Raw genomic sequence first — 57,189 nt, 5'->3', positions numbered from 1 at the left:
CTCTCCCTGGTGAACTGCCTCCTGCAGTGAGCATTTGTGTATGATGAATCATCATATTCGTCAATTGCCTTTGTATGATGAATGCGATAGTGATGTATAACGATAACGTGCTTCGCTGCGTTGTCGCCTTCAAGCGTCTGCGCTATGGAGCGACAGGGAGACGGAAGCGGGAGGAAAATGGCGGTGGAAGAGCAAGACTACAGCAACGGCGCGGAGGAGCGCGGCCAGCGTCGCCCTCGCGTTCAGAAGAATGTGACGCGCGCCATCGCCTCGGACATTTGCACCGACGTCTTTCCGGTCGGTTCCTTCCTGCCGCGTGAAAACGACCTCTGCGAACGCTATGGCGTCAGCCGCACCGTCATCCGCGAAACCTTGAAGGTGCTGGAATCGAAGGGCATGGTCCGCGGCCGCTCCCGGGTGGGCACGATCGTCTGCAACAAGGACGAGTGGAACATCCTCGATTCCCAGGTGCTCGAATGGATCGGCGAGCGCATCTTCGAATTCGACCTACTGAACTGCGTTCTGGAGGCGCGCCGGGCGATCGAGCCGGCGGCCGCTGAGTTTGCAGCCGAGCGCGCGACCGTCCAGGAAATCGCCGACCTCGAGCACGCCTGGCAGGCGATGCGTGACGGCGAGCGCGATGTCGTCGGCTTCACCGATGCCGACGTCGCTTTTCATACCTGCCTGCTCAAGGCCAGCCATAACCAGGTCTTCCTGCAACTCGTCGGCATCATCCAGGCGGCGCTGAAGTTCTCGCTGTATGCCTCCAACGAAGTTGCCGAACGTCGTGACGAAGCAATCGATATCCATGGCGAACTGGTCGAGGCCCTGCGTCTGCGCGACAAGGCACGGGCGCGCGACTGTTCCACGCGCATGCTGGATCTCGCCGCCCGCGACCTCAAGCTTGCCGTCGAACGTCACCGGCCCGCCCCGTCGGCGCGCTGAAACCCTTTCCCGGACGGCCGTCGCCGCCCTGCCCCACCCAGCGGATATCGCACCATGAAGATCACCAAGCTCACCACCTATATCGTTCCGCCGCGTTGGCTGTTTTTGAAGATCGAGACCGACGAAGGCATCGTCGGTTGGGGGGAGCCGGTTGTTGAAGGCCGCGCCCTGACCGTGGAAGCCGCCGTCAACGAGCTTGCGGACTATCTGATCGGCAAGGATCCGCTGCTGATCGAGGACCATTGGCAGGTCATGTATCGCGGCGGCTTCTACCGCGGCGGTGCCGTCCACATGTCGGCGATCGCAGGCATCGACCAGGCGCTCTGGGACATCAAGGGCAAGGCCTACGGCCAGCCGGTGCATGCGTTGCTCGGCGGCCAGGTGCGCGACCGCATCAAGGTCTATTCCTGGATCGGCGGCGACCGTCCGTCAGATGTCGCCAAAAATGCCCGCGACGTGGTCGCCCGCGGCTTCAAGGCGATCAAACTCAACGGCTGCGAAGAAATGCAGATCGTCGACACCTGGGAGAAGGTGGAAAAGGCGGTCGAAACCATTGCCACGATCCGTGAGGCGATCGGCCCGCACATCGGCATCGGCGTCGATTTCCACGGCCGCGTGCACCGGCCGATGGCGAAGGTCTTGGCGAAGGAGCTTCAGCCCTTCAACCTGATGTTCATCGAAGAGCCGGTGCTTTCGGAAAACCGCGAAGCGCTTAAGGAGATCGCCAACCATTGCTCGACGCCGATCGCGCTCGGGGAGCGGCTCTATTCGCGCTGGGACTTCAAGTCGGTGCTGTCCGACGGCTATGTCGATATCCTGCAGCCGGACCTGTCACATGCCGGCGGCATCACCGAATGCCGCAAGATTGCTGCGATGGCGGAAGCCTACGACGTGGCGCTTGCGCCGCATTGCCCACTCGGACCGATCGCGCTTGCCGCCTGCCTCCAGGTCGATGCCGTCAGCTACAACGCCTTCATCCAGGAGCAGAGCCTCGGCATCCATTACAACACAGGTAACGACATTCTCGACTACATCTCCAACAAGGAAGTCTTCCACTACGCGGATGGCTTCGTGTCGATCCCGCAAGGCCCTGGCCTCGGCATCGAGGTGGACGAACAATATGTCATCGAGCGGGCAAAGGAAGGCCATCGCTGGCGCAACCCGATCTGGCGCCACGCCGATGGCAGCGTCGCCGAGTGGTAGGAAGCGCGGACATGGCGGGTCGTCTTGAGGGAAAACGCGTCGTCGTCACCGGGGCGGCACAAGGGATAGGCCTCGCGATCGCCGAAGCTTTCCTTGGGGAGGGGGCGAGCCTCTTCCTCATCGACCGTGACGGCGATCTCTTGGCGACCGAAGCCGAGCGGCTGCGTGCGGCGGGCGGAAAGGTCGGCTGCGCCACGGCCGACATTACCGATGCGGATGCCATTGAGCAGACCGTTGCTGCCGCCGCGCGTGAGATCGGCCAGCCGAATGCGCTCGTCAACAATGCCGGCGTCAACGTATTCTTCGAGCCGTTGAAACTGTCGGACGCCGACTGGCAGCGCTGCTTCGACATCAATCTCAAGGGCGCGTGGAACTGCAGCAAGGCTGTGCTGCCGGGCATGATCGAGGCGGGCGGCGGCGTCATCCTCAATATCGCCTCGACCCACGCCTTCACGATCATCCCGCACACCTTCCCCTATCCGGTCGCCAAACATGCGCTTCTCGGTATGACCAAGGCGCTGGGGCTCGAATATGCCGGGCAGGGCGTTCGCGTAAATGCGCTGGCACCCGGCTATGTCCGCACGCAGAAGGCCGTTGAATACTGGAACAGCTTCCCCGATCCGGTCGCAGCCGAGGCCGAGACGATGAAGCTCCATCCCGGCGGCCGCATCGCAACACCGGGGGAGATCGCCAAGGCTGCGCTGTTCATGATCTCGGACGAATGCCCGTTCATGAACGCCACCTGCCTGACAGTCGATGGCGGCATGAGCGTTCTGCATCATCCCTGAGCAGCCACTTCGACAGCTCACTTTTTGAAACCTCCGGCGTTACGCGCCGGAGGTTTTTCTTTGCCTCGACGTTCGTCGTTCATCGCTTGACCGAAAATAACTCCGATTATATGAGAAATATAAAAGAGCGTAGGGCGCTCGAGGTTATCGGGAGGGCACATGTCCAGAAAATTGAGATCACAGAATTGGTTTGGCGGACTGGACAAGGACGCCTTCATTCACCGCAGCTGGATGAAGAACAACGGTTTGCCTGACGATGTCTTCGACGGTCGGCCGGTGATCGGCATCTGCAACACCTTCTCGGAGCTGACGCCTTGCAACGCGCATTTCCGCGGACTGGTGGAGCACATCAAGGCGGGCGTGCTCGAGGCCGGTGGCCTGCCGCTGGAGTTCCCGGTGTTTTCCTGCGGCGAGTCCAATCTGCGGCCGACCGCCATGCTCTTCCGCAACCTCGCCTCGATGGATGTCGAGGAGGCGATCCGCGGCAACCCCATCGACGGCGTCGTGCTGATGGCGGGCTGCGACAAGACCACCCCGTCGCTGGTGATGGGGGCGGCCTCCTGCGATCTTCCTTCGATTGTCATCTCCGGCGGACCGATGTTGAACGGCCGCTTCAAGGGCCGGACGATCGGCTCGGGGACGGACGTGTGGAAGTTTTCCGAAGACGTGCGTGCCGGTGTCATGTCGCAACAGGATTTCATGGCCGCCGAAAGCGCCATGTCGCGCTCGCCGGGCCATTGCATGACGATGGGCACCGCATCGACCATGGCGTCCATGGTTGAAGCGCTCGGGCTTGCGCTGCCCGGCAATGCCACCTTTCCGGCGGTTGACGCCGGCCGCGCCCGGCTGGCGCGGTTGACCGGTCGGCGGATCGTCGAAATGGTTGCCGAGGACCTTCGCCTGTCGAAGATCCTGACCCGTGACGCCTTCGCCAATGCCATCCGCGTCAACGGCGCCATCGGCGGCTCCACCAACGCCGTCGTGCATCTCCTGGCAATCGCCGGGCGGATTGGCACGAAGCTCTCGCTCGACGACTGGGATCGGTTCGGCCGCGATATTCCGACCATCCTTAATCTCATGCCTTCGGGGCGCTATCTGATGGAGGACTTCCATTATGCCGGCGGGCTGCCCGCCGTCATGAAGGAGATCGCCGTGCTTCTGGAACTCAGCGCCCTGACGGTGACCGGGCAAAGCGTCGGCGCCAACATCGAGTCTGTCGAGAACTGCAACGACGACGTCATCCTGCCGCTCGATCGGGCACTGACATCGAGTGGCGGCATTGCCGTGCTGCGCGGCAACCTTGCGCCTGACGGCGCGATCATCAAGCCTTCCGCAGCGACGCCGACGCTGATGCAGCACCGCGGCCGCGCCGTCGTGTTCGAAACCATCGACCACTACAAGGCGCGGATCGATGATCCGGATCTTAGCATCGACGAGACTTCGATCATGGTGCTGAAGAACTGCGGTCCGAAGGGCTATCCGGGAATGGCCGAGGTCGGCAACATGGCTCTCCCGCAGAAGCTCTTGAAAAAGGGCGTGCGCGACATGGTGAGGATCTCGGATGCCCGCATGTCGGGGACGGCCTTTGGCACCGTCGTCCTGCACACGGCACCCGAAGCTGCGGTTGGCGGCCCGCTGGCCCTGGTAAGGGATGGCGACTGGATTGAGCTCGACGTTGCCGGCCGCCGCCTCCACCTCGATGTGAACGACGAGGAACTGGCGCGCCGAAAAGCCGCCTGGACCGCGCCAACCCCGGAAATGGTCGGTGGTTATCAAGGGCTCTATGTCGAGCGCGTGATGCAGGCCGACACCGGCGCGGATCTCGATTTTCTTGTCGGCAGCCGCGGCCACGCGGTTCCGCGCGAAAGCCATTAAGGAGGCGACGGTGGACGACTTCCGCATCGAAAACCTTCATGGCATCCACGCCATCCTCTACGCGCTCTTCGACAAGGACGAAAAGCTCGACCGCGCCGCCATGCGACGCCAGACGGAAATTTGTTTGGCAAGCGGCGTGCACGGCATGGCCGGGCTCGGCCTTGCGACCGAGGCTTCAAAGCTCGACGAGGCCGAGCGCATGGCGATCATGGAGTGGCTGATCGAGGACACGGGCGGCCAGGTACCGGTCGCCCTGACGATCTTTGGCGCGTCGGTCGAGGAACAGGTGCGCCAGGCGCGGCATGCGGCACGGGCTGGCGCCGACTGGCTGATCCTCCAGCCTCCGATGGTCGGCCAATTCGCGGCTGCCGAATACATCCGCTTCTTCGGCCGCATCGCCGATCAGACCGATCTGCCGCTTGCCATCCAGAATGCGCCGGCGCTGATGGGGCGCGGGCTGACGGCCGCGGATATTCGCGAGCTCGTGCGCCAACACCCGAACATCCGGCTGGTGAAGGGCGAGGGGCCCGTCGTCGATATCGCCCATCTCATCGAGGTCACCGAGGGCCGGCTGCCGGTGTTCAACGGCCGTGCGGGCCTCGAGCTGCTCGAGAACCTGCGCATCGGTTGCCACGGCCTGATCCTTGCGCCTGACTCGATCGATTACGCCGTGCGCGCCTATGAATTCTTTTCAGACGGTTGGGACGAGCACGCGGAAGAGGCCTATCGGCAGATGCTGCCCGGGGTGGTCTTCACCATGCAGGGCATCGAGACGCTGCTTTGTTACGGCAAGCGCCTCTTCGGCGAGCGGGCGGGCATAACGATCCACGACCGTGCGCCAGCCATGCGACCGACTGCACTTGGCATCGAAATGACCCGCCGCTATGCAGCCGCGATGGGTGGCTTTTCCTGATCGGGGCGACCGGCTATGAACGTGGCTGAGATGCAATGGAGAGTGTGGGCATGAAGGCAATCGCTCGGGAGGATCGCGGCCTGCCGGCTCGTATCGCAGGCGATATCGGCCGCCGCATCACGCTCGGCGAACTGAAGGTCGGCGACACCCTGCCGAAGGAAGCGGACATGCTGGCGACGCTCGGCGTCAGCCGCACGACGCTGCGCGAAGCGCTGAAGATCCTGTCGACCAAGGGCTTCATCGAGGCAAAGCCACGGCTCGGGACGCGGGTGCGGGCAGCCGAACACTGGAACACGCTCGATCCCGTCGTGCTGTCTTGGCAAAGCGATGCGGAGGATCAGGCAACGCTTGCCGAAGAACTGTTCGAACTCCGCCTGTCGATCGAGCCGCTTGCCGCACGCCTTGCCGCCAGACGTGGATCTGCGGCCGAACATGCCGAGATCCGCGCCGCCTTCGAGCGGATGGCAGAGGGTGGCGCCCGCGTCGAAGACGCGATCGAGGCCGATATCGCCTTCCACCTCAACATCTTCCAGGCCGCGCACAACCGTTTCCTCCTGCCGGTTGCGTCCGTCATCCGGGCGGCGCTCTCCATCAGCATCCCGAAGACGATGGCGGCGACAGGCGGTTTTGGACAATCCCTGGCCCAGCACGAGGCGATCCTGATCGCGATCGAAGACCGCGACGAGGACAAGGCATTCGACCGCGCAGCAGCCTTGATCGCTTCGACTTACAAGCGCAATTTCGCCTCGTAGCAAGTTGTTCCGGCGGTCGCGCCCGTACGTTCGAGATCGTCACCGCGCCTCAGGTGGAGACCTGATCCAAGAAAATCAGGCGCAGCGGTTCTTCAAGGAGAGCATCGATTTCGGCGGCGAAGGCTTGAAAATGGGGTGTCGCGAAATGTGCGTCGAGCGCAGCCTGGTCGGCGAAAGCCTCGCGCATGTAAAAGGTTCCTGGCTCATCGCGCAGCTCGAACAAGACATAGTCGAGGTTGCCGGGTTCTGCCCGCGTTGGGGCGATGAGGCCGAGCAGGCCTTGCCGGAGAGCGTCGCGCTGGTGCGGCTTGGCCTTCAAGATCGCGATGGAGATTACCTTTTCTTTGGTCATGACGGCTCCTTTCGTCGGGCGGTTGTCTTGGCGATCATCCAGCCGAAGCCTTCCCACGGGCGCGCGAACGACCTTGTCCGTGGTTCTGCGGATGGTTGGTGCAAACGGGTTGAAATGCTTCGGGCCGATCAGGGCACGTCCTCGTCAAAGAGCCCCGATCGACTACGAGTGACGATAGTACCTTGCGGTCTGTTCCGATAATCCGTGACGAACAGAAATGTTATTTCGGAATTGCCGAATAATCTTGGCTCGGTGTGTTCGTACCAGTTCGGGCCGTCGGCCAGTGCCCAAGCCGACCCTCCAGGCAATCGCCGACGCGACCCGCGCTTTTCTATGATCGAATGGCGTCAAGGACGGTCTGGATCAGTCGGCCGGACGGCACGTTGCGCGGCCGGAGCAAGCCGATCTCACGGTTTGGCGCGTTCGGTAGCGGCAGACGGGCAACGCGCAGGTTGTCGAAGAGCGGCGAGCGCCAGTCGGGCATCAGCGATACCCCGAGCCCAGCTTCAACCATCATCGATATGGCTTCCAGTGAATCGAGCTCCAGCCACTCACGCGGAAGAATATGCTGGGTTTGCAGGTAGGTATCGGCCAGTCGGCCGCCCCAGTTGCTTCTGTCGTAACGAATGAATGGCTGCTCGCGAAGCAGGCGATCGACGGGAATGTCTGCAAGGTCCGGCGGGGCCAGGAGAACGAACTGTTCCGACCGGATGAGGTCCCAACTGAGCGTCTTGGGGATGGGGAAGGGCGGTTTGACAAGGATCGCCGCATCGATCCTCTCCTCTGCGACACTGTTATAGAGTTCGGCCGACGTACCCGGCAGCAGGAAGATGTCGACGCCCGGCATCCTGTCGAAGACCCGCCGCAAGGCGTTCGGAAGCAAGCCGGTCAGGACCGTCGAGATGGCGCCCAGCCGGAGTTCTCCGAATGCCTGGTCGTCGCGCGCCAGGCCCTTCAGCTGCCTGACTTCGGCCAGAACGCGCCGGCTCTTTTCCAGGATTGCGACGCCCGCTTCGGTTGGCTTCACCCGCCTGCCAGACCGCGCAAGAAGAGGCAGTCCGATCTCGTCTTCCAGCGCCTGGATGCGTTGCGCGACCGCCGCGGGCGTGACGCCCATGCGGCGCGACGCCTCGGCGAGAGAGCCATGTTGGACCACTGCCAGAAAGGTTTCGAGAAAGCGCGTTTCCATCGTTAGTTTTTCTATCGTCTGAAGGAACAAAAAGGAAGGTTTTTCTTCCGTTTTCGCCTTGTCATAGTGCGGGCAAACACAGGAGGAAGAGTTGGATCTTCAGTTGAATGGCAAGACGGCGCTCGTATTCGGCGCCGGTGGTGGACTTGGTGGCGCGATCGCCAGGTCGCTTGCGGCCGAAGGCGTTTCCGTCGTCGTGGCCGATATCCACGAGGAAAGCGCCAAGGCGACCGCGCAAGCAATCAAGGAGACTGGCGGCAAGGCCATTCCGCTCGTTTGGGATATCGGCGACCTTTCCCTGATCGGTCAGAAGCTCGATGCCATCAAGGCTGCGTTCGGGCCGGTCGACATCCTTGTCAACAACACCGGCGGGCCGCCACCGACGCCCGCCGCCGGGCAGTCGCCCGACGATTGGTCGAAATATTTCGATCTCATGGTTCGCTCGGTGATTGCGGTCACCGATGCGGTGCTTCCGGGCATGCGCGAGCGCAAATGGGGCCGCATCATTACCTCCACGTCTTCCGGCGTCGTCGCGCCGATTGCAAATCTCGGCATATCGAACAGCCTGCGCCTGGCCTTGGTCGGCTGGTCGAAGACCCTGGCGCGAGAGGTCGGCCGCGACGGCATCACCGCAAACATCGTGCTGCCGGGGCGCATCGCCACCGGCCGGATCGTCTTTCTGGACGAGCAGAAAGCCAAGCGCGAGAACCGGCCTGTTGCCGATGTCACGGCTGAAAGCACCGGGTCGATCCCGGTCGGCCGCTACGGCGATCCGAAGGAATATGGCGACACCGTCACTTTCCTTGCGAGCCCCCGCGCCTCCTACATCACCGGCTCAGTCATCCGTGTCGATGGCGGCCTGATCAACAGCATTTGATTTCGATGGGTCTCCCATGACACTTGAGCCTCACGTCGTTGAAACCCTGAAGAGCGTCTCCACTGCGACGCTCACGACGGTTCTCCTCAAAAAGGGGCTTCGCAACATCTGGATGCGCGGCACGAAGCCGCTGAGGCCCGGCCAGGGACGGATTGTTGGCAAGGCATTTACGCTGCGCTTCATTCCTGCCCGAGAGGACCTCGCTACGCCTGCAAGCTGGGCGTCGCCAATCTCCACCCGGGCGGCGATCGAAGCGATGCCGGAGGGCTGCATCGCCGTCGCGGATGCGGTGGGCGTCAGTGACGCCGGCATCTTCGGTGACATCCTGTGCGCCCGGATGGCGAAACGCAAAGTTGCCGGCCTCGTCACCGATGGCGTGATGCGGGACGGCGAGGGGGTGCTGGCGAGCGGCATGAAGGTGTGGTGCAATGGCATCGCAGCACCGCCTTCCGTTGCAGGCCTGACCTTCGTTGGATGGCAGGAGCCGATCAATTGCGGCGGCGTTGCCGTTCTGCCTGATGATGTTGTCGTGGTCGACGACGACGGCGCAGTCCTTATCCCGGCCGCGCTCCTCGAAGAGGTGCTCGCTGAGGCACCCGAACAGGAACGCATAGAAGGCTGGATCATGAGCGAAGTGGATCGGGGCGTACCGCTTCCCGGTCTTTACCCGATGAACGCTGAAACGAAGGCCCGCTACGAGGCCTGGAAGGAAAAGCAGAAATGACGTTCAGCACGCAATCCAAGGGCGTCTACGCCATTGCGACGACACCGTTTTTCGAGGACGGCTCGATCGACTTCAACTCGATCGACAAGTTGACGGACTTTTATGAAGAGAGCGGTTGCACCGGTGTCACGATCCTTGGGATCATGGGGGAGGCCCCGAAGCTCGAGCCGGAGGAAAGCCGAGCCATCGTCAAGCGCGTTGTCTCCCGGTCGAAGATTCCAGTGATCGTCGGGGTCTCCGCTCCAGGCTTTGCCAGCATGCGCTCGCTGGCGCGTGACTCGATGGAGATGGGGGCTGCCGGCGTCATGATCGCTCCGCCACCCGCGCTGCGCACGGATGATCAGATCGTCAACTATTTCGCCGGAGCGGTGGAAGCGGTCGGCGAAGATGTGCCGTGGGTTCTGCAGGATTACCCGCTGACCCTCACGGTCGTCATGACACCAAGCGTCATCGCGAAGATCATCACCAACCACCCGTCCTGCCTCATGCTGAAGCACGAGGACTGGCCCGGTCTTGAGAAAATTTCGAAGTTGCGCGCCATGCAGAAGGCGGGCGACCTTCGCGAGTTTTCCATCCTCTGCGGCAACGGCGGCCTGTTCCTCGACTTCGAGCCGGAGCGCGGTGCCGATGGAGCCATGACCGGCTATGGCTTTCCGGACATGCTTACCGAACTGATGGAGCTTTCTGCGGCCGGAAAGAGGGATGAAGCACACGATCTCTTCGACGCGCACCTGCCTCTGATCCGTTACGAGCAGCAGCTCGGGATCGGCCTTGCCATTCGCAAGCACGTTTTGAAGCGTCGCGGCGTCATCGCCACCGACGCGCAGCGCAAGCCGGCACAGATGCTCACGTCGGCCGCGCGGGCAGAAGTGGATTACCTGCTTGCCCGTGTCGCGCGACACGACAAGCGCGCTGCCCTTTAATTACCCGCCTGTCCCAAGCCCGTCCACCGCCGATCAAAGGCCGCGGACGGGCGTAGAGGGGGCCATCCTCCACCATCCTGAGCCGAGGGCCATGAGGACGGGATTTCGGTCTTGGCGATCGTCGAACATGGCGGTTGAAGAACGAGGATTGACGATGCAGGGCCAGGAAGATTTCCTTGAACGAACGCTGCGGATCAGTGTGATCGTTGCGGTCGCCATCTTGCTTGCGACGATCCAGTACGTGGTCTCCTCGCGATCTCTCTATCCCGCTCTTTGAGAGAAAGCCGCGCTCGCGCGCCTTAAGCTGGCGGCCTTGGCTGCTTTCCTCGCGCATCTCTTTCAACAAGCGAAACAGCCCTGCCACCCAACAAGCCAGTCGCTTGATGGGTGGCAGGGCTTTGCCCGAGACTTACGCCAGCGTGTAGGCCGTCTTGACGGTTGTGTAGAATTCGGCGGCGTAGCGTCCCTGCTCGCGCGATCCTTGCGACGAGCCCTTGCGACCGCCAAACGGCACATGGAAGTCGACGCCCGCCGTCGGCAGGTTGACCATCACCATGCCGGCTTCCGCATTGCGCTTGAAATTGGTCGCATGCTTGAGGCTCGTGGTGGCGATGCCCGACGACAGGCCGAAGGGCGTGTCGTTGGCGACGGTGAGCGCCTCGTCGTAGTCCTTGACGCGAATGACCGATGCGACCGGGCCGAAGATCTCTTCGCGCGAGATGCGCATCTGGTTCGTGGCTTCGGTGAACAGCGCCGGCTGCAGGTAGAAGCCGGGGGTGTCGCGCTTCAGCAGTTCGCCGCCGAAGGCGAGCTTGGCGCCCTCCTGGCGGCCGATGGCGATATAGTCGGTATCCTGGTTGAGCTGGCTCTGGTCGACCACCGGACCGATCTGGGTGCCGGCCTTCAAGGCATCGTCGATAACAAGCCCCTTCATGCGATCGCCCATCGCCGCGACGAAGCGATCGTGAATGCCCTCGGTGACGATGAGGCGCGACGACGCCGTGCAGCGCTGACCGGTGGAGAAGAAGGCGGAATTGACCGCAGCCTCGACCGCCACACTGAGATCGGCGTCGTCAAGCACCACGAAGGGGTTCTTGCCGCCCATTTCCAGCTGGTATTTGCGATTGTGCTCGACGGACGCCATCGCCACGCGTTTGCCCGTGCCGGTCGAGCCGGTGAAGGTGATGGCGTGAATGTCCGGGCTGTCGAGCATCGCCTGACCGACGACCGAGCCCTTGCCCATGACGAGGTTCAAGACGCCCTTCGGCAGGCCGGCGCGATGAAGAATGTCGATGATCGCGTGAGCGCTGCCGGGAACCAGCTCGGCCGGCTTGAAGACGACGGTGTTGCCGTAACAAAGCGCCGGCGCGATCTTCCAGGCAGGAATGGCGATCGGGAAGTTCCAGGGCGTGATGATGCCGACGACGCCGACCGGCTCGCGGGTGATCTCGACACCAATGTTTGGACGCGCCGACGGCAGCACTTCGCCCGCCAACCGCAGGCACTCTCCGGCGAAGAAGTCGAAGATCTGGCCGGCGCGCACCGTCTCGCCGATGCCTTCGGCCAATGTCTTGCCTTCCTCGCGCGACAAGAGCTTTCCGAGTTCGTCCTTGCGGGCAAGGATCTCGTCGGCGGTCTTCCTCAGGATCGCATGGCGCTCGAGGATGCCGGAGCGCGACCAGGCGGGAAAGGCCGCCTTCGCAGCGGCAATCGCCGCACGTGCATCGTCCGCTGACGCACGGGCATATTCGCCGACCACGTCGTTGGTGTTGGACGGGTTGATGTTGCGGAACGCTTCGCTACCGGCGATCCATTCCCCATCGATCATGTTTTTCTGCACCATATCTATCCTCCGCGGCGCTCACACTTTGACTATGTCTCCGCTTATCGGACGCGATGGGGCCGGCAGAAAGAACAATCTTTCGACCCCGCCATTGCCGAAACGGCAAACCTGAAGGTCGGCCCGAGCGTTGCCGTATCGGCAATACCAACCGCTAAAAATTGTGCTTTATGAGATGCCAAATTCCATCATCATCGCTCCCATAACAAGCAAGGGGAACGATATGTCTCGTTTAATGATGAACCGCCGAGGTTTCCTTTCGAGTGCGGCCGCGATGGGCGCGATTGCCGCCACCCATAGCCTCATCAATGTTTCACCCGGCCTTGCGGCCGATTCCGCCACCATCCGCATGCAGCTCGGTTGGCTGCCGTCGAACGGGCTTCTCGGAGAGCTCGTGGCCCGCAAGAAGGGCTACTACGCCGAACAGAACATTGAGCTCGAAATCGTGCCCGGCGGACCGAATGTCGATGGCGTTGCGGGCGTTGCCGTTGGCCAGTCGACCATCGGCCAGATTTCCTCCAGCCCGTCCGTCATGCTGGCGCGTTCGGCCGGCGCGCCGATCAAAGCATTCGCCGCCGGCTACCAGAAACATCCCTTCGCCTATTTCTCCCGCAAGGCAAATCCGATCGCCAAGCCTCAGGACATGATCGGCAAGACGATCGCCGCGATCCCGACCTCGGTCATCCTTCTGCGCGCGCTGCTCGCCAAGAACGGGATCTCGGAAGACCAGGTCAAGATCGTCAACATGGGCTCGGACATGAACCAGCTGGTGACTGGCCAGGCCGATGCGGTCTGCGGATGGTTGACGAACGTCAACGCGCTGAAGGTGCTCGGGGATGACAGGGTCGATCTGACGCTCTGGGATGGCGGTATCCGGCTCTATGCGAACGTCTACTATACCACCGACGACCAGCTGCAAAATCACGCGGACCAGCTCGCAGCTTTCGTATCCGGTTCGGCCCGCGGTTGGGGTTATGCCCGCGACCATCAGGAAGAGGCCGTCGACATCCTGCTCGAATCCTACCCCAACCTCGACAAGGCGAGCGAACTGGAGGCCATCGGGCCGCTGATGAAGTTCGTGTTCAACGAAACCACCGCGAGCGAGGGCTGGGGTGGCATGGACCAGGCAAACTGGGCGGAGCAGATCAAGACCTATGCGGACCTCGGCCAGTTCACAGGTCCGGTTCCCAATGTCGACGACGTCTACACAATGGCGATCCTGGATGCGACCGCCGATGTCCGCAAAAGCGTAGGATAAGGCGATGCTGGAAACGCTCATCAGACCTGGCCAGGCTTCGGTCGGCAACGCCGCCGTGTTGGTGAAGAACCTTCACATTCGCTTTGGCGCGGATGATTCAGGCTTCACTGCACTCTCGGATGTCTCGGTCGAGATACCGGCCGGCTCGCTCGTGACCATGCTCGGCCCATCCGGCTGCGGCAAGTCGACCTTGCTGCGTACGGTCGCGGATCTCGTGCACATCACCGACGGTTCGGTGTCGGTGCATGGCCAGACGCCGCGCAAGGCGCGAGAGGGACGCGATTTCGCTTTCGTCTTCCAGGAAGCAACGCTGCTGCCGTGGCGCAATGTGATCGACAACGTGCGTCTCCCCCTGCTCGTGGGCAAACGTGAAGCGGGCGCAACCTATGCCGATCCGGAAGAGCTCCTGGCCCTGGTGGGCTTGAAGGGGCGCGAGAAGTCGATGCCGCACGAGTTGTCGGGTGGCCAGCGCCAGCGCGTGGCGATCGCCCGGGCCCTCGTCACCCGTCCGCGTATCCTGCTGATGGACGAGCCTTTCGGCGCGCTCGACGAGATCACGCGCGACAAGCTGAACGAGGAGCTGCTGCGCCTCTGGCAGGAAACCGGCACGACGATCCTCTTCGTCACCCATTCGATCCCCGAGGCGGTCTTTCTCGGTCAACATGTGCTGATGCTCGCCGCCCATCCCGGCCGCGTCAAGGAATTCATGAAGGTTGACTTGCCCTATCCGCGATCTCTCGCGATGCGCGACACGGTCGAGTTCATCCAGGTGACCGCCCACCTGCGCAAACTTTTGGGAGAATGCTGATGGCCAATGCCCTTCCTTCACCGGCGGAAGGCCGCGCTTTGACCGACGGCAACCGGTTCCGGATCCTGGATGGCCTTGCCGCTTCGATCCTGCGGCATCTGCCGGCGACACTCGCGATCCTTGGCTGCATCCTTTTGTGGCAACTCGTCGTCTGGGGTTTTTCCGTGCCGACCTTCATGGCGCCCGGGCCGGTCGACGTCATCAAGGCCTTCGGCGAAAACGCCGGCGTGCTCTGGACGAACTTCTGGCCGACGCTCATGGAAGCCGTTCTCGGCTTCATCTTCGGCAATGTCATTGCCGTCCTCCTGGCGGTCTGGTTCGTCTATAGCCCGCTCGCGGAACGCGCCTTCTATCCGATCGCCGTCATCGTCAAGTCGATCCCGATCATCGCGCTTGCGCCGATCCTGGTGCTGCTCGTCGGCAACGGCATTGCGCCGAAGATCATCATCGCCGGCCTGATCTGCTTCTTCCCGACGCTGGTCAACATGGTGCAGGGACTGAAGTCGGCGAGCCCCGCAATGCTCGATCTGATGCGCATCCTGTCTGCCAGCAATTCCGAGATTTTCTGGAAGGTTCGCCTGCCGGGCTCGCTGCCTTTCCTGTTCGCGGCGCTGAAGATTGCGGCAACCAGCAGCGTGATGGGCGCCATCGTCGCCGAATGGATCGGCTCGAGCTACGGTCTCGGCGCGCTCATCATCGAGGCGACCTACAATTTCCGTTCGCCGCTGCTCTATGCGACGGTGGTGATCGCGGCCTCGCTTGCCGTGGTTCTCTTCTTCGCCGTCTCCTACGCGGAATCGAAGATCGTCCGCTGGAAACCGACGACGGACCACTGACCCCCAAACCCTTTGCTGCCGGACCTGGATACCCGGGTCCGGTCAACGACGAAGTCACTGGCTGTGAGCTCCTCACATTTCGCCGGACACTTCCCCTATGGAGGAAACGACTATGGAAACAATCAGAGAACCCCTGCGCAATGCCCGGATCGTCGACCGCTCGGACGTCGTCGTCGTCGGCGGCGGGCCCGCCGGGATCTCGGCCGCCGTATCGGCGGCGCGCACCGGGGCCAGCGTGACGCTTCTCGAACGCTACCCCTATGTCGGCGGTCTCGCCGCAGGCGGCATGGTTCTGGTGCTCGACGACATGGTCAACGGCGTCGAAATCACCGTGCGTGGCATCTGCATGGAAATGATCGAACGGATGAAGACGCTTGGGCTTTGCGTCACGCCGACCGATGGCGACCGCCAGCTCGATATTCGCGATACGCCGGAGGCCTGGCAAAAATGGGCGCGCTGGGGCCTGTTCGATTTCCACACGCCGTCTGCGCCGCACCCGATCTGCTATGCGGCCGCCTTCGATCCGGACGCCTTCAAGCGCGTCTCCTATGACATTCTTCGCGAATCCGGCGTGAAGCTCAGGACGCACAGCTGGTTCTCCTCGGCGATCGTCGAGAACGGTACGATCAAGGGTGTGGTCTGCCAGACGAAATCCGGCCGCGAGGCCATCATGGGCGACGTCGTCATCGACGCCTCGGGCGACCTCGACGTTGCCGCCGATGCCGGCGCCCAGCATACGGACGGCAATTTCATCCTGACGACGGTTTCCCGCTGGGGCGGCATCGACACTGAAGCTGCCGAGCGCTTCGAATTCGAGGAGCCGGAAAAGTTCAAGGCGATCGATCACGAGGCCAAGCGTCTGATCGGTGGTTGCTGGTCGTTCTGGTGGCTGAAAACCCCGCTGCCGGGCGTCATCTGGCTCAACTGCCCGCACATGCCGAAGCTCTCCGGCCTCCGTGTCGAAGATCTGACCTATGCGGAACTCGAGGGCCGTGGCCGCATCGCCCGCCTGCTCGACTTCGCCCGCGCCAACCTGCCGGGCTTCGAAAATGCCCATGTGATCGATTTCGCGCCGCAGACGGGCGTGCGCCAGTCACGGCTGCTCCAGGGCGAATATGTCGTCACCAAGGACGACGTGATGAACCGCCAGCACTTCACCGACACGGTGTGCCGTGGCCGCGACTACTACACGCCCTATAGGGCCATGCTGCCCAAGGAAGTCGATCAGTTGATCGTCGCAGGCCGGCATTATTCCGCGACCATTCAGGCGCAGAAGTCGAGCCGCGAGATCCCGCCCTGCATGGCGATGGGCGAGGCGGCGGGTGTTGCCGCCACCGTCGCGCTCAATGCCGGCGTCAAGGTGCGAGACGCCGATGTCAAGGCGATCCAGAAGCAGCTGCGGGCGCAGGGTGCCGATCCCGGCGACGTACCATCCGAAAACGCAACCTATCTGGAGGCCGCAGAATGACGTCTCTTCCCCTCGACGGTATCCGCGTCGTCGATTTCACCCAGGTCATGCTTGGCCCGTGCTGCACGCAGATGCTGGCCGACTACGGCGCCGAGGTCATCAAGGTCGAAAAGGCCAAGATCGGCGACCTCTCGCGCTGGTCGCTGGGCTCCGACCCGGATGGCCTCAACAATCCGGTTTTCTCCTCGCTCAACCGCAACAAGAAGAGCCTCGCGCTCGACCTCAAGCAGGACGAGGCACGGGCGGCCGTCCGCGCGCTGATCGACACGGCCGACGTGGTCGTCAACAATTTCCGTCCTGACGTGATGGAGCGCATGGGTTTCGGCTACGAAGAACTCAAGCGGACCAACCCGCGACTGATCTACGCTGTCGGGACAGGATTTGGCCTTGAGGGTCCCTACCGGCACAAGGGCGGGCAGGACATCCTGGCGCAGGCGCTTTCGGGCGTCATGCGGCGCAAGTCCGACGCGAGCCATCCGCTGTCGATCTACGCGACGCCGCTTGCCGACTACTCGGCCGGCATGCACCTGGTGCAAGGCATCCTACTCGCCTTGCTGCATCGGGAAAGGACCGGGCACGGCCAGCAGGTGGCGGTCAGCCTCTACAGCTCCATGCTCGCCATGCAGATGCAGGAGGGCACCACGCACATGATGCGGGAGAAGGACCTGAACTGGGGCGCCTTCCCGCTGACCGGCGTGTTCGAGACCACCGACGGCGCCATCGTCATGGTCGGCGCTTTCAAGCAGAACCCGCTGCGCGACATCTGCAATGCGCTCGAGATCGAGGACCTGTCCCTGCAGTCGCAGTTTGCCGACTTCGATGCGCAGATGCAGCGCCGCCCGGAATTGCAGAAGATCTTCCGCGAGGCGTTTGCAAAGAACAGCAGCGCCCATTGGCTCGGCCGGCTGGAGCAGGTGGACATTCTTTGCGCACCGGTGCGCTCGCTTCCCGAAGCCCTTGACGACGAGCAGACGACGATCAACCGGATGATCCTCGAGGCCGGCGAAACGAAGGCCGGGCCGATCCGGCTGGTCGGCTCGCCGATCGACATGTCGGCGGCGACCGTGACAGTGCGCATCGCTCCGCCGAAGCTCGGCGAGCACAATGACGAGATCCTCTCAGGGCTTTCCGTGCGTCAGGGAGATGCGGCATGAGCGTCACATTCGTCGTAGAGGATCGCGTCGCCAGCGTCACGCTGAATCGCCCGGAACGGATGAATGCGGTCGATGCTGCAACCGAACGCGAACTGGAGGCGATCTGGCAAGAGATCGAAGCGCGCGACGACATCAGTTGCGTCGTGCTGACGGGCGCCGGCGAGCGGGCATTTTGCGCCGGGGCTGATCTGAAGGGGGCCGAAAAGACCGGTCTTGAATACTGGACCGAAAGCCGCCCGAACGGCTTCGGAGGACTGGCGTTTCGCCGCTCGCTCGACGTGCCCGTCATCGCCAGGGTCAATGGCTACGCACTCGGTGGCGGGTTCGAAATGGTGCTCGGCTGCGATATCGTCATCGCCTCGACCGAGGCGGCGTTCGGCCTGCCCGAGGCCCGCGTCGGGCGCCTGCCGCTCGATGGCGGCATGGTGCTTCTCCAGCGCCGGATCCCGCACAATCTTGCCATGGGTGTGCTGTTGACCGGCCGCCGGTTCTCGGCAGCCGAGATGCATGCCTTCGGCATCGTCAACGAACTGGTCGAACCGGGTGCGCTCGACGCGGCCGTTGCCCGCTGGGTGAAGGAGATCGTCGCCTGTGCGCCGCTCTCGCTGCGCGCCATCAAGCAGACGGTCAATCGCACTGGGCATCTGTCTCCGGCCGAGGCCCAGGGGCTGCGCACGCCCGCGCTCGTCAAGGCGCTGAACAGCGAGGACGCGATGGAAGGCGTCAGCGCTTTTCAGGAGAAGCGCGCGCCCGTTTGGAGGGGACGATGAGCGTGTTATAGGTCGGGGCCCAGGGGAGGAGGGGTCCAATCGAATGCACGCCAGCATCCTGAAATACTTCGTCTCGGTCGCGCGATCCGGGTCCATTCGCAAGGCCTCCGAGGAGCTTCATGTCGCGTCCTCGGCGGTCAGCCGGCAGATCAAGAAACTGGAGGACGAGCTTGGGATAGCGCTCTTCGAGCGGCTCTCGAATGGCTTGCGGCTGACAGTCGCCGGAGAAAACGTGTTGCGCCACGCCAGGGTGACGCTGGAAAATTTCGAACTGCTGCGCAGCGACCTCGGCGCCCTGCAGGGGAAAAAGACCGGTCGCGTGCAAATGTCCTGTCTCGACAGCCTGGCCATCCAGTTCCTGCCGGACATGGTCAACGCGTTCCACAGCATCCACCCCGGCGTGAGCTTCCACATCCATACCGCCGGTCACGGCAATATCAGCAGCCTGGTCGCCGAAGGCGATGTCGATATGGGCATGACCTTCGATCTCGCCCGGCCTGACGATACCGAGATGCTCTTTCGCGTGCCGATGCCGCTGATGGCTTTCGTTGGTCGGGAACACCCGCTGGCCAAACAGCGGCAGGTCTCGCTTGCCGAATGCGCCCAGTACGACCTTCTCCTGCAGCTCGACACGCAACCGATCCGCTCGCTCATCGAAATCGAACTCTCGGTCTTTGAGCGGACCGGGCGGCCCTTTGTTCTCTCGAACAGCCAGATGATGCTCAAGCCATTCATCCTGTCCGGTCAGGGCGTGGCGTTCTTCACGCCGATCGGATTCCTTGCCGAGATCAGGTCGGGCGATCTCGTCGCCATACCGCTTTCCGGCTCGCGTCTTCAGAACCTGCATATCGGGATTCTGGTGCAGCGACGTCGGCAGCGCACGCACGCGGCCGAGGCCGTTATCGAATTCGTTGGCGCAGAACTGCAGAAGTTCAGCGACCAGATCATGGAGGCGATTCAGCCGTGAGTGCAGCACCCGTTCCCGGGCGGCTTCTCCTGCGACCTGGCCACGAGGCTGCAGGGCGCGCGCCAAATCTCTTGGACCATTTGCCTAAGGGTGCCTCATGGACGGTGATCCCGGCCGATGCTCTGTTGATGCCGCCGCCCGTCAATGCCCATGACCATGGCTATGGCATCCGCACACTTGATTTTGGCAATGTCGACGATGCCCTGGAAGTGTGGATCCCGGGACTGCGGCTCCGACCGCGAACCGACCCCTATCTGGAAGCGCTGGTGGCCTTCTCGAGGTTGGCGCAAACGGGCGTCGGTGCGACCATGCATTGCCATAATTCTCTGAACATCGACCGTCTCGTCGACGAAGCAAGCGCGGTCATGCGGGCGGCGAGCGAGGTCGGCATAAGGCTTGCGCTTTCCTGCCCGCTTCTCGACTACGATCCGTGGGCCTATGACGGCGGGCCTGAGCGATTGCGGCCGCATCTCGCTCCGGCAGACTGGGACGATCTCAGCGCCTCGATCCCGAAATATGCGTCGCCATCAGTGCAGATCTCGGCAGCCGACGCGGTCGCCGCGGCCAATACAAGTCCGTTGATCGATGTGCAGTATGGTCCGATCGGGCCGCAATGGTGTTCCAATGCACTGCTCGAAGCGATCGCCGAGGCTTCTCACGCAACCGGCCGGCGCATTCACATGCATCTGCTCGAAAGCCCGAGGCAGAGGCAATGGTTGGATCGACGCTTCCCGCAAGGGGTCGTCCGATATCTCGACGAGATCGGTTTCCTCTCGCCCCGCCTTGCCGTCGCCCACGGCGTCCAGCTCAGACCGGACGAGCTGGAACTGCTGGCTGCGCGCGGCGTACAGCTCGTTTCGAACCCGTCGGCGAACTTGCGCCTGCGGTCAGGCGTGGCACCGGTCGCCACGCTTCCGGCAAGCGGTCCCGCCTTCGCGTTCGGCCTCGACGGAACGGGCTTTGACGACGACCAGGATCTCTGGCGCGAATTGCGCCTTGCCCATCTTTTGCATGGCGGCCGCGACTTGACGCGAGCCTTTACGCCGGGACGTGTCTTCGACGCCGCGATCCATGTCGGCGCCAAGGTGGTGAATGCGCCGGCAAACGAAGACCTGGTCCTCGTGGATTATGCTGCGCTGATTGCCGACAGCCTGATGAACGACCTGGATGAAGCGGAGGTGCTGCTCACGCGGATGACGGCCGCGCATGCAAAGGCGCTCTATGTCGGCGGACAGGAGATCATGTGCGATGGACTGTTGACCCGGGTCGATTTCGAGGCCGCCCGCGCCGAACTCCTGCAGCAGGCGCGCGCTGACCTGCCGCGGCTGACCGCCGAACGCGGACGCGTGACCAAGCTGGCCGCGGCAACAAGGGCCTATTACGCCGGCTGGTGAGCGCGCCGACAAGGCGGTAGGCGTCGCCCGCTGGTCTCTCCTGTAAGGGGCGAACTTGCTAAGCGATGGCCGTTGCCTTCTCGAAGGCGGCAACGAACGGATGGTCCTGCGTCGTGGAGCACTCCTTGCTCCAGCCGCCGGGCGACCCCATCCCCGTGACGTCGGACCCGAAGAACTCCTTGTTCACAGCGATGAAATGGCGCTGGCTGTCGGGTATCTCCTGATCCCAGACAATGGCATCGACGGGACAGATCGAAAGACAGAGGCCACAATTGATGCACTCATCCGGGTGGATGTAGAAGGTGCGGCCACCCTCGTAGATGCAGTCCACCGGACAGGCGGCGGTGCAGTCGCCATCCTTTATGTCGATGCAGGGTTCGGTAATGACATAGGCCATCTTGCGGATCTCTGAAGCGTTGCTTGCGCGGCCAATTATTCAGAGTTTCCTTTGCCGAAGAAGCGCAGATATTCGCAATGTCGATTGCCGAAAAGGCAACGGACAGGGCTTGCGTAAGGTGCTTGCCGGTCCGGCTCAGGGCTGCCGGAGAATGCCTCTCAGGATCGTCTCGGTGATCGTGGCGGCCGCCTTTTCATAATCGTCGGCTTTCAAGCGGGGCTTTCTGAGCGCATCGACGGCGACAGGTTCGAAGTCCGAGTAAAACTGCGTCGACGCCCAGAGCATGATGAAAAGATGGCGCGGATCGACCGGCAGCATCTTGCCGGCGGCGATCCAGCCCTCGACGACGGCGACATGGGCATCCGTGACCTGGCGGATATGCTCGCGATCCTTCCGGGACAGGAAGCGCGCGCCCTGAATGATCTCGCTGGCAAAGAGCCGGGATTCGGCCATGTTCTTGCGCGTGTATTCGAGTTTCGCCTTGATGTAGAGCTTGAAGGCTTCGGCCGGCTCCCGTTCGGGCGAGATGTATTTCAACGCATCGTCCCAGCTGGCGATGAGATGCGCGATAATGGCGGTATAGATCTCCTCCTTGGACGAGAAGTAGTAGTAGACATTTGCCTTGGGCAGCCCCGAAGCCTCGGCAATCTCGGCGATGCGCGTGCCGTCGAAGCCCTTGCGGGCGAAGATTTCGATCCCGGCCTTGATGATGAGCCGCATGTTGCGTTCGCGGATGCGCTCTTCGGGATCTCGTACTGCCCTTGCCATATGGTTTCGCCTCCATCTCGCTTCGCACCAGGCAATCTTGCGTGGTGGCGGGACTGCTTTTGCAATTGCCGCGTTTTCCAGCGAAAAGCAAGCGTATCGACCTTCGCCGGAAAGCTGACGGTATGGTCAGAAAAACTTGACCGAGTCGTCATTTTTTATCTTTTTGAAAGTTGACACTTTGGTCAGCTTTTGTCTAGTCTTACCTTCAACGAACGGAAGAGGAGCCGTGATGCCGATGCGCTTGAGGGAGGCAATGGCGGAAACGTTTGCGGGCTGGGAGGACGACCTTCCGCCTGTTTGGCGCGATGCGCTCGGCGCCGTCGGCGACGATTTCTCCCGCATCGATGCGGACCTTGATCTCGAACCGTGGGAACCGATCTTCCCGGTGCGCCGCGGCCGGGTTTTTCCCGGCCAGCCACGGGGCGCACATGCGCTCGCGGCGTTTGACGGCATTGCACCCGATGGCGTGCGCTGCCTCGTGCTTGGGCAAGATCCTTATCCCGAGCCGGGTTTTGCAACGGGGCGGGCGTTCGAGGCGGGCAACCTGGCGGCGTGGGGCGAGCTGGACAAGATGTTCTCAAAGAGCATCCGCGCCTATATGCAGCTGATCGCGGCTGCGCGGCTGGGCGACGAGGATCTCGCGCGCGATTTCAGCCGGTGGCCGGATGTGCGGCATCTGCTTTGCGATCCCGCAGGGTCGTTCGAGCCGCCGAACCGGATCGCAGATCGTTGGGTCAAGGAGGGGGTGCTCCTGCTCAATGCGTCGCTGACGCTTTCTCGCTTTCGCGTCGATATCGATCCGCACCAGTCGCGCGGTCACCTTGCCTTCTGGCGGCCGTTGATGCTGCGCGTGGTCGAAACGCTTTTGGCGCGCGGTAAGCCAATCGTCTTCCTCGGCTTCGGTGGCGCGGCCGCTGACATCCTTGCAGAAGCCGGCGTTGCCGAGGGGCGCAAGGATCATGTCGCCTATATCCAGCGCGAGCATCCCGCCTTTGCCGACAAGGTGCTCGGCCGGGAAAATCCTTTCCTTCTCAGCAATTCTCATCTGGAGGCGATGGGCGACCGGCCCATCGCATGGTGACCCATGGCGCGTAACCCGGAGTATGATTTCATCATCGTTGGTGCGGGCTCGGCCGGTTGTGTGCTCGCCAACCGCCTGTCGAAGGATCCGACAAACCGCGTGCTTTTGATCGAGGCTGGCGGCAAGGATCGCAACCCCTTGTTCCGGTTGCCGATGCTGATGGGCAAGCTGTTCCATTCGGGCATCTACAACTGGCATTATCACACGGAGCCGGAGCCCCATCTCAATGGCCGCTCGCTCTATTGGCCCCGGGGCAAGGTGCTGGGCGGGACGTCCACCATCAACGGCATGATCTACGTGCGCGGCAATCGCCATGATTACGATCGTTGGTCGCAGCTCGGGCTACCCGGCTGGTCCTATGACGAGGTGCTTCCGGCATTCCGACGTTCCGAGACCCATGTCGAGCGCAAGGACGCTTTCCACAGCGGCGACGGAGAGCTCACCGTCTGCCGGGCACGCGGCAACAATCCGCTGATGGACGTGTTCTGCGAGGCGGGCATCCAGGCGGGTTACCCGGCCAACGACGACTTCAACGGAGAGACGCAAGAAGGCTTTGGCCGCTACGACTTCACCATCCGCAAGGGAAAACGGTGGTCCACTTCGTGGGCGTTCCTGCGCCCGGCGCTGGGCCGTAAGAACCTCACTGTGCTGACGGGGGCGGAACTCACGCGTTTGGTTATCGAAGGCGACCGGGCGTGTGGCGTCGAGTATCTGAAGGACGGCGTCCTGGGACGCGCCCGGGCGGCGCGGGAGGTGATCCTCTCTTCAGGCGTGGTCAATTCGCCAAAGGCGTTGCTTCTGTCCGGCATCGGGCCGGCGGACGAGCTTCGGGCGCTTGGCATCGCGCCGGTGCTGGACCTGCCGGGCGTCGGCAAGAACCTCCAGGACCATGTCGACTGCGTCATGAGCTGGGAATGCCGCGAGCCGATCACGCTGTTCAGCGACCTGCGGGCGGACAAGCTCATCCCCGCTGTTGCCCAGGGCATGTTGTTCGGCGAGGGCGTCACCACGACGTTCCCTTATGAGGCGGGTGCCTTCATCCGTTCGAACGATGGCCTGATTGCGCCCGACATTCAGCTGCATTTCATGCCGGCGCTGGAAAAGACAGCCAATCTGCACTTCCCCAATCCGTTCCGAAAGAAGCAGGCGGTGGAAGCCAACCACGGGTTCACGATCCGCGTCGGCCCCGTCAATCCGGTGAGCCGCGGCGAGATCACGCTGCGCTCGGCGAACGCGACGGACAAGCCGAAAATCCAGGCCAATTACCTCCGCGACGATTTCGACGTGCGCACGATGATCGATGCCATCCGGCTGACCCGCGACATCGTCGGCCAGAAGGCTTTCGACCGCTATCGCGGCAAGGAGCTGGCTCCGGGGCCGGAAGCGCTTGACGATGCCACTTTGACCCGCTGGCTGCGGGCGACCGCGATGACGACGTTTCATCCGGTCGGGACCGCCAAGATGGGCAACGACCGCATGGCTGTGGTGGACGCGCGGCTCAAGGTGCGCGGCATCGAGGGGCTGCGGGTCGCGGACGCTTCGATCATGCCCGTAATCTCAAGCGGCAACACCAACGCGCCAGCCATCATGATCGGCGAGAAATGCGCCGAATTCATCCTGAACGCATAGGGAGTAACCTGATGATCCTGGAACACCGCACCTACACCTTCAAGCCCGGCACGGTCGACAAGTGGATGAAGAAGTACGAGGCGGACGGCTTGCCTGTGCAGAAGCGCCATCTGAACAAGTTCGTTGGTCTCTATGTGTCGGAACTGGGCACGCTCCACACCACGGTTTTGATGTGGGCCTACGACAGTCTCGCGGACCGAGAAGCGCGCCGGACGGCCATGTATGCCGACCCGGACTGGCAGAAGTTCATCTCCGAAGTCTGGGCGCTGGACGCAATCCAGAAGCAGGAGGTGATGATCATGAACCCGGCCCCCTATTCCCCGCCCCTTTGAGGCGGGAAGCGGCGCAGGGCATTGCCTGCGCCCTGGCATGCGCATGAGAAACGACAAGACAAAAAGAGGGAACAATCATGACGGACAAGACTGGAAATGGCGCACAGCACATGATGCATCGCCGGATATTCCTGCAGGCGAGCGCGGGTGCCGCGGCGCTGGCCTTTGCGGCGACCATCGTCCCGGAGTTCGCCCGCGCGTCCGGAGGGCTGGTCGCCCTGGTGCACACGCAGGCCGCAGGCGACAATGGTCCGGTGGACCAGATGATCGCCAAGCTCAAGCAGCTTTCGGAAGAAAAGGGTTTTGAGTACCGCGCCATCTACGCGCAGGACCCTGCAACCTATGAGACGGTCTACCGCACGCTCGGCGACGCCGGCGCGGCGATCATCGTCTCGACCTTCAACGAAGTGGCCGAGCCCTTCAAGACGCTCGCACCTTCCTACCCGAATACCAAGTGGATCCAGCTGTTCGCCGATCCCTTCGAGCCGGCAATCCCGAATGTGGTGACCGTCTCCTACGACTATTATCTTGGCTGCTATCTCTCGGGCGTCTTTGCGGCCAAGATGACGTCGACCGGCAAGACCGGCTTCATCGGCGGGGTTTCCATCCCTCCGCTCAACGCAGACTTCAACGCGTTCAAGGCCGGCGTGCATTCCGTTCGACCGGATGCCACGGTTATCGCCGCCTTCGCAGGCTCGTTCCAGGACCCGGCAAAGGGCCAGGAAATCGCGACCCAAATGTACAATGACGGCATCGACTACATTCAGACCGACGCGGCGGCCACCGATGGCGGCATCATTGCTGCGGCGAACGAGAAGGAAGGCCGCATGGTGAGCTGCCTTGCGCCGGGACAGTATGAGCTCGGCCCGAAATCGCTGATCTCGATCGTCAGCCTCGACTTCGGCGTTTCGCTCTACAACGAAACCGGCAAGGCGGTCGGGCCCGAATGGAAGGGTGGTGCGCACGAACATACGGGTCTCGGCACGGGCGTCATCGATTTCATTCTCTCGCCGGTCTTTGCCGAGCAGGGGCCGGCGGACCTGAACGCCAGGGCGAAGGAAGCGCTGGTAGAGGTCGACAAGGTTCGTGCCGGCATCCTCGATGGATCCATCAAGGTGCCTTTCAACACCACCCTTTGATCTCCCGGTGCTGGCTGCCGAGCCAGGCCGATCGTTCGAAAGACGTCGGTAAGGCCTCCCCCTTGGGGAGGTCACTGGGGTTCGCGGACCGGTTCCAGCCCTTTTGACGGCCGCGACGCCTGCTCTCGATGGGAAGCTCAATGTCCAAATCTGCGAAATCGGCTCTGGAGTGCCGCAACGTCACCGTCAAATTCGGAGACGTGACGGCATTGTCGGAGGTTTCAGCTTCGTTCGCGCCGGGGCAAATCCATGCGGTTGTCGGTCAGAACGGCGCCGGCAAGACCACCTTTGCCCGCGTGGCGGCCGGCCTGGTCCAGCCCACTTCCGGCGCCGTCAATGTGATGGGACACGACATCCGGACGGGGCAGGTCAGCGAAAGTCGGGCCGCCGGGGTGGAACTCGTCCACCAGAGCTTTGCCTTGCCGCCGTCCTTCACCGTTGCCGAAGCCATGGAGTTTGGCGCAACGGGCAGGGGCGGCGTCTTCAGCCGCAGGGGTCTCGTTGAAAAATGGCGGTCGCATCTTGCGGGTCTCGACGTTCAGGTCGATCTGAACCGGCGGATCAGGGACCTCCCGATCGAGACACAGCAGGGGATAGAGATTGCCCGCGCGCTGGTCACGGATGCGCGCGTCCTCATTCTCGACGAGCCAACGGCGGTCCTGTCCCCGGCCGGCATCGACATGCTGTTCGCGCGCGTTCGCCGCCTTAAGGAACGTGGGGTCACAGTCATCCTTATCCTTCACAAGATCCGCGAGGTGCTGGGCATCGCGGATACAGTCACGGTGTTGCGGGGCGGCCGGAAGGTCGAAGGGCCGCTGCCGGTCGCGGAAGTTTCAAGTGAGCGGCTGGCCAACCTCATCGTCGGCGAGGCCATAGCCAAGACGCTCGGTGGCCAAGACCGCGATGCATTGGTCGGAACGAAGCCAACCGGGCATGGGAACTCCGATCCGCACACGCATGCGGTCGGGCCTGCCATCCTTTCGATGAAAGCTGTCTCCACGAGGCCGGACAGCGGGGGTATCGCTCTCGATGCCGTTGACCTCGAGATCCGCCCGGGCGAGATCGTCGGTGTTGCCGGGGTGGAAGGCAATGGGCAGAAAACCCTGGTGCGGGCGATCTCCGCACTCGCAGATCTCGAAGGCGGAACGATCAATCTCACTGGGCATGACGTGACCTGGCAGCCACTTGCCGCACGCCGCAAGATCGGCCTTAGGATCATTCCCTTCGAGCGCAATGTGGAGGGCCTCAGCCTCACGAGCTCCCTCTGGCAAAACTGGAGCGCGCGCGAACTGTTGCAGGGGAGCTTGCTCAAGGGCATTCGGCCCGCTGCGATCCGCGAAGCTTGCGACCGGTCGCTAAAGGCTTGGAGCGTCCACTATAACAATTCCGGGCAGAGGGCCGGGTCGCTTTCGGGCGGCAACGCGCAAAAGGTGATCCTTGCGCGTGAAATCGATCCTGAGGCCAAGCTGATCATTGCGGCCCAGCCGACACGCGGCCTCGACATCGGGGCGACCGCCTTCGTCTGGCAGGCCCTGCGGCAAGCGCGCGACCGTGGCGCGGCCATACTCTTGATCTCGTCGGATCTCGACGAGCTCTTCGACATATCGGATCGCGTCGTGGTGATGCTGTCGGGACGCCTGAATGGCGAGTTCCGAGCGCCCTTCGACATAAGCGCTGTGGGGGCGGCCATGACCGGTGCCGCTGCGGGGGCAAGCGCATGAAAGACAGTCTCATCACCGTCGTTCGCAGCCTGATCTTTGTGACGTTCGCGCTCATCCTTTGCGCGCTCGTGTTCCAGCTTGCCGGCTATAATGCGCCGGTGACACTTTGGGCGGTGCTCGACGGGGCGTTTCTCAGAACCGGGGCGATCGAGCAAAGTCTCCGATGGGCACTGCCGCTGTTCATAACGGCCGTCGGTGTCGGCATCTCCTTTCGCGCGGGCTTCTTCAACATCGGTGCCCAGGGGCAGTTCTATGTCGGTGCGATTTGCGCCGCCTTCGCAGCCGAAGCGGTGAGAGGCGGGCCCGCCTTCCTCGTGATCCCGACCCTGCTTCTAGCCGGCATGCTCGGCGGTGCACTCTGGGCGCTCTGGCCGGGATTGCTGCGGCTTCGCTCCGGCACCGACGAGGTCATCACCACGCTCATGGGCAACTTCATGGCAGGCCTGCTGCTCGTCTATGTCACTTCGGGGCCGCTCAAGGATCCCTCGGGCTCCGGTCAGCAGGCATCGAGCCGTCCGCTGGACCCGGCCTACCGCATCTCGGATTCGCTCGGTCTCTCGCCAACGATCATCGTGATTGCGGTCGCTGTCGGCATCCTCATGTGGCTGCTGGTCAACCGGACCGCCTTCGGGGTTCTGGCAAGCCTTGCCGGTCGCAACGGCACCATGGTGGAGTGGCAGGGCGCACGTCTCTGGAAGCTCGGCCTTTCGAGTTTCCTGATATCGGGTGCGCTTGCGGGTCTTGCCGGTACCATCGAGTTCATGGGGCCGAACGGCCGCATCGCCTCCGGTTTCCTGCCGGCCCATGGGTTCACGGCGATCCTGATCGCGCTCGTCGCCAACCTCTCCGTTCTCGGGACGGCGGTGGCCGCGGTGTTCTTCGGCGGGCTGGCGTCGGCGGCGCTCTATCTGCCGATCATGGCCGGGCTGCCGTCGGCGGCGATCGACATCATCAATGCGGCGATCGCGCTGTTCATAACGGCAAGGTCGACCGTCATCGATAGGGTGCTGCGTCTCGGAGGGCGCAAGACATGAACGAGATCATCATCTCCATTCTGCGTTCCGGCACGCCGCTGATCTATGTCACGCTCGCCGGCGTGATCGCGCAGCGGGCAGGGGTCTGGAACCTCGGGCTCGAGGGACTGATGATCATCGGTGCCTGCGCAACAATTCTCGGCATCATGCTCACCAAGTCCGTGGGCGCGGCCATCCTGATCGCCATTCTCGCCTGCGTACTGGCCTCGGTGCTTCTCTGGTTCGTCATCGACAGGCTGAAGGCCAATCCGATTATCGCCGGCCTTGGGCTGACCGGTCTCGGCATCGGCGGTACGGCGCTGGCGGTCCAGTCGATCTTCGGCAGCCAAGCGACCGTGACGGCTCCCTTCGGCATCCCCAAACTCGGGCCGGCCTTTGGTTCCTATGGCGTGCTGTCGGTCACCGTTGCCGCGATGCCCTTCGTCGTATTCGCCATGTGGGTGCTGTTGCGACGAACCCGTTTCGGCCTGCGGCTCGCCGCCTGCGGAGAGCATCCCTTTGCCGCGCGCGGCGTCGGCGCCAATCCTTCGCGTATGCGGCTCATAGCGCTTTCGATCGGTGGCGTTCTGTGCGCCATTGGCGGTGCGGAACTTGCCGCGGGCAGCCTGCAGTTCTTTGCCCAGGGCATGACGGCCGGCCGCGGCTTCATGGCGTTTGCGGCGGTGATTTTCGGTGCGGCCCATCCGGTTGGCGCCACCTTCGCCGCCCTGTTCTTCGCCGTCGTCGGCGCCATCGGCATCCGGGCGCAGTTGACGTTCGGCGACAGGATCCCGCACGACCTCCTGCAGGCCTTGCCCTATCTGGCAACGGTATTCGGCGTCTGGCTTTCGGGAAAACTTCGCGGCGGAGCGAAAGCCGCAAGCTCTTTTGCCGAGCTCAGGGATCAATAGCTACGCTGTGCGACGGGCGCCACCATCGGATCGGTCACTAACTTTCGGGACGCTGTCATGAGCGAAATTCTCATCCGCAATGCGACAATAGTTGCGATGGACGGCGCTCACGGCGCAACGCCATTTGCCGCTGACATTCTGATCGAGGACACCGAGATCAGATCCATCGGCGCGGGTCTTGCCGCGGGGCCGGACGCTCAGATCATCGATGGGCGCGGCAAGCTGGTCATGCCGGGACTGGTCAATGCCCATACGCATTCCAGCGAGACATTCCTGCGGGGGCGTTATGAGCGCATGCCGCTCGAAGTCTGGCTGCTCTATGCCTATCCCCTTCTGATGAATGACCCGATCGGCGAGCGCTTGCTGTACCTGCGCAGCCTGCTCTTGGCGATGGAATCTCTGCGCAACGGCGTCACGACGCTTTGCGACGACTTTTTCGATCCGCCGCGTCACGACCTCGACCGGCTCGCCACCGTCTTTCGCGCCTATGACGATGCCGGCATCCGCGCCAATGTTTCAAGCGCCGCGATGAACGTGCATACGCTCGATGCGTTGCCTTTCGCGCGTGACGTCATGCCCGCCGCGCTCCAGGACCTGCTCGATTTCGACCCTCCGATGTCGGCAGGTGCATATGCAGATTATTGCCGGGCTGCCTTCTCCAGCCTGCATGGCATGTCTGGTCGCCTGCGGTTCATGATCGCCCCGTCGGCGCCGCAGCGCTGCACACCGGATCTCATGGCCGCCTGCATGGACCTGGCGGTGGACAAACACGTGCCGTTCCACACGCACATCCTCGAGACCAAGACGCAGGCGGTAACGGGGCTCGTTCGACACGGCAAGTCGCTGATCGCCTACATGCACGACCTTGGGCTTCTAAAGCGCAATACGACCATCGCACACTCGGTATGGGTGAGCGACGACGACATCGAGCTCATGGGACAGGCGGGCGTCTCCATCGCTCATAATGCCGTCTCGAACCTGAAGCTTGGCGCCGGCATCGCGCCGATCCGCCGCCTGCTCGATGCCGGCGTCACTGTTGGCCTCGGCACCGATGGCGTTTCGTCGAACGATACATCGCGCATCTTCGACGTCATGCGCGTCGCCGGTCTCGTACATAGTGCTGCCGGTCCAGACTATGAGAGATGGCTGAAGGCGGACGAGATTCTCGCCATGGCGACCATCGGCGGCGCGAAAACGGCGATGCTGGAGCAGGTCACCGGCTCCCTCGAAGTCGGCAAATCGGCCGATCTCCTGGTCCTGAACATGCGCAACTATCCCTTCCAGCCTCTCAACGATATCGCCAAGCACCTTGTCTATTCGGAAAATGGATCCTCGATCGAGACGGTCATGGTTGCCGGACGGGTCGTGATGCAGGACGGTCGTCTGACCACGGTGGATGAACAGGCCGTGCTCGATGAGATTTCCGAACTCGTACCGGCCTATCTTGCCGAACATGCCGAGCTTGAGCGCCGCAATGCGATCTTCGAACCCGCCATGGCACAAATCCATCGCATGGCGACCGGGATGGATCTCCCGCTCAACCGATACCAGGGCGATATGGTGTGAACTAAACTGGCGCAGCACACGATATCGGCCAACAACACCGATCGTCCGCCAGCGCATTTTGGGCGTATGAGGCCAAAGGGGTCCGGCAGGGCCGTCTGCCCCAAGATCTGCGAGACAGTATGGTTCCTGGACCACTTTATAAAAAGTGGTCCTTGTCGATCCAGGTGTTCCCCGTTCTGTTCAGTCCGCAACAAGAAGGAGGAATGCCGTGGTTGTCGACAAAGGCGGGATCGTATTTGCAAACGGTCAGGGAGAATTCTGGACGGATGAACGGTGCTACATCACCGAACTGCACAATTGCGACGCGTCGCCCGAGGCGTCGCTTGCAGTCGCCCGGGTGGAGGTCGGGGTTACCACGCAACTGCACAGCCTCACCGGGGTGATCGAGCGCTACGTTCTTCGCCAGGGCGAGGGCATTCTGGAGGTTGATGGCGTCAAGCAAAAGCTTCGCGTCGGCGATCAGGCGGTGATACCGGCCGGTGCGGCGCAACGTATCGAAAACACAGGCTCGGTCGATCTTGAGTTCTATTGCCTGTGCACGCCGCGCTTTTTCCCGGATTCCTACGTGAACCTGGAACAATAGCGAAGCGTGGCTGCGCCTAGCCGGCGGATTTTCCGCCTGCCAGGCTGCAGATGGTTTCGATTGCGAACTGCATGGTTTGCAGCGGGCGGACAAAGGGCAGGCGTATGACGTCGCCGAAATTTTCCCGCGCGGAATAGCCGGGTCCGGCAGACAGGAACAGGCGGTGGCGTTGTGCTTCCTGGCACAAGGCCACCGCATCGATGCCGGGCATGTGGATCCACATCGCAGTCCCTCCCGAGGGACGCGACCAATGCCAGTGGCCCGGCGCATGATCGGCGATGATCCTTTCTGCCGCCTCCAGATGCTCGGAAATCTCGCGGTGACGATAGACCCGCGCCTCGCGAATGTTTTCGAGCAGGCCGACGGCCAGGTGCTGATCGAACATCGAGCAGCCGAGATCGTTGACCGCCTTGAAGCTCGCCAGGCGCTTCACGACCGGCGGCGCGGCACGGATCCAGCCGATGCGCAGGCCGCCCCAGAACAGCTTCGAAAGCGTGCCGATGGTTGCGACAAGCTCCGGGTTGGCTTGTCCCGCCACAGGGCGCGGTGTTCGTCCGGCGATGGTCGAAAGCTCGTTCTGCGCGCCGTCCTCGATCAGAAACGTCGGATAGCGCTCGAGGAGGTCGAGGAGCTCACGCCGGCTCTGATCGCTGAGCGAACGACCGGTCGGATTGTGCGCCTCGGGAAAGAGATAAAGCAGCCTCGGGCGGTTCTTGAGTGCCTTCTCCAATTGGCCGATATCAAGGCCCTCGTCGGTCACCGCGATCGGAACGATCCGGGCGTTGCGGCGGCGGTAGGCTTCGAGCGAGCCGCGATAGACAGGGTCTTCGACCACCACCGCGTCCGACGCATCCACCATCGCATTGGCGAGCAACCAGACGGCCTGCTGCGCCCCGCTGGTGACCAGAATGTTGTCCGGATGCGTCGGCAACCCAAGGTCCGCGTAATAGCGCGCGATGGCCCAGCGCAACGCCGGCAGGCCCGAGGCGTCGTAGCCGAGGCCTGCTGCCACACTGGCAAGGTCCGCCCCTTTCAACGCCGCCAGCATTTCGGTCAGGATGGGTGACGGCTGCAGGGCGCCGCTCGTCATGTCGATGTCCTGTGGCAGCGCCCGGATCTCGCCGGCCAGGCGCGTGTGCGCCGCCCCCGATGGCGCCGCGGCGGCAACGATGCGGTGGCCGCTGCCATGGCGGCTGTCCAGCACCCCGGCGTCCCGCAGCGAGCCATAGGCCGCCACGACCGTCCCGCGACTGACCGCAAGCGCCGTCGCCAACGCCCGTTCCGACGGCAGGACACCGCCGACGGGCAACTCCCTTGCCGTGATCAATCTGCCGATCGAAAGACTGAGTTGCTCGCTGACCTTGCCGTCTGAGGTTCGCCAGTTGCCGATAAGCCGGCCGATACGGGCGGGAGAAATCCTGTTCATGTGTGATCCACTTCTCGACAAGTGGACTTTGTCAGATCCCCGTGACTGGAGCAACGTGGTTCCCGGAGAACAGAGAGGAAGAGTTTCCAAGCGGAGGCTCAAAGGGAGGATACATGGGTTCCTTTGCCACGAGGGGCGAGCATGCCCCGTTGGCCGTGAGGCAGGTTGCACCGACGCGCTCGCATGCGAACAAGCGCTACCTGGTGCTTGGCGGTGCGGGCGGCGCCGGCAAGGCGGCTGCAGGATTGCTCGTTGCCGAGGGTGCCTCGGTCGTCATCGGCGATGTCCGTGCGCAAGCCCTGGAAGAGGCGATTGCGAGCCTGGGACATGACCGCAAGGCGCTGTCCGGCGTTGTCGTCGACCTGGCCGATGCAGGCTCGATCGCAGCCGCAATCAAGGAAGCCGAAGCGCGCCTCGGTGCAATCGACGGGCTGGTAAACTGCGCGGCGATCGTTCGCCATGTCGATCCGCTCGAAACGCCCTGGAGCGATTGGGAGCGCATCTTCTCGATCAACGTCTACGGTGCGTTCGAGGCAGCCAGGCTCGTTTCCAAGGCAATGATTGCCAAGGGCATCAAGGGAGCGATCGTCAATGTCGCTTCGGAGGCCGGCAAGAAAGGCCATACGCAGTCGCTGGCCTACAGCGCCAGCAAGGCGGCCATGATCAATTTCACCCGCGTTCTGTCCGAAGTGCTTGCGCCGCAGGACATCAACGTCAACTGCGTCTGCCCCGGTGGCATGGCGACGGACATGTTGCGTGAGGTTGCTGTCGCCTATGGCGACCTGGTCAAGCAGGCGCCCGACGAGGTCTTCAAGCAGCTCGTCAGCTCGCAGTTGCGTCGTCATATCGACCCGGTCGAAGTGGCGCGGACGATTTCGTTCCTGCTCAGCGACGACGCGATCATCATTCGCGGTCAGGCGATCAACGCCGACGGTGGCGACACGCCGTACTGATCGGTGCGCCGGCGAACCGGCGTCCGCAGCGTTCCACCATCGCGACACACTTGCTCATGGAGTCCAAGATGACGACTACCAGCAAATTCCTGCATATCTGCCTCGGTTCCTTGCTCGCCGTTGCGGCGACGACAGCGTCCGCCAGGGCCGACGACACGTCCTATGTCCTGGTGACACCGAGCCGCATCGGCGTGAACAAGTTCCTCGGTCTCGGCAAGACGGGGATCGAAAAGGCCGCCGAGGCTCAAGGGGCGAAAGCGCGCATATTCGAGGGCACGGATCCGTCGACCCGCCGCCAAAACGTTCAGGCCGCCATCGACATGGGCGCCCCGATCGTCACGGTCATGGGTTTTGAGTTCGGTGACATCATTGCCGATCTGGCACCGGAAAACCCGGAAACGAAGTTCGTAATCATCGACACCTGCATTCCGGAAGCACCTGACAATGTCTATTGCGCGGTGTTCCGCGAACAGGAAATCGCCTATCTCGCCGGGGCCGAAGCTGCCCTGACGTCACAGAGCAAGACGGTGGCCGTGATCGGTGCGCTCGATATTCCGTTCCTGCATCGCTACACGGATTCCTACGAACTCGGCGCCAAGGCTGCCAACCCCGACATCAACGTGCTGCCGACGGCGTGGATCGGCGGGGACAATCCCTTCCAGGATCCGGTGCGGGCACAGACCCAGGCAGTCCTGCAGCTCTCCAACGGTGCAGACCGCATCTACGCGGTCGCGGCCGGCAGCAATGGCGGCGTGTTCAAGGCAGTAGCGGAAAAGCCGGGAGCGATGGCGATCGGCCTCGACGTCAATCAATGCGGCGACGCGCCCGGCGCGATACTCGACAGCACGCTCAAACGCGTGGACGTCGTTCTTCCCGCAACCATTGACGGCATCCTGAAAGGCACGGCCAAGCCTGTCGAGAGCTTCGGTCTGGCGGAAGGCGGGCTCGAACTCGTTGCCATGTCCGAGGACCTGGCCGCGTCCGGCTGCATGATCGCCAAGGCGCCTGATGTCATCGGCAAGCTGACCGAGATCCAGGCAAAGATCGTGTCGGGCGCCATCACCGTGCCTGACCCCATGGCCCAATAGCGGTCCGGGAGCTGAAGCAATGACCTTGCTCCAGATGAAGGGCATCTCGAAGCGATTTGGCAGTCTCGTTGCCAATGACGGGATCGACCTTTCGGTCAAAAGCGGTGAAATCCATGCCTTGATGGGAGAAAACGGGGCCGGAAAATCGACCCTGATGAACATCCTGTATGGGTTGCTCAAGCCGGATGCCGGCGAGATCCGGATCGATGGCAAGACGATGGACTTCGCAAGCCCGCTCGGTGCTATCGCTGCCGGTGTCGGCATGGTCCACCAGACGTTCAGGCAGTTTCCCGACCTGACCGTCTGGGAGAACCTGGTGTTCCAGAACGAACCGGGAAAGGGGCCGTTTGTTTCCGCAGCTGCCGCGCGCGATGTCGTGCGACAGCTCGGGGAAAAACACGGCCTGGAGATTAATCCCGACAGCCGCGTGCGTGATCTGGCGGTGGGCATTCGCCAGCGTCTCGAGATCCTGAAGGCGCTTTCGCGCCAGGCAAAGGTACTGATCCTCGACGAGCCGACGGCGGTGCTTACGCCGCAGGAGCGCGACAGTCTCTTTGTGGCGATGCGCCATCTGGCAAGCCAGGGCATGGCCCTCATCCTGGTGACGCACAAGATCCCCGAGGTCATTGCAGTCACCGACGAGATCACGGTCATGCGTGACGGCAGGGTCTCGGGCGCGCTGACGACCCGGCAGACCAACGAGGCGGAGATCATCCGCGCGATGGTCGGGCGCAACGTGCCACCGACGGTCGCCGCCAAGGTCACGTCGACCGCACAGCCGATGCTCTCTGTCCGGAACCTGTCGGTGCGAAAGGGCGGCGTGGCCGTGGTAAACGACGTCACATTCGATGTGCGGCCGGGCGAAATCGTCGGGATCGCCGGCGTTTCGGGAAACGGGCAGCCGCAGTTGATTTCGGCCGTGACCGGGCTTGAGGCTTCGACCGGCGAGGTCGTCATCGCAGGGCGGAACGTTTCGGAGCTTTCGATTGCCGAACGCCGCGCCGTCGGCATTTCATACGTGCCGGAAGATCGTCACCTGACGGGCACGGCACCGGCCGCTTCGATCGCCGAAAACATCGCCTTCGGCACGCATCGGACGGCCGCGGTGTCGAGCTACGGGTTTTTGAAGAAGCAGGCGATCCGCGCGCAGGCCCGCAGGCTCATCGAGCAATTCAAGGTGAAGGCAGCCTCGGAAGACGTGCCGATCGGATCGCTGTCGGGCGGCAACATGCAGAAGGTCGTAATCGCGCGCGAAATCGAGCACGGGTCGCCGCTGATTATCATCGAAGAGCCGACACGGGGCGTGGACGTCGGGGCGATCGAATTCATCCACAAGACCCTGATCGCCGAACGGGACAAGGGTCGGGCCATTCTGGTGGTCTCGTCCGACCTCACCGAGCTGCTGGCGCTTTCAGACCGGATTCTCGTGATGTTTGAAGGCCGTATCGACGCCAGCCTCAGTGGGAAAGACATGAACGAAGACACCATTGGGAGATGGATGATGGGGGGAGCGGCAGGGGCATGACAGGAGTTGGTCTCGAGACGAAATCTCGATTGACGGCAATCTTGCTGTCCATCGCGGTCGCCGTCGTGCTTGGGGGGCTTGTGGTGCTTTCGACCGGCGCCAATCCCCTCTCGGTCTATCAGGAAATCGTCCAGGGTGCGCTTCTGGGGCGCGGTCTGGGTGAGACGCTCAGCCGCTCGGTTCCGTTGATCGGCATGGGTCTTGCCGCCGCAATTGCCTTTCGCGCCGGCCTCATCAATCTCGGCGGCGACGGGCAGATGCTGGTGGGCGGGCTCGCGGCCGCGCTCGTTGCGCTCTATGTTCCGGTACCAGGGGCCGTGCGGGCCGTGCTCGCCTTGACGGCCGCCATTTGTGCAGGCGGGCTTTATGCCTGGATCGCGGCAGTACTTCAGCTTGGCCTCGCCATCCCGTTTCTGATCACGAGCCTGCTGCTCAGCTACATCGCACGCGGCGTCACATCCTATCTGGTACGCTACCCGTTGCGCGATCCCTCGACGGGCATGCCGGAAACCTATCGCGTCGCCTCTGCGGCGCGCCTCCCAAGCAGCATTTTCGATCTGCCGATCAGCGTCGGAATGTTGATCATGGCCGCGGTTGCGATTGCCGTCATCGTCAACGACAAACATGGCGTCAACGGTTTCGAGTGGCGAATGACTGGGCTTAATCCGCGTTTCGCCGGGTACTCGGGCACGAACCTGCCGCGGCAGACGCAGCGGGTGGCCTTCCTGAGCGGCGCTCTTGCCGGTCTGGTTGGAGCGCTGTTGATCCTCGGGCAGCAGTACCGGTTCACCGACGGGGCCTTGCTTGCGCCGGGCTATACCTGGTCGGGGCTGATGGCCGCGGTTCTTGCGATGGCAAACCCGATCGCGACGGTCGTCACCGCGGCGTTTTTCGCAGCGCTGCAGGTGGGGGGCTTCGCCATGGAACGGGCGCTCGGTCTTCCGGCTGTCCTCACATGGGTTCTGCAGGCGCTGATCATTCTGTGCCTGGCTGCGCGTCCCGTGTTCTTCAAGAGGCGATAGACCATGCTCAACATGCTTCTTTCGCAGGTCCTCGATCTGATGACGCCGGTGCTTCTGGCGGCGATGGCCGGAACATTGTGCGAGCGCGCAGGCGTCTTCAACATCGCGCTTGAGGGCAAGATGCTGGTCGGCGCTTTCGCCGCGGTCGCGGCGAGCGTTGCCTTCGGCTCGCCGATGGTTGCGGTTCTGTTCGCCGTCGTCTGCACCGCGATCTTCGCGTTCCCCCTTGCGCTCGGCGGCGCCCGCTTCGGCGGCGATCCGATCGTCATCGGTATCGGGCTGAACCTGCTTGCGGCAGGGCTGACAACCTACCTTCTGAGCGCGCTTTTCGGCGTCACCGGCACACTGGTCGATCCCGCGGTGATCGCCTTGCCGCGCTTCGGCATCGGCGCTCTTGCCGGGATTCCCGTCCTCGGCGCCATCGTCGATGGGCACAATCTGCTGGTCTATCTCTCATGGCTGCTCGTGCTCGTCCTCAACGTCTACCTGTTTCGCACGCGGTGGGGTCTGCGCTTGCGGGGGATCGGTGAAGTGCCGTCTGCAGCAGCGGCGATGGGCGCGAATGTGAACCGCTATCAGACGGCGATCGTGCTTCTCGCGGGCGCTCTGTGCGGTCTGGCGGGTGCGCAGCTGGCGCTCGGCTCGGTCGCCCTATTTGCCGAAAACATGACGGCCGGTCGCGGTTGGATCGCGGTGGTTGCCGTCATGCTTGGGCGCGCCCATCCGCTCGGCATCGCGCTCGCCTGTTTCGGCTTCGGTCTCGCAGACGCGATCGGCCTCCGGCTGCAGGGCCAGGGCTTGCCGAACCAGATCACCGATATCGCGCCCTACGCGATCACCCTGTTGGCGATGATCGGCCTCGGCCTGCGCGGGGCGATGAGAAAGATAAGAAATACCTGAGGAGGAATGAATGAGTACAGCCAAGACGATTTATGTAGCGGGCACTTTCGACACCAAGGGTGACGAGCTGCGCTACGTGGCGGAGCTGATCAGGGCGCAATCGATGCCTGCGGTTCTGGTGGACCTTTCCACCGCCAAGCCTTCGGCGGATGCCGATATCGACGCGAGAGAGGTTGCCGGTTTCCATCCGGGCGGTGTCGCAGCCGTCTTTACCGGGGATCGCGGCAGCGCCGTTTCCGCCATGGGAGTGGCGTTCGAACGGTTCATCCTGTCGCGTGACGACGTCGGCGGCATCATCGGGCTTGGCGGATCCGGAGGAACCGCGGTCGTCACCCAGGCCATGCGCGCCCTGCCGGTTGGAACGCCGCGGGTGATGGTCTCGACGGTGGCGGCGGGAAACGTCAGCGCCTATGTCGGTCCGAACGACATCGCGATGGTGAATTCGATCACCGATATCGCCGGGCTCAACCGGATCTCGCGAACCGTCCTTGCCAATGCCGCCAATTCCATCGCCGGAATGGTGCGCAACCGGCGGGAAGCCGAGCAGGACGACCGGCCGGCGCTTGGCCTGACGATGTTCGGCGTCACCACCCCTTGCGTCACCCAGGTCGTCGAGCAACTGCGCGACCGGTACGAATGCCTGGTGTTCCACGCGACCGGCATCGGCGGGCAGTCGATGGAGAAGCTTGCTTCGTCCGGCTATCTCGCAGGCGTTCTCGACATCACCACCACTGAGGTGTGCGATCTGCTGTTTGATGGCATCTTGCCGGCGACCGAAGAGCGGTTCGGCTTCCTTGCCCAGTCGGACCTTCCTTATGTCGGATCCTGCGGCGCCCTCGACATGGTGAACTTCGCCGGTCTCGATACGGTTCCGGAGAAGTATCGCCACCGCAATCTCTATGTGCACAACCCGCAGATCACGCTGATGCGCACGACGGTCGACGAGAATGTCGCAATGGGCAAATGGATCGGCGAGCGCCTGAACCGCAGCATCGGTCCGGTTCGCTTCCTTCTGCCGACGGGCGGGGTGTCGCTGCTCGATGCACCGGGCCAGCCTTTCCACGACCCGGAGGCAGACGAGGCCCTGTTCACCACCATCGAAAACACGGTTGAGCAGACCGACGAGCGTCGCGTCCTGCGCGTGCCGCACGCGATCAATACGCCCGAATTCAGTTCCGAAATCCTTCGTCATTTCAACGAAATCAGTAGAGGCAGTTAGTATGAAGTTTGAAAGACGCCAGTTGCTGGACAAATTTCGCCAGCAGATCAAAGCGAAGATCCCGATCATCGGCGGCGGCGCTGGCACCGGCCTTTCGGCCAAATGCGAGGAAGCCGGCGGCATCGACCTCATCGTCATCTACAACTCCGGCCGCTATCGCATGGCCGGACGAGGGTCGCTTGCCGGCCTCCTTGCCTATGGCAACGCCAACGAGATCGTGCTCGACATGGCACGCGAGGTGCTGCCCGTGGTCAAGCACACGCCGGTTCTTGCCGGCGTGAACGGCACGGATCCGTTCTGCAACTTCGATTTCTTCCTAGACCAGCTGAAGGCCGTCGGTTTCGCCGGCATTCAGAATTTTCCGACCGTGGGTCTCATCGACGGCACCTTCCGGGCCAATCTCGAAGAGACGGGGATGGGTTACGCACTGGAGGTCGACCTCGTTCGCCTGGCGCGCAGCAAAGACATGCTGACCACGCCCTATGTGTTTTCGGCCAACGATGCCCGGGCCATGACGGAGGCGGGGGCAGACATCGTCGTCGCCCATATGGGGCTGACGACCGGCGGCGCGATTGGCGCTGACACCGCGCTGACGCTTGAGGCCTGTGTCGATGAGGTCAACGCGATCGCGGCTGCGGCCCGAAGCGTCAATCCCGACATCATCGTTCTTTGCCATGGCGGCCCGATCGCCGAGCCGGAGGATGCCCGCTACATCCTCGAGCGGTGCCCGGGTTGCCACGGGTTTTATGGCGCATCCAGCATGGAGCGTCTTCCGGTCGAAAAGGCCCTCGTCGCCCAGACGCAGGCCTTCAAGAAACTTGTCATCCAGCAGTAGGAGGGAAATGTGGCAAAGGCTTATGCAAGCGCGGTGATCGATGCGCCGATTGAGACCGTCTGGAAGATCGTTCGCGACTTCAACGGCCTGGCAACCTGGCACCCTGCCATCGCCAGCAGTGAAATCGAAGAGGGACGAGGCAGCGCCGAAGTCGGTTGCGTGCGCTCCTTCTATCTTCAGGATGGAGCCCATGTTCGCGAGCAGCTCCTTGCCCTCAGCGATAGCGAGCATTCGCTCTCCTACAGCTTCGTGAAACCGGCCTTTCCGGTGACGAACTATGTTGCGGGGATCAGGCTGCTTCCGATCACCGACGGCAATCGCACCTTTGTCGAATGGACCGCCGTTTTCGACGAGGCACCGGAGGATGCCGGAAAGTACGTGGAGATCATCTCTACGCATGTCTTTGCAGCCGGCTGGTCGGCGCTCCGGGCGAAGCTCGCCGGGTAGACATGTTCGTTTGGCGGGTGGCGCGAACGTTTCGCCACCCGCCGAATGCCAGCGCCTGTAACAGCCACCGGACGACGGCGCGTAACATCACGGCCGACCCGATGATATTCTGGGTGGGCGGCAACTCAAGCGGATCGCCACGACCTCCGCCTGCATGATCGGTGACAGCCGCCCGCACACCCGGCCGACAACGCCTCACTTTTGCCTCTTCGATCCCTGGGAATGACCGCCCGAACCTGCAGTCAGCAGTTTCGCAACGGGTCTATCGCGCGGAACCGTTCGCGCGCTGCTGCGTTGGGACTAGCCTTTGACGAACACAAAAGTCGAAGGCGTGGGTGATGGCCCCTCTTGTGCTGCCACGTAACGCGCGCCGTTCGTACGGCGCCGACGGGCGCCGGGGCCTCCCAGTAAGAGGAGTGAAAGTCATGTCGATTCCTTCCAAACTTTTCGCAACGGTCGCCCTTCCAGTCTTCGCCGCATCACTCGTGATTCAGCCGGCGCTGGCCGAGAGCCTGAGGGCGCCGTTCCAGGTCGCGCAGGAAGGGGTCGATCAGCAGTCGCCCGAGGACTTGCTGCTGCTCAAGAAGCGCAAGAAGCAGCAGGCCGACGAGGAAGGGCAGGCAGAACAGCAGCAACCGCAGGCCGAGGAGCCGCAGCGCCAGACGGAAGAGCCATCTCGCAAGAAGCGCAAGCAACAGGCTGAAGAACAGCAGCCCGGCGCCGAGGAAAGCGCACCGCGACAGGCGGATCGACAACAGGCGCCTGAACGCAAGAAGCGAAAGCAACAGGTCGAAGAGCAGCAGCCTGGCGCCGAGGACGTGACACCGCGGCAGGCCGAGGAGCAACGGGCGCCCGAGCGAAAGAAGCGCAAGCAGCAGGCCGAAGAACAGCAACCCGCCATGGAGGAAGGCGCTCCGCGGCAGGCCGAGGAACAGCAGGCACCTGAGCGCAAGAAGCGGAAGCAACAGGCCAAAGAGCAGCAGCCTGGCGCCGAGGAAGTGGCGCCGCGGCAGGCTGAGGAGCAACAGGCGCCTGAACGCAAGAAGCGCAAGCAGCAAGTGGAAGGACAGCAGCCTGCCATGGAGGAGAGCACTCCGCAGGACACTGGGGAGGAGCAGGTCCCAGTGCCCAAGAAACGCAAGCAGCAAGCTGAAGGTCAGCGGCCGGACGAGCAGAAGGCGCCCGAACAGCGTGCCGCACCGTCCACGGAACAGCCGGCGCTACAGACCGGCGAGAGTGACAAGCAGCCGGTTCCAGGGTCTAAACAGCCCGCGACTGCCGAGCAACGTCAGGGTGAGGAGCCTCAGGGCAAGCCTGCACCTGTTGTCGTCGACAAGCGCACGAAGGCTGAGAAGCGCAAGATCGCTGAGGACCCGGCGGCGACCGACGAAACCGTCGTACTTCCGGTCGATAACGGTGCCGCCGTGCTCGACAGCGACAAGGATGCCGACAAGTCGGGTGGCGACCGGGCGCGCGAGGCTCGGCGCAAGCAGCGTGAAGAGCTGCGCACCGAGCAAAAGGCCGTAGCGCCGCCGACGGATGACGCCGCCGCCCAGGCCGAAATCCCGGCCGAGGTTCGGCAGGCGGCCCCGCAGAGGATCGAGGCGGCGATCAAGGAGGAGGGGCGGCGCGTCGAAGCGGCGCCTGCCTTTGCGGTTCCGGACACGACGAACATCATCAACAACACCGTCATCAACAATACGGTGATCAACAACAGGACCGTCAACAACACCAGGAACAAGGATGTGAACGAGGTGCACGTGGTCGAGAGGCTCGACGACCGTGTCGTCCTTGGCGTTGGCGACCAGATCTTCGTGCGAGGCGACGATCGCCCGCGCCTGCGCCACGATGCTCAGGAAGCGTACTATGACGAACTTCCGCGCGGCCGCGTGCGTGAAACGATCGTGCGCCCGGGAGGCTACCGGATCGTCACCGTCTATGACCGCTATGGTGACGTCTTGCAGCGCTCGCGTGTCGACGGCGACGGCAACGAATATGTGCTGATGTACGCGCCGGACTACCAGGACGAACGGCGCCCGGCGATCGTTGACGTCGGTTATGACCTGCCGCCGATGCGCCTGACGATCCCGGTCGACGACTACGTCGTCGACTATTCGCAGGAACCGGATCGGGATTACTACGCGTTCCTGTCCGAACCGCCGGTCGAGCGCGTGGAGCGCGTCTATACGATCGACGAGGTCCGCAATTCGGCCCGCCTCCGTGACAAGGTCCGGCGCATCGATCTCGACACGATCCACTTCGACACGGGGAGCGCCGAAGTGTCGATGTCACAGGCAAAGACGCTGCGAACGGTCGCGGACGCCATGCAGAAAGTGCTCGGCAAGGATCCCGGCGAAACCTTTTTCATCGAAGGGCACACGGACGCTGTCGGTTCTGACCGGTCTAACCTCGTTCTCTCCGACGAGCGCGCCGAATCCGTTGCGGTTCTCCTGACGGAAGTCTACGGCATCCCGGCGGAAAACCTGGTGACGCAAGGCTATGGCGAGCGCTTCCTGAAGATCGGCACGCAGGAGCCAGAGGAAGAGAACCGCCGGGTGACCATCCGCCGCGTGACGCCACTGGTGCGCCCGGTCGCGCAGCGATAGTGCGCGCGACATCCAGCCAACGGCGCTCGCGTCGGCGCAGGGAGGCTCAATATCGCTCGGCCCGATGATGTGGCGAACCTGACGGTCATCCTGCGTGGCACGCTTAGCCGTGCGACTGGTGAAAACGTCTGAGGAACGGGCATCGAGGCGCCGCCTGTTCGACCGTTCCTTTTCCTCTTCGAAGAGAAAATTGCTGCAGCCCCTCCTGGGCGAGATTTCCGGCCTTGCGGCGGACAGTCTGCTGTTGGCAGGCTATGGCGCGCGCTTCCTGACGATCGGCGCGCGGGAGCCCGAGGACGAAAACAGGTGCCTCGCTCCCGCCGTGGGCGAGAATGCATGATTTGTAATTTCATTCCAAAAAATATTGACATTTCAACATAAACTGGACATTTAAAGATAACAACAAATCGTCTGGATTTTGAGATGCTCGTCATTGTCGCTGATGATCTGACCGGCGCTCTGGATGCCGCAGCGCCCTTTGCCGCGAGGGGCTTTTATGTCGAAGTCGCTTTGGCACCCGAGGCGATTGATGATGTCCTGAAAACGGGGCCGGACGTGGTTTCGGTCAATCTCGGATCGCGAGAGCTCAGCCCCGCATTGGCCAGGCAACGAACCGCTGCCACGCTCGCCGCGCTGCCTTCCGGTTCGCGCATCTTCAAGAAGGTCGACTCCCGTCTTAAGGGCAACATCGTTGCCGAACTCGACGCGATGACTTTCGGGTCAGCGCTCATGGCGCCCGCCATTCCAGTCTTCGGTCGGATCGTCATGTCCGGCAGCGTACAAGGCTTCGGGGTCGATACGCCCATTTCGATTGCCGAGAAGCTCGGCCCGCATGCGACCAAGGCCGTGATCCCGGACGTCTCCACCGAGGCCGAAATGCGCGCCTTACTTCAGGATGCGGAAAGAAGCGGCGCGGATCTGCTGATTGGTGCGCGTGGTCTGGCCGAGGCGCTTGCCGAAAGGATGAGTGGCGGTCAACAAGCGCGGGCTGCCGAGGTGTCGGCCGGCCCGGCCTTGTTTGTCATCGGGTCTCGTGATCCGATTACCCTTGCCCAGATCGACACGCTTCGCGACGGCCTTGCCCTATCCTATTTGCCCGCGCCCAACGGCCGGCTTTCGGTCGCAGACGATAGCGGCGGCGCAATCACGCTTGTTCAGGCGGTGCCGGGCGACGGGGAGGTGACGCCGGAGGCCGTTTCCGAGGCGCTGGCCGAAAGCGTTTGTCCGGGCCTTGTCGAACGGGCGGGCACCCTGCTTCTGTCCGGCGGCGCAACCGCGGAGGCGGTATTGAAGAAGATGGGCATCCAGCGTTTTCGTCTGCTCGGCGAATGCCTGCCCGGCCTGGGCTTGGCTGAGGTCGACGGACGTTGCATCATCGCCAAGTCTGGCGGATTCGGTGCGCCGGGCACGCTTAAGGAAATCGCGGAGGCTGTCCTCCGCAAGATGGGATGACGGATGGGACTGGAGAACGGAACAGCACGCAAGAGCCTCGGCGATCTCGTCTTTGAGCGCATGCACCGTGCGATCAAGTCCGGCGCCTACAAGCCGGACGAGCGCTTGCCGACCGAGCACGAGCTGGCAAGCGAGTTCGAGGTTTCGCGTCCGATCATTCGCGAAGCGCTGCGCCGACTGCGCGAGCAGGGCTTCATCTATTCGCGCCGCGGTGCCGGCAGCTTCGTTCGTGCCGTCGGCATGCGTGAGCCGCTGGGCTTCGGACAGCTTGAGAACGTTGCCGATCTCCTGAACTGCTACGAGTTCCGCCTGACGGTCGAGCCGGCGGCGGCCGCCGCCGCCGCGGAGCGTCACGACGCGGCCGGCTTGGCCGCCATTCGCCAGGCGCTGGAACTGATGCGGGACGCCACCAACCGGCAATCGCACCGAGAGGATGCCGATTTCCAGTTCCATCTTGCGATCGCGCGCGCCGCGCAGAACAGCTATTTCTTTACGGCGATGGAAGCGCTCAAGGACCACATCGCCGTCGGCATGCGGTTTCATGGCGCCTCGGTCAAACGGGAGACGACCGGGCTGACGCGCGTGTTCGGTGAGCACGAAGCGATCGCGGAAGCGATTGCCGCGCGTGAAGGCGCAAAGGCGAGGCAACTCATGCATGACCACCTTGCCGGATCCCGCGAACGTCTGTTCCAGGCGACCAAATAGTCGACAAAGCAAAAACCCCGGCAGCCGCCGGGGTTTTGTTTTTTGCATTGGTCTATTGCTCAGAAGGCTGCCTTGTAGACGGCAAGCACGTCCTCCACGCTCATGTCGCTCGGGTTGTTGTCCATCAGCCTTCGGTTGGCATGGGCCTCGCTTGCATAGAGTGGCAAATCGTCGGCATTTGCGCCGTGAGCGGCAAGCGACATCTCGATGCCGAGGTCACGGCAGAAGCCACGGGCAGCGCCCAGGAGCTCCCGGGAGGAGAGATTTTCGCCAAGACCCAGCGCCGTTGCGACTTCCGCCGTCTTGCCCGCCGCAACTGGTTGGTTGAAGGCGAGCACATGCGGAAAGATGATGGCGTTTGCCAGGCCATGGGGCAGGCGAAGCCGCGTGCCGAGCGGATAGGCGATGGCATGGCCAGCGGCGGTGTTGACCGGGCCAAGGCAGATGCCGCCGTAGTAGGAGGCAAGCATCATCCCTTCTCGCGCCTCGGTATCTGATCCATCCCGGACGGCGCGAGCGAGATATTTGCCGACGAGCTTGAAGCCCATGCGGGCAAAGCCATCGATCATCGGATGGGCGCGGCGATTGGTGAAGGCTTCCACGCAATGGGCCATGGCGTCGACGCCGGTGGCGGCGGTGACCGCTGACGGCACGGAATAGGTGAGCTCCGGATCGAGAACGGCGACGTCGGCAATCATGTGCGGGCTTTCGACCGCGATCTTGTTTCCCTTCGCGGGATCGGTGATCAGCGAGCGGATACCGGCCTCCGAGCCTGTGCCGGCGGTCGTGGCGACCTGGGCAAGGCGGGTGTTGCGGCCGAGAACCCGGTTCGGTCCGGCAACATCGGCAAGCGTCTGCTTGGAGTCCCAGAGCACGGCAACCAGCTTGGCCACGTCGAGCACCGATCCGCCCCCAAGGCCGACGATGAGGTCCGGCTTGTTTTGGCGCGCGAAGTCGAGTGCGGCATCGAGTGTGTCGACATCGGGTTCGCCCGGGATGGCGTCGAACACCGTGACGCGGCCGGAAAGCTTCAGGCGATCGACGAAACCGGCGGTGATCGGCGTGGCGATGACGAGCACTGAACGGGCATCGGCCGCCCAGGCGCCGACCTCTGCGATCGTGCCGGCGCCGACGGCGAGGCGGCGCGGCTGATGAAGGGTGATGGGAGCGATGGTCATGGTGTCATCCTCGCTTGGCGTCGCCTGCCACCAGCTTGCGGGCATAGGCGATGGCAGAATTCATGTTGCCGTGGTTGGCGATCCCCTTGCCGGCGATGTCGAACGCCGTGCCGTGATCGACCGAGGTTCGGTCGATCGGCAGGTCCACCGAGACGTTTACGGCGGTGTCGAAGGCGACGAGCTTTACGGGGATGTGCCCCTGGTCGTGATACTGCGCGACCACGAGGTCGAAGGCGCCCGAATAGGCGCGATGGAACACCGTATCTGCGGAAATCGGTCCATAGGCATCGATGCCTTCCGCACGTGCTGCTGCAACGGCCGGCGCGATCTGGTCGTCATCCTCGGTGCCGAACAGGCCGTTTTCGCCGCAATGGGGATTGATGCCGGCGACCGCGATTTTGGGTGCCGCATAACCGATGCGTTTCAAGTGAGCGTCGCCGGCGCGGATGGTGGCGAGCACCCGTTCGGTCGTCGAGCGCCGGATCGCCTCCTGCAACGCCACGTGGGTAGAAACGTGGATGACCTTGAGGCGTTCGGAGGCAAGCAGCATGTAAGCGGCCTTGGAGCCGGTGAGGCTGCGCAGCATTCCTGTGTGGCCGTCATAGTGATGACCGGCAAGGTTCAGCGCTTCCTTGTTGATGGGCGCCGTGACAATGCAGCCGATCACACCGGCTTCAGCATCGCGCACCGCCTTTTCGATGAAGCGAAAGGCCGCGTCGCCGGCGACGGGGCTCAGCTGTCCCCAGGCAAGCGGAGCCCCCTCGATCGGCAGATCGACGACATGTCCAGCGAGATCGACCTCAAGGCCGAGAGCGGTCCGGGCCGCTTCGAGTGTGGCGAGATTGCCGTAGATCCGGACCGTGTCGCGCTCCTGCTGTGACATGTCGGCCAGCGCGCGCACCGAAATCTCGGGGCCGACGCCGCACGGGTCGCCCATGGTTATGCCGATGATGTTGCTCATGAAGGTCTCCGTTGGTCGGCGTGGTCCCAGCCGGGGGCCAGGCGGACATATTTGATGGCGCGCCGGTGGTAGGTGTAGGCAAGGTGCATGGTTCCGTCCGGCCCTTCGAGCAGCCAGGGATAGGACATCTCCTTGTTGCGGCCGTCGGTCGAGTCGTTGGAGAGGCAGGTGCCGGGGCCGTCCTCGATCAGCAGGCGCACGGGAAAGGTCTTGCCGCCATCTTCAGAGAGGCAGAGAGAGACTGGCGCGCGCCGGACACCCCAGATCGGCACGCAGCCGCCCGTGGGGTCGGCGTCCGGGCGGTTGTCGTCCTCGCCGAGCTCGTCATAGAGCGAGGCGCGTCGCTCGTCGGTGTCGGCCGCGCTGACGGGATTGCAGATCATCGCGATCCTGCCGTCACTCAGGCACAGAGCGGCGATCGAGGAATTGTTGTTCGGGACGTCGCTCGCCCCCGGCGCCGACCAGGAGTGGCCGTCATCGAGGCTCTCGGTCCTGTAGACCCAGTCGGCCTGCCGCCGGCGGAAGAAGGCGGCAAGATGGCCTTCGCCGAGCGACACCGGCGACATGTGCACGCAGCCAATGGACTGATCCAGTTCTTTCAGCTGCCACGTCGCGCCCTGGTCGAGGGAAATGCCGACGGCTGCCGTATCATGGCTGCCGTTCCACTTCTGCCCGGGGCGCTGAACGCAGCGAAAGATCGGCAGCAGCCACGCGCCGTCACCGCGCACCACGAGCGGCGCGCGGATGAAGCAGCCACGGGGAAGGTCCAGATAGCGGCCTTCGCTGGTTGTCAGTGCCAACGGGTCGGAGGGATCGCGGTGAATCTCAGCCATCCGGATCCGGCACTCATCCTGATTGCCGGAGGGTTGGGAGGTGTGAAAGAGCCACAGCCTGCCGTCGGATGCGGTGAAGAGAACCGGGTTTTGTTCAGAATGCGCGGCATCGAAGCTCAGGCGCTGTGGCGGTCCCCATTGCGTCGCGCCCTTCGGCAGCACCGAGGCAAAGATGGAAATGTCGGACTTGCCCTCAAGCGTGCCGCCGAACCAGGCGCAGGCCAGCGCGCCGTCTGAAAGCAGGTGCAGGAAGGCAGCATGGTTCTGGATCATCGGCGACGGCAACAGCGCTTCCATGCGCTCGGGCGCCACGGTTTGAAGCAGGCCGTTCATGCTGCGGGCGATTTCTTCAGGGTCCATGAGTTCCTCCTGTCTGCCTCGAAAATCGCTCAATTTTCAAAGTTGTCAAGTTTGATAAAGTTACAAAACGGCATTAATTCTCTTCTTGTCTTTATTAACATATTGATTTTATGTTTTTATTTTTTGCGACGTCTTCATAATAAAATTTACATCGCGAATTAATTTGACAAACTTTGGTGAAAGGTGGATGGTCTGGGCAAGCCGGCAAGAGGATGCCGGGAGGAGGTCTTATGCCGGAAGCCAGCCCGAAGGGGGCTAAGATGGCGGTCATGTTCGCGGTCGGCGCAGCGATCCTTGCTGCCACCGACGCGGTGATCGTGCGGGCGCTGAACGGCGCCGTGCACCCCTTCGTCATTGGCTTCTTCCGCGCCTTCTTCGGTGCGGTCATCCTTCTGCCCTGGATTGCCCTGCGCCCGTCGGTCTTGAGGTCGAGCCACCCCTTGCGTCAGCATGCGGTCCGTGCCGGCTTCAAGCTGCTCGCCATGGTCGCCTTTTTCGCTGCATTCAGCTGGGGACCGCTTGCCGACGTGACGGCCATCGCCTTCACCTCGCCGATCTTCCTCTTGCTCGGAGCCGCACTGGCGCTGGGCGAAAGGCCTGGTCCGGCTATGATCGGTGCGGTGGTGCTCGGTTTTGGCGGCGCGATGCTGATCATCGGCCCCTCGGGAACCGGCTTCAGTCTCGCCATCCTTCTCGCGCTCACCGGCGCGGTGCTCCAGTCGACCATCCAGCTGATCCTGAAGTCCATGTCGAAGGGCGACAAGACCGCGACGCTGGTCGTCTGGAACCTCCTTTTAACCGTTCCGATCGCGCTTCTCTTCGCTCTGCCGTTCTGGACCATGCCGGGGACGAGGGAGATGACGCTTCTGGCGCTGCAGGGCGTCGTCGGAACGGCCTGCATGGGCATGATGACCCATGCCTTTTCGCTCGCGCCCGCCACGATCGTCGCGCCGGTCGATTTCTTGCGCCTGCCGCTCGTGGCGCTCGGCGGCTTCGCGCTTTTTGGTGAAGACATCGCCCTCACCACGCTTTGCGGCGGCGGGCTCATCGGTTGTGCGGCGCTGATCGCCGCGCGATCCGGAAAAGCAACATCCAGCTGAACGAATTTCACTAGGGAGGAAATGCCGTGAAGAAACTATTCGTCTTGAGTGCGCTCATGTTGAGTTCGGCCCTGTCGCCCGCATTCGCGGGGTCTGGCCCCATCAAGATCGTGCTGGCCGAGGAGGCCGACCTGCTCGAACCCTGCATGGCGACGCGCTCGAACATCGGCCGCGTCATCATGCAGAACGTCAGCGAAACGCTGACCGAACTCGACGTTCGCGGCGACAAGGGCGTCATGCCGCGCCTGGCCGAAAAATGGGAGCAGAACGAAGACAGCAGCTGGCGCTTTCACCTGCGCAAGGGCGTCAAGTTCTCCGACGGCACGACCTTTGACGCCAAGGACGTCAAGCACAGCTTCGATCGCATCATGAGCGACAAGAACACCTGTGAATCGCGCCGTTATTTCGGCGGCATCACGGTGACCCCGACGGTCGTCGACGACTACACGATCGATTTCAAGGCCGATCCGGTTCAGCCGATCCTGCCGCTGCTGATGTCTCTCGTCACCATCGTGCCGGAGGAAACCCCGCTTGAATTCGTGCGCGAACCGGTCGGCACCGGTCCGTACAAGCTGACCAACTGGACCCCGGGCCAGCAGATCGTGCTGACCAGCCGTGACGACTATTGGGGCGCAAAGCCGGAAGTGACGGAAGCCACCTATCTGTTCCGCGCCGACCCGTCGGTGCGCGCGGCCATGGTGCAGACCGGTGAAGCCGACCTTTCGCCGTCGATCTCGCAGCTCGACGCCACAAATCCGGCAACGGACTTTTCCTACCTCGACAGCGAAACCGTCTACCTGCGCATCGATCACAACATAGAGCCGCTGAACGACGTTCGTGTCCGCCGTGCGCTCAACATCGCCATCGACCGTCAGGCCTTCCTCGGCACCCTGGTTCCCGAAAGCGTGCTGCTTGCCACCGCGATCGTGCCGCCGCCGACGCTTGGCTGGAACCCCGACGTCAAGGTCTTCCCCTACGATCCGGAAGGCGCCAAGAAGCTGCTTGAGGAAGCCAAGGCCGATGGCGTCAAGGTCGACACACCCATCACCATCATCGCCCGTTCGGCAAACTTTCCGAACGTGACCGAGATCATGGAAGCCATTCAGGCGCAGCTTGAGGAAGTGGGCTTCAAGGTCGAGCTGAAATTCGTCGAGGTCGCCGAGCACGAGCAGTACTACTCAAAGCCCTTCAAGGAAGGCCGCGGCCCGCAGATCGTTGCCGCCATGCACGACAATTCCAAGGGCGATCCGTCGTTCTCGATGTTCTTCAAATACGCAACCGAAGGCACCCAGTCCGGCTTCTCCGATCCGAAGGTCGACGACCTGATCAAGCGTGCGTCGGCTGCCGTCGGTGACGAGCGCGCCAAGCTCTGGTCGGAGCTGATCGCCTATCTGCACGACGATGTGGTTGCCGACGTCCTGCTCTTCCACATGGTAGGCTTCTCCCGCGTATCCGAGCGGCTCGATTTCAAGCCGACGATGGCGACCAACGGGACCCTGCAGCTCTCGGAGATCAAGATCAAGTAATCTGCCCTGGCGAACGAAAGGTTCGCCAGTCACAACAGCAATCAAGGCGGTGGGATGATCCCGCCGCCGGATTTCTTCGAGGGCGCCATGCTGAAATTCGTTCGAAAACGCGCCGTGGCCAGTCTGATCTCGCTCGTCGGGCTGCTCGTCATGGTCTTCTTCCTGTCGCGGTTGACGGGTGATCCGGCCGCCTTGTTCCTGCCGGTCGAGGCCTCCGCAGAGATGAAGGCGCAATTCCGCGAGCTGCATGGCTTGAACGATCCCATGCTGGTGCAGTTCGGACGCTATGTCGGCGACGTCGTCACCGGCGACTTCGGCGAATCCCTGCGCAAGGCTCGCCCTGCCTTGGATGTTGTGCTGGAGGCCTTTACCTGGACGCTCTGGCTTGCCGTCATCACCATGACGCTGGTCGCCGGCGCTGCGATTGTCGTCGGCTCGCTTGCCGCCTTCCGTGCCGGCGGCTTCTTCGATCGGCTCTCCTCCCTGATCTCGCTGGTGGGCGCTTCCGTTCCCGATTTCTGGATCGCCATCGTCGCGATCGTCGTCTTTTCGGTCAACCTCGCCTGGCTGCCGACGTCAGGCACGGGATCGCTGCTGCATTGGATCCTGCCGATCTCGGTTCTGTTCATCCGCCCTTTCGGCATCATCGTGCAGGTGGTGCGCGGCTCGATGATCGGGGCGCTTTCTTCGGCCTATGTGAAGACGGCGCGCGCCAAGGGCGTCAAATCCGGGCCGATCATCTTCGTGCATGCGCTGCGTAACGCCATGCTGCCGGTCATCACCGTCATCGGCGACCAGGCCGCGAGCCTTCTGAACGGCGCGGTGATCGTCGAAACTATCTTCGGCTTTCCGGGCGTCGGCAAGCTGATGATCGATTCCATCTTGCAGCGCGATTTCAACGTCGTGCTTGCCGCCATCCTCGTCACGGCGCTGGCGATCTTCCTCATGAACCTGCTGATCGATCTGGCTTACGCGCTGCTCGATCCGCGCATCCGGCATTGAGGAGGGGACCATGACCCTGCAGACCGCCGATCCCGTCATCGCCGAAGAACCGCGCTTTGCGACCCGCATGTTCCGCATGCTGCTTGCCGACAAGTTCGCGCTTTGCGCTGCGATCTTCCTGCTTTTCGTTCTTATCCTCGCAATCATCGGGCCGACCTGGCTCGGCGATCTCGCGACCAAGCAGAACCTTCGAGGCCGCAACGCCGTTCCCTTCGACTGGGAGCGTGGTTGGGTCTGGTGGATGGGCGCCGATGCCCTCGGGCGGCCGCTGCTTGCCCGCATCATCGTCGCCACCCAGAATACGCTGATGGTGGCCGCCGGTGCCGTCGCGCTTTCGGCAACCGTCGGCACCATCCTCGGCCTGGTTGCCGGCTTCTCCTCACCGCGCGTCAATCAGATCATCATGCGGCTCGCCGACGTCATCATGTCGTTCCCGTCGCTGCTGATCGCCGTCATTGTTCTCTACATTCTCGGCTCGTCGGTCCTGAACCTCATGCTGGTGCTGGCAATCACCCGCATCCCGGTCTACCTCAGAACCACACGCGCCGAAGTGCTGGAAATCCGTGAACGCATGTTTGTGCAGGCGGCGCGCGTCATGGGCGCATCGAGCAAGCGCATCGTCTTTCGCCACATCCTGCCCGTGGTGCTGCCGACGCTGACGACGCTTGCGACCCTCGACTTCGCCTATGTGATGCTGGCCGAAAGCGCGCTTTCGTTCCTCGGGATCGGCATCCAGCCGCCGGAAATCACCTGGGGCCTGATGATCTCGCAGGGACGCCAGTACCTCACCAACGCATGGTGGCTTTCGTTCTGGCCCGGCCTTGCGATCATCCTTACCACCATGTCGTTGAACCTCTTGTCGAACTGGCTGCGCATCGCGCTCGATCCGGTGCAGCGCTGGCGCCTCGAAATGAAAGGTCGCAAGAATGGCTGACCATCTCCTCGAAGTCCGCGACCTGTCGGTCGAGTTCCACACCGCAGTTGGCGTCGTGAAAGCGGTCCGCAACATCTCCTACCATCTCGACCGTGGCGAGACGCTCGCAATTCTCGGCGAGAGCGGATCCGGCAAGTCGGTCTCCTCCTCGGCGATCATGAACCTGATCGACATGCCACCGGGGCGTATCAGCTCGGGCGAGATCCTGCTCGACGGCGTCGACCTTCTGAAAATGCCGGCGCAGGAAAGGCGCAAGGTCAACGGGCGCCGCATCGCGATGATCTTCCAGGACCCGTTGAGCCATCTCAACCCGGTCTATACCGTGGGCTGGCAGATCCGCGAGGCGCTGACCACCCACGGAACGGATGCGACGAAAGCCGCGTCCGAGGCGTTGCGGCTGTTGACCCGGGTTGGTATCCCCGACCCCGAGCGCTCGCTGGAAAAGTATCCGCACGAATTCTCCGGCGGCCAGCGCCAACGCGTCATGATCGCCATGGCACTGGCGCTCCGACCGGACCTCCTGATCGCCGATGAGCCGACGACTGCGCTCGACGTCACCGTGCAGGCCGAGGTCCTCGCCCTGCTCGAGGAGTTGCAGCGGGAGACCGGCATGGCGGTCCTCATCATCACCCACGACCTCGGTGTGGTCGCAGAGATCGCCGATCGCGTGGTGGTGATGGAAAAAGGCGTCCTGGTCGAAGCCGGCACGGTGCGCGAGGTCTACAAGAACCCGCAGCATCCCTATACCAAGAAGCTGATTGCCGCTGCCCCCGGCAAGGGTGCGATGCATGCGCCGGCCGCCCGCGCCGAGCCTGTCCTTTCCGTTCGCGACGTGCGCAAGCGTTATGGCTCCTTCGAGGCGCTGAAGGGTCTGTCCTTCGATCTCATGCCCGGCGAGACCATGGCCGTTGTCGGCGAGAGTGGCTCGGGCAAGTCGACGCTGGCGCGTATCTTGCTGCGTCTCGACGAGCCGGATAGCGGCAGTGCATTGTGGAAGGGCCGCGATCTTTTCACCATGTCGCCTGCCGAACTCTACAAGTTGCGCCGCGACCTGCAGATGGTGTTCCAGGACCCGACGCAGTCGCTCAATCCGCGCATGACCGTCTACCAGCTCATTTCCGAGGCCTGGGTCATCCATCCGGATATCCTGCCCAAGGCGAAGTGGCGCGAGCACGTGGCCGAACTTCTGGTGCAGGTCGGTCTCGGCCCGGAGCACATGGGCCGCTACCCGCATCAGTTCTCCGGCGGCCAGCGCCAGCGTATCGCAATTGCCCGCGCACTCGCACTCGAGCCGCAGCTCATCATCTGCGACGAGGCGGTCTCGGCACTTGACGTTTCGGTGCAGGCGCAGGTGATCGCGCTGCTCGACCGGCTGCGTAAGGAAATGGGCATTGCCTTCATCTTCATCGCCCACGACCTGCCGGTGGTGCGCGACTTTGCCGACCACGTCATGGTCATGCAGAAGGGCAACATCGTCGAGCTCGGCACGGTGCGCGAGGTGTTCGAGACGCCGCAACAGGATTACACGCGCGCGCTGCTCGCCGCCGGCCTCGACCCCGATCCCGACGTCCAGGCCGCTCATCGCGCCGCCCGTCTTCAGCGCGCGTCTTAAGGCGCGCTCAATCAAAGGAATACCCGCATGACCAAGCAAGCTTTCGTCGCCCTCGTAACCTGCTTCAACGAGGACGAAACCATCAACTACCAGGCGACGCGCGCCCAGGTCCGCCGCCAGGTCGCAGCCGGCAACAATATCATGTGCGCCGGAACCAACGGCGACTTCTCCGCGCTGACCTTTGAGGAAAAGGTGCGCCTGACGGAAGAGGTGGTCGACGAGGTCGGCGGTCGCGTCAAGGTGATCGTCAATGCCGGCATGCCGGCCACCTTCGAGACGGTAAAGCTCGCCCGAGAATTCGACCGGATCGGCGTCGACGGCATTGCGGTGATCACGCCGTTCTTCATCGCCTGCACCCAGGATGGCCTTATCCGCCATTTCTCGACCGTCGCCGACGCCGTGAAGACGCCCGTCTATCTCTACGATATCCCGGCCCGCACGCAGAACCATATCGAGCCCGACACGGCGCGCACGCTTGCCGGCCACGGCAACATTGCCGGCATCAAGGATTCCGGTGGCGCAAAGGAGACGTTGGAGGCCTATCTGCAGGTCGCCAAGGAGGTCGACGGTTTCGAAGTCTATTCCGGCCCTGACCATCTCGTGCTCTGGGCGTTGGAGAATGGTGCGGCTGGCTGCATCTCGGGCCTCGGCAACGCCATGCCGGATGTGCTCGCAGGCATCTCGAAGGCCTTCAATGACGGCGAGATCGTCGAAGCGCAGAAGCAGCAGGCGACCTTCGCCGCCTTTCGGACCGACCTCTATGCACTCGGCTTTGCCCCGGCGATGGTCAAGCGCGCGCTCTACCTTCAGGACGCATCCGTCGGCGCAAGCCGCCAGCCAGCTCTTCTGCCCAACAGGGAGCAAGACGAACAGATCGCCGAAATCCTGAAACGCTACCGCCTTCTCTAGCGGCTCTTCAACAGACAGGCGAATTTGATTCGCAGGACGCGGCACCTCCCCGTGCCGCGTCGACGTCGGTGCGCCACCTTGCCGGTCGCCGCTCGGCGTGATCGTTTCATGCAACGGATGCGGGCTCGGCGCCCTCTCGGGTGATGTCCGTCGCCTCACACACGCGATCGGCGGCCCCCTGGAGTCGATTCCGCATCCGCTTTGCGGAGGCGTCTCCGTCTGCTTTTTGCTGACCATTCGCGCCCGATCGGCCGGCCTCGCGAAGTGCCTGGCCGATAAAAACGATTAGGGAAAACTAAAAAGCGACAAGAATGGACGGATTCGCGGCAAAGCGTACTGGACAGTACTCTCAAGGTTTGCTTGTTCTGCTGTCGCATTGTTGAGGGACAAGGCATTGCCTAGTCGGCAGGAGAGGACAGA

54 protein-coding genes are annotated in these 57,189 nt (G+C 62.9%); 45 read left to right on the top strand and 9 right to left on the bottom strand.

Annotated elements, in window-relative coordinates:
* Positions 1-177 precede the first annotated feature (177 nt).
* The 6 genes from OKW20_RS20790 (at position 178) to OKW20_RS20765 (ending at position 6,476) form a co-directional block, all read left to right on the top strand.
* Entirely contained in the window at positions 178-945 is a 768-nt protein-coding gene (locus OKW20_RS20790; RefSeq protein ID WP_156133976.1) for a FadR/GntR family transcriptional regulator, read from the top strand.
* Between the two features lie 54 nt (positions 946-999).
* Positions 1,000-2,148 (top strand): galactonate dehydratase, encoded by a 1,149-nt coding sequence (gene dgoD, locus OKW20_RS20785; protein WP_043612610.1) that lies wholly within the window; start codon positions 1,000-1,002, stop codon positions 2,146-2,148.
* An 11-nt stretch (positions 2,149-2,159) separates the two neighbouring features.
* On the top strand, positions 2,160-2,936 hold the full coding sequence (locus OKW20_RS20780; protein WP_043612608.1) for an SDR family oxidoreductase: 777 nt from the start codon (positions 2,160-2,162) through the stop codon (positions 2,934-2,936).
* 159 nt (positions 2,937-3,095) lie between these two features.
* Positions 3,096-4,811 (top strand): L-arabinonate dehydratase, encoded by a 1,716-nt coding sequence (araD, locus tag OKW20_RS20775; protein ID WP_043612607.1) that lies wholly within the window; start codon positions 3,096-3,098, stop codon positions 4,809-4,811.
* Positions 4,812-4,821: 10 nt separating this feature from the next.
* Positions 4,822-5,724, top strand: coding sequence for a dihydrodipicolinate synthase family protein (locus tag OKW20_RS20770; protein WP_052201612.1), 903 nt, complete (start codon positions 4,822-4,824; stop codon positions 5,722-5,724).
* A 50-nt stretch (positions 5,725-5,774) separates the two neighbouring features.
* On the top strand, positions 5,775-6,476 hold the full coding sequence (locus OKW20_RS20765) for a FadR/GntR family transcriptional regulator (RefSeq protein ID WP_043612605.1): 702 nt from the start codon (positions 5,775-5,777) through the stop codon (positions 6,474-6,476).
* A gap of 49 nt (positions 6,477-6,525) precedes the next feature.
* Here the strand turns inward: OKW20_RS20765 and OKW20_RS20760 are convergent, their stop codons facing one another.
* Both OKW20_RS20760 and OKW20_RS20755 read right to left on the bottom strand, forming a co-directional pair.
* A complete protein-coding gene (locus OKW20_RS20760) occupies positions 6,526-6,828 on the bottom strand; it encodes a putative quinol monooxygenase (protein ID WP_043612603.1) in 303 nt (100 codons plus the stop codon).
* A 331-nt stretch (positions 6,829-7,159) separates the two neighbouring features.
* Positions 7,160-8,017 carry a LysR family transcriptional regulator gene (locus OKW20_RS20755; protein WP_043612601.1) on the bottom strand — a complete coding sequence of 286 codons (858 nt, stop codon included), beginning with the start codon at positions 8,015-8,017 and terminating at the stop codon, positions 7,160-7,162.
* A gap of 91 nt (positions 8,018-8,108) precedes the next feature.
* Between OKW20_RS20755 and OKW20_RS20750 the strand changes: the two genes are divergently transcribed.
* From OKW20_RS20750 to OKW20_RS20735, 4 genes are all read left to right on the top strand, one after another.
* Complete coding sequence (locus tag OKW20_RS20750) at positions 8,109-8,894, top strand: SDR family oxidoreductase (protein WP_043612600.1); 786 nt, start codon at positions 8,109-8,111, stop codon at positions 8,892-8,894.
* A gap of 16 nt (positions 8,895-8,910) precedes the next feature.
* Positions 8,911-9,618 (top strand): ribonuclease activity regulator RraA, encoded by a 708-nt coding sequence (locus OKW20_RS20745; protein WP_429174806.1) that lies wholly within the window; start codon positions 8,911-8,913, stop codon positions 9,616-9,618.
* Positions 9,615-10,541, top strand: a complete 927-nt coding sequence (locus tag OKW20_RS20740; RefSeq protein ID WP_429174804.1) for a dihydrodipicolinate synthase family protein — start codon at positions 9,615-9,617, stop codon at positions 10,539-10,541. The genes OKW20_RS20745 and OKW20_RS20740 overlap by 4 nt, the downstream gene beginning before the upstream one ends.
* Positions 10,542-10,668: 127 nt before the next feature.
* Positions 10,669-10,818 carry a hypothetical protein gene (locus tag OKW20_RS20735; protein WP_156133975.1) on the top strand — a complete coding sequence of 50 codons (150 nt, stop codon included), beginning with the start codon at positions 10,669-10,671 and terminating at the stop codon, positions 10,816-10,818.
* A 132-nt stretch (positions 10,819-10,950) separates the two neighbouring features.
* On the opposite strand, the gene OKW20_RS20730 is transcribed toward OKW20_RS20735, so the two are convergent.
* Complete coding sequence (locus tag OKW20_RS20730) at positions 10,951-12,384, bottom strand: aldehyde dehydrogenase family protein (protein ID WP_429174803.1); 1,434 nt, start codon at positions 12,382-12,384, stop codon at positions 10,951-10,953.
* Between the two features lie 220 nt (positions 12,385-12,604).
* On the opposite strand from OKW20_RS20730, the gene OKW20_RS20725 reads away from it, so the two are divergent.
* From OKW20_RS20725 to OKW20_RS20690, 8 genes are all read left to right on the top strand, one after another.
* Complete coding sequence (locus tag OKW20_RS20725) at positions 12,605-13,639, top strand: ABC transporter substrate-binding protein (RefSeq protein ID WP_429174802.1); 1,035 nt, start codon at positions 12,605-12,607, stop codon at positions 13,637-13,639.
* A 4-nt stretch (positions 13,640-13,643) separates the two neighbouring features.
* A complete protein-coding gene (locus OKW20_RS20720; protein ID WP_429174800.1) occupies positions 13,644-14,447 on the top strand; it encodes an ABC transporter ATP-binding protein in 804 nt (267 codons plus the stop codon).
* A complete protein-coding gene (locus tag OKW20_RS20715; RefSeq protein WP_429174798.1) occupies positions 14,447-15,283 on the top strand; it encodes an ABC transporter permease in 837 nt (278 codons plus the stop codon). The genes OKW20_RS20720 and OKW20_RS20715 overlap by 1 nt, the downstream gene beginning before the upstream one ends.
* Before the next feature lie 112 nt (positions 15,284-15,395).
* Positions 15,396-16,751, top strand: a complete 1,356-nt coding sequence (locus tag OKW20_RS20710; protein ID WP_402324455.1) for an FAD-dependent oxidoreductase — start codon at positions 15,396-15,398, stop codon at positions 16,749-16,751.
* Complete coding sequence (locus OKW20_RS20705; protein ID WP_429174797.1) at positions 16,748-17,905, top strand: CaiB/BaiF CoA transferase family protein; 1,158 nt, start codon at positions 16,748-16,750, stop codon at positions 17,903-17,905. Before OKW20_RS20710 ends, OKW20_RS20705 begins: the two co-directional genes overlap by 4 nt.
* A complete protein-coding gene (locus tag OKW20_RS20700; RefSeq protein ID WP_205239965.1) occupies positions 17,902-18,675 on the top strand; it encodes an enoyl-CoA hydratase-related protein in 774 nt (257 codons plus the stop codon). Before OKW20_RS20705 ends, OKW20_RS20700 begins: the two co-directional genes overlap by 4 nt.
* 43 nt (positions 18,676-18,718) lie before the next feature.
* Positions 18,719-19,642, top strand: coding sequence for a LysR family transcriptional regulator (locus OKW20_RS20695; RefSeq protein ID WP_429174795.1), 924 nt, complete (start codon positions 18,719-18,721; stop codon positions 19,640-19,642).
* Positions 19,643-19,770: 128 nt separating this feature from the next.
* Positions 19,771-21,036 carry an amidohydrolase family protein gene (locus tag OKW20_RS20690; RefSeq protein WP_429174793.1) on the top strand — a complete coding sequence of 422 codons (1,266 nt, stop codon included), beginning with the start codon at positions 19,771-19,773 and terminating at the stop codon, positions 21,034-21,036.
* Positions 21,037-21,094: 58 nt separating this feature from the next.
* Here OKW20_RS20690 and fdxA read toward each other — a convergent pair whose 3' ends face one another.
* Both fdxA and OKW20_RS20680 read right to left on the bottom strand, forming a co-directional pair.
* Positions 21,095-21,433: a ferredoxin gene (gene fdxA, locus OKW20_RS20685; protein WP_429174791.1), complete on the bottom strand. Its 339-nt coding sequence runs from the start codon at positions 21,431-21,433 to the stop codon at positions 21,095-21,097.
* Positions 21,434-21,568: 135 nt separating this feature from the next.
* Positions 21,569-22,201 carry a TetR family transcriptional regulator C-terminal domain-containing protein gene (locus OKW20_RS20680; protein ID WP_043612313.1) on the bottom strand — a complete coding sequence of 211 codons (633 nt, stop codon included), beginning with the start codon at positions 22,199-22,201 and terminating at the stop codon, positions 21,569-21,571.
* Between the two features lie 253 nt (positions 22,202-22,454).
* On the opposite strand from OKW20_RS20680, the gene OKW20_RS20675 reads away from it, so the two are divergent.
* The 9 genes from OKW20_RS20675 (at position 22,455) to OKW20_RS20635 (ending at position 32,176) form a co-directional block, all read left to right on the top strand.
* A complete protein-coding gene (locus OKW20_RS20675; RefSeq protein WP_429175790.1) occupies positions 22,455-23,282 on the top strand; it encodes a uracil-DNA glycosylase in 828 nt (275 codons plus the stop codon).
* Between the two features lie 3 nt (positions 23,283-23,285).
* Complete coding sequence (locus tag OKW20_RS20670) at positions 23,286-24,911, top strand: GMC family oxidoreductase (protein WP_429174789.1); 1,626 nt, start codon at positions 23,286-23,288, stop codon at positions 24,909-24,911.
* A gap of 11 nt (positions 24,912-24,922) precedes the next feature.
* Positions 24,923-25,243 carry an NIPSNAP family protein gene (locus OKW20_RS20665; RefSeq protein ID WP_043612319.1) on the top strand — a complete coding sequence of 107 codons (321 nt, stop codon included), beginning with the start codon at positions 24,923-24,925 and terminating at the stop codon, positions 25,241-25,243.
* Positions 25,244-25,356: 113 nt separating this feature from the next.
* Complete coding sequence (locus tag OKW20_RS20660; RefSeq protein ID WP_429175788.1) at positions 25,357-26,382, top strand: BMP family ABC transporter substrate-binding protein; 1,026 nt, start codon at positions 25,357-25,359, stop codon at positions 26,380-26,382.
* 140 nt (positions 26,383-26,522) lie between these two features.
* Positions 26,523-28,103, top strand: coding sequence for an ABC transporter ATP-binding protein (locus tag OKW20_RS20655; protein WP_429174787.1), 1,581 nt, complete (start codon positions 26,523-26,525; stop codon positions 28,101-28,103).
* Positions 28,100-29,137 carry an ABC transporter permease gene (locus tag OKW20_RS20650; protein ID WP_429174785.1) on the top strand — a complete coding sequence of 346 codons (1,038 nt, stop codon included), beginning with the start codon at positions 28,100-28,102 and terminating at the stop codon, positions 29,135-29,137. Before OKW20_RS20655 ends, OKW20_RS20650 begins: the two co-directional genes overlap by 4 nt.
* Entirely contained in the window at positions 29,134-30,027 is an 894-nt protein-coding gene (locus OKW20_RS20645; protein ID WP_429174783.1) for an ABC transporter permease, read from the top strand. Before OKW20_RS20650 ends, OKW20_RS20645 begins: the two co-directional genes overlap by 4 nt.
* Before the next feature lie 57 nt (positions 30,028-30,084).
* Positions 30,085-31,593, top strand: a complete 1,509-nt coding sequence (locus tag OKW20_RS20640) for an amidohydrolase family protein (RefSeq protein WP_429174782.1) — start codon at positions 30,085-30,087, stop codon at positions 31,591-31,593.
* 208 nt (positions 31,594-31,801) lie between these two features.
* A complete protein-coding gene (locus OKW20_RS20635) occupies positions 31,802-32,176 on the top strand; it encodes a cupin domain-containing protein (RefSeq protein WP_245281576.1) in 375 nt (124 codons plus the stop codon).
* Positions 32,177-32,192: 16 nt separating this feature from the next.
* Here OKW20_RS20635 and OKW20_RS20630 read toward each other — a convergent pair whose 3' ends face one another.
* The gene (locus OKW20_RS20630; RefSeq protein ID WP_429174781.1) at positions 32,193-33,602 is read right to left on the bottom strand and encodes a PLP-dependent aminotransferase family protein; all 1,410 of its coding nucleotides are present in this window, start codon (positions 33,600-33,602) and stop codon (positions 32,193-32,195) included.
* 113 nt (positions 33,603-33,715) lie between these two features.
* Here OKW20_RS20630 and OKW20_RS20625 point away from each other — a divergent pair, with 113 nt between their 5' ends.
* From OKW20_RS20625 to OKW20_RS20570, 12 genes are all read left to right on the top strand, one after another.
* The gene (locus tag OKW20_RS20625; RefSeq protein ID WP_052201598.1) at positions 33,716-34,555 is read left to right on the top strand and encodes an SDR family NAD(P)-dependent oxidoreductase; all 840 of its coding nucleotides are present in this window, start codon (positions 33,716-33,718) and stop codon (positions 34,553-34,555) included.
* Between the two features lie 68 nt (positions 34,556-34,623).
* The gene (locus OKW20_RS20620) at positions 34,624-35,643 is read left to right on the top strand and encodes a BMP family ABC transporter substrate-binding protein (protein WP_429174779.1); all 1,020 of its coding nucleotides are present in this window, start codon (positions 34,624-34,626) and stop codon (positions 35,641-35,643) included.
* A gap of 19 nt (positions 35,644-35,662) precedes the next feature.
* The gene (locus OKW20_RS20615; RefSeq protein WP_429174776.1) at positions 35,663-37,168 is read left to right on the top strand and encodes an ABC transporter ATP-binding protein; all 1,506 of its coding nucleotides are present in this window, start codon (positions 35,663-35,665) and stop codon (positions 37,166-37,168) included.
* A gap of 29 nt (positions 37,169-37,197) precedes the next feature.
* Positions 37,198-38,190 carry an ABC transporter permease gene (locus OKW20_RS20610; protein WP_429174774.1) on the top strand — a complete coding sequence of 331 codons (993 nt, stop codon included), beginning with the start codon at positions 37,198-37,200 and terminating at the stop codon, positions 38,188-38,190.
* Between the two features lie 3 nt (positions 38,191-38,193).
* Entirely contained in the window at positions 38,194-39,090 is an 897-nt protein-coding gene (locus OKW20_RS20605; RefSeq protein WP_429174773.1) for an ABC transporter permease, read from the top strand.
* A gap of 10 nt (positions 39,091-39,100) precedes the next feature.
* Positions 39,101-40,309, top strand: coding sequence for a Tm-1-like ATP-binding domain-containing protein (locus OKW20_RS20600; RefSeq protein ID WP_429174771.1), 1,209 nt, complete (start codon positions 39,101-39,103; stop codon positions 40,307-40,309).
* A 1-nt stretch (position 40,310) separates the two neighbouring features.
* Positions 40,311-41,144 (top strand): phosphoenolpyruvate hydrolase family protein, encoded by an 834-nt coding sequence (locus tag OKW20_RS20595; protein ID WP_113294759.1) that lies wholly within the window; start codon positions 40,311-40,313, stop codon positions 41,142-41,144.
* Positions 41,145-41,153: 9 nt separating this feature from the next.
* On the top strand, positions 41,154-41,591 hold the full coding sequence (locus OKW20_RS20590) for an SRPBCC family protein (protein ID WP_043612350.1): 438 nt from the start codon (positions 41,154-41,156) through the stop codon (positions 41,589-41,591).
* A 425-nt stretch (positions 41,592-42,016) separates the two neighbouring features.
* Positions 42,017-44,197 (top strand): OmpA family protein, encoded by a 2,181-nt coding sequence (locus tag OKW20_RS20585; RefSeq protein WP_429175785.1) that lies wholly within the window; start codon positions 42,017-42,019, stop codon positions 44,195-44,197.
* Between the two features lie 190 nt (positions 44,198-44,387).
* Positions 44,388-44,537, top strand: a complete 150-nt coding sequence (locus tag OKW20_RS20580) for a hypothetical protein (protein ID WP_429174769.1) — start codon at positions 44,388-44,390, stop codon at positions 44,535-44,537.
* An 83-nt stretch (positions 44,538-44,620) separates the two neighbouring features.
* The gene (locus OKW20_RS20575; RefSeq protein WP_429174768.1) at positions 44,621-45,649 is read left to right on the top strand and encodes a four-carbon acid sugar kinase family protein; all 1,029 of its coding nucleotides are present in this window, start codon (positions 44,621-44,623) and stop codon (positions 45,647-45,649) included.
* A 3-nt stretch (positions 45,650-45,652) separates the two neighbouring features.
* Positions 45,653-46,354 carry a FadR/GntR family transcriptional regulator gene (locus OKW20_RS20570; protein ID WP_043612357.1) on the top strand — a complete coding sequence of 234 codons (702 nt, stop codon included), beginning with the start codon at positions 45,653-45,655 and terminating at the stop codon, positions 46,352-46,354.
* Between the two features lie 59 nt (positions 46,355-46,413).
* On the opposite strand, the gene OKW20_RS20565 is transcribed toward OKW20_RS20570, so the two are convergent.
* The 3 genes from OKW20_RS20565 to OKW20_RS20555 are packed head-to-tail and all read right to left on the bottom strand — an operon-like array spanning position 46,414 to position 49,686.
* Positions 46,414-47,532 carry an iron-containing alcohol dehydrogenase gene (locus OKW20_RS20565; protein ID WP_043612359.1) on the bottom strand — a complete coding sequence of 373 codons (1,119 nt, stop codon included), beginning with the start codon at positions 47,530-47,532 and terminating at the stop codon, positions 46,414-46,416.
* 4 nt (positions 47,533-47,536) lie between these two features.
* Positions 47,537-48,493 carry a 4-hydroxythreonine-4-phosphate dehydrogenase PdxA gene (gene pdxA, locus OKW20_RS20560; RefSeq protein ID WP_043612361.1) on the bottom strand — a complete coding sequence of 319 codons (957 nt, stop codon included), beginning with the start codon at positions 48,491-48,493 and terminating at the stop codon, positions 47,537-47,539.
* The gene (locus OKW20_RS20555; protein WP_429174767.1) at positions 48,490-49,686 is read right to left on the bottom strand and encodes a sialidase family protein; all 1,197 of its coding nucleotides are present in this window, start codon (positions 49,684-49,686) and stop codon (positions 48,490-48,492) included. The genes pdxA and OKW20_RS20555 overlap by 4 nt, the downstream gene beginning before the upstream one ends.
* A gap of 230 nt (positions 49,687-49,916) precedes the next feature.
* Here OKW20_RS20555 and OKW20_RS20550 point away from each other — a divergent pair, with 230 nt between their 5' ends.
* The 6 genes from OKW20_RS20550 (at position 49,917) to OKW20_RS20525 (ending at position 56,769) form a co-directional block, all read left to right on the top strand.
* The gene (locus tag OKW20_RS20550) at positions 49,917-50,786 is read left to right on the top strand and encodes a DMT family transporter (RefSeq protein ID WP_402324489.1); all 870 of its coding nucleotides are present in this window, start codon (positions 49,917-49,919) and stop codon (positions 50,784-50,786) included.
* A gap of 56 nt (positions 50,787-50,842) precedes the next feature.
* Positions 50,843-52,312 carry an ABC transporter substrate-binding protein gene (locus tag OKW20_RS20545; RefSeq protein WP_429175782.1) on the top strand — a complete coding sequence of 490 codons (1,470 nt, stop codon included), beginning with the start codon at positions 50,843-50,845 and terminating at the stop codon, positions 52,310-52,312.
* Positions 52,313-52,399: 87 nt separating this feature from the next.
* Entirely contained in the window at positions 52,400-53,314 is a 915-nt protein-coding gene (locus tag OKW20_RS20540) for an ABC transporter permease (protein WP_034796335.1), read from the top strand.
* 10 nt (positions 53,315-53,324) lie between these two features.
* Positions 53,325-54,248, top strand: coding sequence for an ABC transporter permease (locus OKW20_RS20535; RefSeq protein WP_043612372.1), 924 nt, complete (start codon positions 53,325-53,327; stop codon positions 54,246-54,248).
* Entirely contained in the window at positions 54,241-55,860 is a 1,620-nt protein-coding gene (locus OKW20_RS20530; protein WP_429174765.1) for an ABC transporter ATP-binding protein, read from the top strand. The genes OKW20_RS20535 and OKW20_RS20530 overlap by 8 nt, the downstream gene beginning before the upstream one ends.
* Before the next feature lie 27 nt (positions 55,861-55,887).
* On the top strand, positions 55,888-56,769 hold the full coding sequence (locus tag OKW20_RS20525) for a dihydrodipicolinate synthase family protein (protein ID WP_429174763.1): 882 nt from the start codon (positions 55,888-55,890) through the stop codon (positions 56,767-56,769).
* The last annotated feature ends 420 nt before the right edge of the window (positions 56,770-57,189 follow it).

This window comes from Ensifer sp. LBL, from assembly GCF_050435225.1.
In the GTDB taxonomy this organism is placed as follows: Bacteria; Pseudomonadota; Alphaproteobacteria; order Rhizobiales; family Rhizobiaceae; genus Ensifer.
This window is presented reverse-complemented; position numbering and strand designations above follow the sequence as displayed.

Coding starts and splice junctions, on each gene's coding strand:
- OKW20_RS20575 (WP_429174768.1), top strand. CDS start 44,621: ATGCTCGTCATTGTCGCTGATGATCTGACCGGCGCTCTGGATGCCGCA.
- OKW20_RS20600 (WP_429174771.1), top strand. CDS start 39,101: ATGAGTACAGCCAAGACGATTTATGTAGCGGGCACTTTCGACACCAAG.
- OKW20_RS20530 (WP_429174765.1), top strand. CDS start 54,241: ATGGCTGACCATCTCCTCGAAGTCCGCGACCTGTCGGTCGAGTTCCAC.
- OKW20_RS20650 (WP_429174785.1), top strand. CDS start 28,100: ATGAAAGACAGTCTCATCACCGTCGTTCGCAGCCTGATCTTTGTGACG.
- OKW20_RS20780 (WP_043612608.1), top strand. CDS start 2,160: ATGGCGGGTCGTCTTGAGGGAAAACGCGTCGTCGTCACCGGGGCGGCA.
- OKW20_RS20660 (WP_429175788.1), top strand. CDS start 25,357: ATGCATCGCCGGATATTCCTGCAGGCGAGCGCGGGTGCCGCGGCGCTG.
- OKW20_RS20700 (WP_205239965.1), top strand. CDS start 17,902: ATGAGCGTCACATTCGTCGTAGAGGATCGCGTCGCCAGCGTCACGCTG.
- OKW20_RS20555 (WP_429174767.1), bottom strand. CDS start 49,686: ATGGACCCTGAAGAAATCGCCCGCAGCATGAACGGCCTGCTTCAAACC.
- OKW20_RS20525 (WP_429174763.1), top strand. CDS start 55,888: ATGACCAAGCAAGCTTTCGTCGCCCTCGTAACCTGCTTCAACGAGGAC.
- OKW20_RS20665 (WP_043612319.1), top strand. CDS start 24,923: ATGATCCTGGAACACCGCACCTACACCTTCAAGCCCGGCACGGTCGAC.
- OKW20_RS20735 (WP_156133975.1), top strand. CDS start 10,669: ATGGCGGTTGAAGAACGAGGATTGACGATGCAGGGCCAGGAAGATTTC.
- OKW20_RS20710 (WP_402324455.1), top strand. CDS start 15,396: ATGGAAACAATCAGAGAACCCCTGCGCAATGCCCGGATCGTCGACCGC.
- OKW20_RS20705 (WP_429174797.1), top strand. CDS start 16,748: ATGACGTCTCTTCCCCTCGACGGTATCCGCGTCGTCGATTTCACCCAG.
- OKW20_RS20550 (WP_402324489.1), top strand. CDS start 49,917: ATGCCGGAAGCCAGCCCGAAGGGGGCTAAGATGGCGGTCATGTTCGCG.
- OKW20_RS20745 (WP_429174806.1), top strand. CDS start 8,911: ATGACACTTGAGCCTCACGTCGTTGAAACCCTGAAGAGCGTCTCCACT.
- OKW20_RS20605 (WP_429174773.1), top strand. CDS start 38,194: ATGCTCAACATGCTTCTTTCGCAGGTCCTCGATCTGATGACGCCGGTG.
- OKW20_RS20680 (WP_043612313.1), bottom strand. CDS start 22,201: ATGGCAAGGGCAGTACGAGATCCCGAAGAGCGCATCCGCGAACGCAAC.
- dgoD (WP_043612610.1), top strand. CDS start 1,000: ATGAAGATCACCAAGCTCACCACCTATATCGTTCCGCCGCGTTGGCTG.
- OKW20_RS20570 (WP_043612357.1), top strand. CDS start 45,653: ATGGGACTGGAGAACGGAACAGCACGCAAGAGCCTCGGCGATCTCGTC.
- OKW20_RS20625 (WP_052201598.1), top strand. CDS start 33,716: ATGGGTTCCTTTGCCACGAGGGGCGAGCATGCCCCGTTGGCCGTGAGG.
- OKW20_RS20790 (WP_156133976.1), top strand. CDS start 178: ATGGCGGTGGAAGAGCAAGACTACAGCAACGGCGCGGAGGAGCGCGGC.
- OKW20_RS20730 (WP_429174803.1), bottom strand. CDS start 12,384: ATGGTGCAGAAAAACATGATCGATGGGGAATGGATCGCCGGTAGCGAA.
- OKW20_RS20720 (WP_429174800.1), top strand. CDS start 13,644: ATGCTGGAAACGCTCATCAGACCTGGCCAGGCTTCGGTCGGCAACGCC.
- pdxA (WP_043612361.1), bottom strand. CDS start 48,493: ATGAGCAACATCATCGGCATAACCATGGGCGACCCGTGCGGCGTCGGC.
- OKW20_RS20645 (WP_429174783.1), top strand. CDS start 29,134: ATGAACGAGATCATCATCTCCATTCTGCGTTCCGGCACGCCGCTGATC.
- araD (WP_043612607.1), top strand. CDS start 3,096: ATGTCCAGAAAATTGAGATCACAGAATTGGTTTGGCGGACTGGACAAG.
- OKW20_RS20615 (WP_429174776.1), top strand. CDS start 35,663: ATGACCTTGCTCCAGATGAAGGGCATCTCGAAGCGATTTGGCAGTCTC.
- OKW20_RS20760 (WP_043612603.1), bottom strand. CDS start 6,828: ATGACCAAAGAAAAGGTAATCTCCATCGCGATCTTGAAGGCCAAGCCG.
- fdxA (WP_429174791.1), bottom strand. CDS start 21,433: ATGGCCTATGTCATTACCGAACCCTGCATCGACATAAAGGATGGCGAC.
- OKW20_RS20695 (WP_429174795.1), top strand. CDS start 18,719: ATGCACGCCAGCATCCTGAAATACTTCGTCTCGGTCGCGCGATCCGGG.
- OKW20_RS20675 (WP_429175790.1), top strand. CDS start 22,455: ATGGCGGAAACGTTTGCGGGCTGGGAGGACGACCTTCCGCCTGTTTGG.
- OKW20_RS20630 (WP_429174781.1), bottom strand. CDS start 33,602: ATGAACAGGATTTCTCCCGCCCGTATCGGCCGGCTTATCGGCAACTGG.
- OKW20_RS20690 (WP_429174793.1), top strand. CDS start 19,771: ATGCCGCCGCCCGTCAATGCCCATGACCATGGCTATGGCATCCGCACA.
- OKW20_RS20535 (WP_043612372.1), top strand. CDS start 53,325: ATGACCCTGCAGACCGCCGATCCCGTCATCGCCGAAGAACCGCGCTTT.
- OKW20_RS20765 (WP_043612605.1), top strand. CDS start 5,775: ATGAAGGCAATCGCTCGGGAGGATCGCGGCCTGCCGGCTCGTATCGCA.
- OKW20_RS20620 (WP_429174779.1), top strand. CDS start 34,624: ATGACGACTACCAGCAAATTCCTGCATATCTGCCTCGGTTCCTTGCTC.
- OKW20_RS20740 (WP_429174804.1), top strand. CDS start 9,615: ATGACGTTCAGCACGCAATCCAAGGGCGTCTACGCCATTGCGACGACA.
- OKW20_RS20545 (WP_429175782.1), top strand. CDS start 50,843: ATGTTGAGTTCGGCCCTGTCGCCCGCATTCGCGGGGTCTGGCCCCATC.
- OKW20_RS20540 (WP_034796335.1), top strand. CDS start 52,400: ATGCTGAAATTCGTTCGAAAACGCGCCGTGGCCAGTCTGATCTCGCTC.
- OKW20_RS20755 (WP_043612601.1), bottom strand. CDS start 8,017: ATGGAAACGCGCTTTCTCGAAACCTTTCTGGCAGTGGTCCAACATGGC.
- OKW20_RS20670 (WP_429174789.1), top strand. CDS start 23,286: ATGGCGCGTAACCCGGAGTATGATTTCATCATCGTTGGTGCGGGCTCG.
- OKW20_RS20725 (WP_429174802.1), top strand. CDS start 12,605: ATGTCTCGTTTAATGATGAACCGCCGAGGTTTCCTTTCGAGTGCGGCC.
- OKW20_RS20565 (WP_043612359.1), bottom strand. CDS start 47,532: ATGACCATCGCTCCCATCACCCTTCATCAGCCGCGCCGCCTCGCCGTC.
- OKW20_RS20640 (WP_429174782.1), top strand. CDS start 30,085: ATGAGCGAAATTCTCATCCGCAATGCGACAATAGTTGCGATGGACGGC.
- OKW20_RS20715 (WP_429174798.1), top strand. CDS start 14,447: ATGGCCAATGCCCTTCCTTCACCGGCGGAAGGCCGCGCTTTGACCGAC.
- OKW20_RS20585 (WP_429175785.1), top strand. CDS start 42,017: ATGTCGATTCCTTCCAAACTTTTCGCAACGGTCGCCCTTCCAGTCTTC.
- OKW20_RS20655 (WP_429174787.1), top strand. CDS start 26,523: ATGTCCAAATCTGCGAAATCGGCTCTGGAGTGCCGCAACGTCACCGTC.
- OKW20_RS20595 (WP_113294759.1), top strand. CDS start 40,311: ATGAAGTTTGAAAGACGCCAGTTGCTGGACAAATTTCGCCAGCAGATC.